The organism is Mycobacterium scrofulaceum, from assembly GCF_001667885.1.
GTDB lineage: Bacteria > Actinomycetota > Actinomycetes > Mycobacteriales > Mycobacteriaceae > Mycobacterium > Mycobacterium scrofulaceum_C.
Genome location: NZ_LZJW01000091.1, coordinates 1 through 57671 on the forward strand (window position 1 = coordinate 1; position 57671 = coordinate 57671).

The 57671-nt window shown below is 66.5% G+C and carries 54 protein-coding genes and 1 pseudogene (1 of these 55 running past the window's edge); 19 read left to right on the forward strand and 36 right to left on the reverse strand.

Annotated features, from left to right (window positions below; genetic code table 11):
• Both A5681_RS14070 and A5681_RS14075 read right to left on the reverse strand, forming a co-directional pair.
• Nucleotides 1–491 (reverse strand): annotated as a pseudogene (locus tag A5681_RS14070) (two-component sensor histidine kinase); the annotation flags it as partial.
• A complete protein-coding gene (locus tag A5681_RS14075; RefSeq protein ID WP_067275473.1) occupies nucleotides 488–1201 on the reverse strand; it encodes a response regulator transcription factor in 714 nt (237 codons plus the stop codon). The pseudogene A5681_RS14070 and the gene A5681_RS14075, both read right to left, overlap by 4 nt.
• Before the next feature lie 262 nt (nucleotides 1202–1463).
• On the opposite strand from A5681_RS14075, the gene A5681_RS14080 reads away from it, so the two are divergent.
• The 3 genes from A5681_RS14080 to A5681_RS14090 all read left to right on the forward strand — a co-directional run bounded on the left by A5681_RS14080 (nucleotide 1464) and on the right by A5681_RS14090 (nucleotide 2689).
• Nucleotides 1464–1847, forward strand: coding sequence for a hypothetical protein (locus A5681_RS14080; protein ID WP_067275475.1), 384 nt, complete (start codon nucleotides 1464–1466; stop codon nucleotides 1845–1847).
• 99 nt (nucleotides 1848–1946) lie between these two features.
• On the forward strand, nucleotides 1947–2219 hold the full coding sequence (locus tag A5681_RS14085; protein ID WP_067275478.1) for a hypothetical protein: 273 nt from the start codon (nucleotides 1947–1949) through the stop codon (nucleotides 2217–2219).
• A 2-nt stretch (nucleotides 2220–2221) separates the two neighbouring features.
• Nucleotides 2222–2689: a nitroreductase family deazaflavin-dependent oxidoreductase gene (locus tag A5681_RS14090; RefSeq protein ID WP_067275482.1), complete on the forward strand. Its 468-nt coding sequence runs from the start codon at nucleotides 2222–2224 to the stop codon at nucleotides 2687–2689.
• On the opposite strand, the gene A5681_RS14095 is transcribed toward A5681_RS14090, so the two are convergent.
• From A5681_RS14095 to A5681_RS14105, 3 genes are read right to left on the reverse strand one after another with little or no spacing between them, the layout of a single operon-like run.
• The gene (locus A5681_RS14095; protein ID WP_067275485.1) at nucleotides 2686–3042 is read right to left on the reverse strand and encodes a DoxX family protein; all 357 of its coding nucleotides are present in this window, start codon (nucleotides 3040–3042) and stop codon (nucleotides 2686–2688) included. The genes A5681_RS14090 and A5681_RS14095 overlap by 4 nt on opposite strands.
• Before the next feature lie 9 nt (nucleotides 3043–3051).
• A complete protein-coding gene (locus A5681_RS14100) occupies nucleotides 3052–4197 on the reverse strand; it encodes an SPFH domain-containing protein (RefSeq protein ID WP_067275487.1) in 1146 nt (381 codons plus the stop codon).
• A gap of 48 nt (nucleotides 4198–4245) precedes the next feature.
• Nucleotides 4246–4683 (reverse strand): NfeD family protein, encoded by a 438-nt coding sequence (locus tag A5681_RS14105; protein WP_067275489.1) that lies wholly within the window; start codon nucleotides 4681–4683, stop codon nucleotides 4246–4248.
• 57 nt (nucleotides 4684–4740) lie between these two features.
• On the opposite strand from A5681_RS14105, the gene A5681_RS14110 reads away from it, so the two are divergent.
• A complete protein-coding gene (locus A5681_RS14110; protein ID WP_067275493.1) occupies nucleotides 4741–5667 on the forward strand; it encodes a hypothetical protein in 927 nt (308 codons plus the stop codon).
• Here A5681_RS14110 and A5681_RS14115 read toward each other — a convergent pair.
• From A5681_RS14115 to fabG1, 3 genes are read right to left on the reverse strand one after another with little or no spacing between them, the layout of a single operon-like run.
• A complete protein-coding gene (locus A5681_RS14115) occupies nucleotides 5664–6683 on the reverse strand; it encodes a ferrochelatase (protein WP_067275494.1) in 1020 nt (339 codons plus the stop codon). The two genes, A5681_RS14110 and A5681_RS14115, sit on opposite strands and share 4 nt — an antisense overlap.
• A gap of 6 nt (nucleotides 6684–6689) precedes the next feature.
• Nucleotides 6690–7499, reverse strand: coding sequence for an NADH-dependent enoyl-ACP reductase InhA (gene inhA / locus A5681_RS14120; protein WP_067275496.1), 810 nt, complete (start codon nucleotides 7497–7499; stop codon nucleotides 6690–6692).
• A 34-nt stretch (nucleotides 7500–7533) separates the two neighbouring features.
• Nucleotides 7534–8301, reverse strand: coding sequence for a 3-oxoacyl-ACP reductase FabG1 (gene fabG1 / locus A5681_RS14125; protein ID WP_067275497.1), 768 nt, complete (start codon nucleotides 8299–8301; stop codon nucleotides 7534–7536).
• 149 nt (nucleotides 8302–8450) lie between these two features.
• Between fabG1 and A5681_RS14130 the strand changes: the two genes are divergently transcribed.
• On the forward strand, nucleotides 8451–9290 hold the full coding sequence (locus A5681_RS14130; protein WP_067275498.1) for a hypothetical protein: 840 nt from the start codon (nucleotides 8451–8453) through the stop codon (nucleotides 9288–9290).
• A 63-nt stretch (nucleotides 9291–9353) separates the two neighbouring features.
• On the opposite strand, the gene A5681_RS14135 is transcribed toward A5681_RS14130, so the two are convergent.
• The 6 genes from A5681_RS14135 to A5681_RS14160 all read right to left on the reverse strand — a co-directional run bounded on the left by A5681_RS14135 (nucleotide 9354) and on the right by A5681_RS14160 (nucleotide 15633).
• Nucleotides 9354–10361, reverse strand: a complete 1008-nt coding sequence (locus A5681_RS14135; protein WP_067275499.1) for a VWA domain-containing protein — start codon at nucleotides 10359–10361, stop codon at nucleotides 9354–9356.
• Nucleotides 10362–10404: 43 nt separating this feature from the next.
• A complete protein-coding gene (locus A5681_RS14140) occupies nucleotides 10405–11358 on the reverse strand; it encodes a DUF58 domain-containing protein (RefSeq protein WP_067275504.1) in 954 nt (317 codons plus the stop codon).
• The gene (locus A5681_RS14145; RefSeq protein WP_067275511.1) at nucleotides 11355–12488 is read right to left on the reverse strand and encodes an AAA family ATPase; all 1134 of its coding nucleotides are present in this window, start codon (nucleotides 12486–12488) and stop codon (nucleotides 11355–11357) included. The genes A5681_RS14140 and A5681_RS14145 overlap by 4 nt, the downstream gene beginning before the upstream one ends.
• Before the next feature lie 163 nt (nucleotides 12489–12651).
• The gene (ripB, locus tag A5681_RS14150) at nucleotides 12652–13386 is read right to left on the reverse strand and encodes an NlpC/P60 family peptidoglycan endopeptidase RipB (RefSeq protein WP_067275513.1); all 735 of its coding nucleotides are present in this window, start codon (nucleotides 13384–13386) and stop codon (nucleotides 12652–12654) included.
• A 25-nt stretch (nucleotides 13387–13411) separates the two neighbouring features.
• On the reverse strand, nucleotides 13412–14845 hold the full coding sequence (gene ripA, locus A5681_RS14155) for an NlpC/P60 family peptidoglycan endopeptidase RipA (protein ID WP_067275515.1): 1434 nt from the start codon (nucleotides 14843–14845) through the stop codon (nucleotides 13412–13414).
• Nucleotides 14846–15084: 239 nt separating this feature from the next.
• Nucleotides 15085–15633: a DUF6676 family protein gene (locus A5681_RS14160; protein ID WP_067275687.1), complete on the reverse strand. Its 549-nt coding sequence runs from the start codon at nucleotides 15631–15633 to the stop codon at nucleotides 15085–15087.
• A gap of 231 nt (nucleotides 15634–15864) precedes the next feature.
• Here A5681_RS14160 and A5681_RS14165 point away from each other — a divergent pair, with 231 nt between their 5' ends.
• Both A5681_RS14165 and A5681_RS14170 read left to right on the forward strand, forming a co-directional pair.
• Entirely contained in the window at nucleotides 15865–18681 is a 2817-nt protein-coding gene (locus A5681_RS14165) for an aconitate hydratase (protein WP_197498600.1), read from the forward strand.
• Nucleotides 18682–18690: 9 nt separating this feature from the next.
• The gene (locus A5681_RS14170) at nucleotides 18691–19272 is read left to right on the forward strand and encodes a TetR/AcrR family transcriptional regulator (RefSeq protein WP_067275519.1); all 582 of its coding nucleotides are present in this window, start codon (nucleotides 18691–18693) and stop codon (nucleotides 19270–19272) included.
• 11 nt (nucleotides 19273–19283) lie between these two features.
• On the opposite strand, the gene A5681_RS14175 is transcribed toward A5681_RS14170, so the two are convergent.
• The 4 genes from A5681_RS14175 to trxA all read right to left on the reverse strand — a co-directional run bounded on the left by A5681_RS14175 (nucleotide 19284) and on the right by trxA (nucleotide 22455).
• Nucleotides 19284–19481: a helix-turn-helix domain-containing protein gene (locus A5681_RS14175; protein ID WP_082968361.1), complete on the reverse strand. Its 198-nt coding sequence runs from the start codon at nucleotides 19479–19481 to the stop codon at nucleotides 19284–19286.
• Between the two features lie 105 nt (nucleotides 19482–19586).
• Entirely contained in the window at nucleotides 19587–21215 is a 1629-nt protein-coding gene (locus A5681_RS14180) for an ABC-F family ATP-binding cassette domain-containing protein (protein ID WP_067275524.1), read from the reverse strand.
• A gap of 21 nt (nucleotides 21216–21236) precedes the next feature.
• The gene (locus A5681_RS14185; protein WP_067275527.1) at nucleotides 21237–22046 is read right to left on the reverse strand and encodes an enoyl-CoA hydratase; all 810 of its coding nucleotides are present in this window, start codon (nucleotides 22044–22046) and stop codon (nucleotides 21237–21239) included.
• Between the two features lie 55 nt (nucleotides 22047–22101).
• Complete coding sequence (gene trxA / locus A5681_RS14190) at nucleotides 22102–22455, reverse strand: thioredoxin (protein ID WP_067275529.1); 354 nt, start codon at nucleotides 22453–22455, stop codon at nucleotides 22102–22104.
• Between the two features lie 197 nt (nucleotides 22456–22652).
• Here trxA and A5681_RS14195 point away from each other — a divergent pair, with 197 nt between their 5' ends.
• Nucleotides 22653–24479, forward strand: a complete 1827-nt coding sequence (locus A5681_RS14195) for an acyl-CoA dehydrogenase (protein ID WP_067275533.1) — start codon at nucleotides 22653–22655, stop codon at nucleotides 24477–24479.
• 123 nt (nucleotides 24480–24602) lie between these two features.
• Nucleotides 24603–25328 (forward strand): DUF5666 domain-containing protein, encoded by a 726-nt coding sequence (locus tag A5681_RS14205; protein ID WP_231996310.1) that lies wholly within the window; start codon nucleotides 24603–24605, stop codon nucleotides 25326–25328.
• An 81-nt stretch (nucleotides 25329–25409) separates the two neighbouring features.
• Here A5681_RS14205 and A5681_RS14210 read toward each other — a convergent pair whose 3' ends face one another.
• The 18 genes from A5681_RS14210 to A5681_RS14300 form a co-directional block, all read right to left on the reverse strand.
• The gene (locus A5681_RS14210; protein ID WP_067275543.1) at nucleotides 25410–25820 is read right to left on the reverse strand and encodes a cupin; all 411 of its coding nucleotides are present in this window, start codon (nucleotides 25818–25820) and stop codon (nucleotides 25410–25412) included.
• Between the two features lie 3 nt (nucleotides 25821–25823).
• Nucleotides 25824–26582 (reverse strand): SDR family oxidoreductase, encoded by a 759-nt coding sequence (locus A5681_RS14215; RefSeq protein ID WP_067275546.1) that lies wholly within the window; start codon nucleotides 26580–26582, stop codon nucleotides 25824–25826.
• A 242-nt stretch (nucleotides 26583–26824) separates the two neighbouring features.
• Nucleotides 26825–27133 (reverse strand): hypothetical protein, encoded by a 309-nt coding sequence (locus A5681_RS14220; protein ID WP_067275548.1) that lies wholly within the window; start codon nucleotides 27131–27133, stop codon nucleotides 26825–26827.
• Nucleotides 27134–27171: 38 nt separating this feature from the next.
• The gene (locus tag A5681_RS14225; RefSeq protein ID WP_231996311.1) at nucleotides 27172–27735 is read right to left on the reverse strand and encodes a cupin domain-containing protein; all 564 of its coding nucleotides are present in this window, start codon (nucleotides 27733–27735) and stop codon (nucleotides 27172–27174) included.
• Between the two features lie 27 nt (nucleotides 27736–27762).
• Entirely contained in the window at nucleotides 27763–28530 is a 768-nt protein-coding gene (locus A5681_RS14230; protein WP_067275551.1) for an SDR family NAD(P)-dependent oxidoreductase, read from the reverse strand.
• Nucleotides 28531–28822: 292 nt separating this feature from the next.
• Nucleotides 28823–29740 (reverse strand): LLM class F420-dependent oxidoreductase, encoded by a 918-nt coding sequence (locus tag A5681_RS14235; protein WP_067275556.1) that lies wholly within the window; start codon nucleotides 29738–29740, stop codon nucleotides 28823–28825.
• 62 nt (nucleotides 29741–29802) lie between these two features.
• Nucleotides 29803–30183, reverse strand: coding sequence for a nuclear transport factor 2 family protein (locus tag A5681_RS14240; protein ID WP_067275559.1), 381 nt, complete (start codon nucleotides 30181–30183; stop codon nucleotides 29803–29805).
• Between the two features lie 186 nt (nucleotides 30184–30369).
• Nucleotides 30370–31839 (reverse strand): MFS transporter, encoded by a 1470-nt coding sequence (locus A5681_RS14245; RefSeq protein WP_156737978.1) that lies wholly within the window; start codon nucleotides 31837–31839, stop codon nucleotides 30370–30372.
• Between the two features lie 70 nt (nucleotides 31840–31909).
• Nucleotides 31910–32113, reverse strand: a complete 204-nt coding sequence (locus A5681_RS14250) for a hypothetical protein (protein ID WP_067275560.1) — start codon at nucleotides 32111–32113, stop codon at nucleotides 31910–31912.
• Between the two features lie 66 nt (nucleotides 32114–32179).
• Nucleotides 32180–32845: a nitroreductase family protein gene (locus A5681_RS14255; protein WP_067275563.1), complete on the reverse strand. Its 666-nt coding sequence runs from the start codon at nucleotides 32843–32845 to the stop codon at nucleotides 32180–32182.
• Entirely contained in the window at nucleotides 32842–33228 is a 387-nt protein-coding gene (locus A5681_RS14260) for a Rid family hydrolase (protein ID WP_067275565.1), read from the reverse strand. The genes A5681_RS14255 and A5681_RS14260 overlap by 4 nt, the downstream gene beginning before the upstream one ends.
• 32 nt (nucleotides 33229–33260) lie before the next feature.
• Nucleotides 33261–34202 carry an NADP-dependent oxidoreductase gene (locus A5681_RS14265; RefSeq protein ID WP_231996313.1) on the reverse strand — a complete coding sequence of 314 codons (942 nt, stop codon included), beginning with the start codon at nucleotides 34200–34202 and terminating at the stop codon, nucleotides 33261–33263.
• Nucleotides 34203–34278: 76 nt separating this feature from the next.
• Nucleotides 34279–35757 (reverse strand): dihydrolipoyl dehydrogenase family protein, encoded by a 1479-nt coding sequence (locus A5681_RS14270; RefSeq protein ID WP_067275567.1) that lies wholly within the window; start codon nucleotides 35755–35757, stop codon nucleotides 34279–34281.
• Nucleotides 35747–36262, reverse strand: coding sequence for a hypothetical protein (locus A5681_RS27735; protein ID WP_082945768.1), 516 nt, complete (start codon nucleotides 36260–36262; stop codon nucleotides 35747–35749). Before A5681_RS27735 ends, A5681_RS14270 begins: the two co-directional genes overlap by 11 nt.
• A 56-nt stretch (nucleotides 36263–36318) precedes the next feature.
• Nucleotides 36319–36750, reverse strand: a complete 432-nt coding sequence (locus A5681_RS14280; RefSeq protein WP_067275569.1) for a cupin domain-containing protein — start codon at nucleotides 36748–36750, stop codon at nucleotides 36319–36321.
• A 762-nt stretch (nucleotides 36751–37512) separates the two neighbouring features.
• Nucleotides 37513–37728: a hypothetical protein gene (locus A5681_RS27740; protein ID WP_231965198.1), complete on the reverse strand. Its 216-nt coding sequence runs from the start codon at nucleotides 37726–37728 to the stop codon at nucleotides 37513–37515.
• 630 nt (nucleotides 37729–38358) lie between these two features.
• The gene (usfY, locus tag A5681_RS14295) at nucleotides 38359–38670 is read right to left on the reverse strand and encodes a protein UsfY (protein WP_067275576.1); all 312 of its coding nucleotides are present in this window, start codon (nucleotides 38668–38670) and stop codon (nucleotides 38359–38361) included.
• Nucleotides 38671–38785: 115 nt separating this feature from the next.
• The gene (locus tag A5681_RS14300; RefSeq protein ID WP_067275579.1) at nucleotides 38786–39166 is read right to left on the reverse strand and encodes a phage holin family protein; all 381 of its coding nucleotides are present in this window, start codon (nucleotides 39164–39166) and stop codon (nucleotides 38786–38788) included.
• A 457-nt stretch (nucleotides 39167–39623) separates the two neighbouring features.
• Here A5681_RS14300 and A5681_RS14305 point away from each other — a divergent pair, with 457 nt between their 5' ends.
• From A5681_RS14305 to lpdA, 10 genes are all read left to right on the forward strand, one after another.
• Complete coding sequence (locus A5681_RS14305) at nucleotides 39624–42422, forward strand: helix-turn-helix transcriptional regulator (RefSeq protein ID WP_067275583.1); 2799 nt, start codon at nucleotides 39624–39626, stop codon at nucleotides 42420–42422.
• Between the two features lie 91 nt (nucleotides 42423–42513).
• Nucleotides 42514–45321, forward strand: a complete 2808-nt coding sequence (locus tag A5681_RS14310; RefSeq protein ID WP_067275586.1) for a helix-turn-helix transcriptional regulator — start codon at nucleotides 42514–42516, stop codon at nucleotides 45319–45321.
• A 63-nt stretch (nucleotides 45322–45384) separates the two neighbouring features.
• Nucleotides 45385–48189 carry an ATP-binding protein gene (locus tag A5681_RS14315; protein WP_156675618.1) on the forward strand — a complete coding sequence of 935 codons (2805 nt, stop codon included), beginning with the start codon at nucleotides 45385–45387 and terminating at the stop codon, nucleotides 48187–48189.
• Between the two features lie 188 nt (nucleotides 48190–48377).
• Nucleotides 48378–49484: an alpha/beta fold hydrolase gene (locus A5681_RS14320; protein ID WP_082945763.1), complete on the forward strand. Its 1107-nt coding sequence runs from the start codon at nucleotides 48378–48380 to the stop codon at nucleotides 49482–49484.
• A 1015-nt stretch (nucleotides 49485–50499) separates the two neighbouring features.
• Entirely contained in the window at nucleotides 50500–52779 is a 2280-nt protein-coding gene (locus A5681_RS14325; protein WP_067275596.1) for a LuxR C-terminal-related transcriptional regulator, read from the forward strand.
• Nucleotides 52780–53090: 311 nt separating this feature from the next.
• Nucleotides 53091–53621 (forward strand): YkgB family protein, encoded by a 531-nt coding sequence (locus tag A5681_RS14330; protein ID WP_067275600.1) that lies wholly within the window; start codon nucleotides 53091–53093, stop codon nucleotides 53619–53621.
• 70 nt (nucleotides 53622–53691) lie between these two features.
• Nucleotides 53692–54123, forward strand: a complete 432-nt coding sequence (locus A5681_RS14335; RefSeq protein ID WP_156737979.1) for a hypothetical protein — start codon at nucleotides 53692–53694, stop codon at nucleotides 54121–54123.
• A gap of 265 nt (nucleotides 54124–54388) precedes the next feature.
• Nucleotides 54389–54766 (forward strand): tryptophanase, encoded by a 378-nt coding sequence (locus A5681_RS14340; protein WP_231981001.1) that lies wholly within the window; start codon nucleotides 54389–54391, stop codon nucleotides 54764–54766.
• A gap of 119 nt (nucleotides 54767–54885) precedes the next feature.
• Nucleotides 54886–56127, forward strand: coding sequence for a thiolase family protein (locus tag A5681_RS14345; RefSeq protein ID WP_067275607.1), 1242 nt, complete (start codon nucleotides 54886–54888; stop codon nucleotides 56125–56127).
• A 450-nt stretch (nucleotides 56128–56577) separates the two neighbouring features.
• On the forward strand, nucleotides 56578–57671 hold the 5' portion of the coding sequence (lpdA, locus tag A5681_RS14350; RefSeq protein WP_067275610.1) for a dihydrolipoyl dehydrogenase. Its footprint extends 316 nt past the window's final position; the window shows 1094 of its 1410 coding nt (coding positions 1–1094); its start codon is at nucleotides 56578–56580; the stop codon falls past the right edge of the window.

The following is a 57671-nucleotide window of genomic DNA, read 5'->3' on the forward strand; positions in this document are numbered from 1 at the left end:
CAGCTGTGTGGCGCAGGGGAGGGCGGCGGCGGTGGCGGCAAGGCTTCACCCGGCGGCGGCGGGACGAAGCCTCGCGGTGGCCAGGGCGGAAGGCCGGGCGGCGGGAAGTTCGGGCCGGGCGCGAACGGCGGTGGTGGAGGCAAGGGTGGCGGCGGTGGAAAGGGCGGCGGGACGACGGGACCGGCGACGGTATCGGGGCTGATGCCGCGGTCGCCGTACGCCGCGCCGTCGGCGGTGATCAGCAGTGCCCGCACACCGCCGCCGTTGAGTTCGGCGGCCATCAGATCGGGCGAGGTGTGCGCGGCGTCCAGCGCCTCGGCCCGCGACGCGGCGGCGAGCAGCCGGTCGTGCAGGTTCCTGCGGGCGAGGACGCCCAGGCTGAGATCGACCGTCACGCCGAGCACCACTAGCAGCAGGGCGAGCAACGCCACCACCACCAGCGTCACGCGGCGCTGCAGCGACGGGGTCCGAGTCGCGGGGGCGGCCGTCATGATCGCTGAGGCTGCAACCGGTAGCCGATGCCGCGAACGGTGTGCAGGATCCGCGGCCCGTGGGCTTCGAGTTTGCGCCGCAATCCACTGACATGCACCTGGACCAGGTTGGGGTCGTAGGCGTCGTACCCCCACACCGCGTTCAGGATCTGGCCGGCGCTGACGATGCGGCCGCGCTGCTCCACCAGGAAAGCCAGCAGCCGCAGCTCGGTCGCGGTCACATCGAGGAGACTGCCGCCACGCGCGGCCACCCCGGCGTCGGGGTCCAGCATCAGGTCGCCGACCTGAACGACCTGCGGCAGCCGTCCGCGCCGCCGCAGAACCGCGCCGACCCGTGACACCAGTTCGGCCAGCTCGAACGGTTTGATCACGTAGTCGTCGGCCCCACCGTCCAAGCCGCGCAGCCGATCGTGCAGGCCGTCGCGCGCCGTGATCAAGACGATCCCCACGTCGCCCCAGTCGCGGAGGACGTCGATGAGGTCGAAGCCGTCGCGTCCCGGCAGCATGACGTCGAGCACCACCAGGTCCGGCCGGAGCCCGTCGAGCACCTCCTCCAACCCGTCACCGTCACACCGGCCCACGGTGTGATAGCCGACGTCGGCGAGCGCCTCGCTCACCATCTCGCGGATCGTCTCGGAGTCCTCGACCACCAGAACCCGCGGCGCACCGACGCTGAAGTGGCCGGCGGCCGCGCGCGGGCAGTTCGTCATGACTCCATTGTCGACGCCGGTCCTGAAACCAACCTGAAGCCGTCGCGGCGCCCCGTCGGTCACGGCAGTTCCACTTCTCGCGGGAATGGCGGCGGGTGTCTGAGTGCCCGCCTCAGAGCGACAAACCCTCCTTGGTGGCATCTCCGGGATTGTCGCTGCGAGGCGGGCACAACGCCGCTCGCCGTCGCTGGTGACAGGAGTGACGGACGGGGCCACCGCTTCTTCAGGTCCACTTCAGATCCGCCTCCTACCGTCCGATGCCATGACCACAAACGACGAGATCGACACCAATCCACCGCCGCCGGCGGCACCGCAACCACGTGAGCCCCGCCGCTACGCCACGGGCGTCGTGGTCGGGGCCGGGGTGGCGGGCGCGCTGATCGGCGCCGTCGGCACCATCGCGGCGATCGCCTTCGCCTGGATCATCAGCGCGGGCCCGCCCGGTCCCCCGCCGCTGCCGGGTCCGCCGCCGATGATGGCGCTGCATCAGGGCCCACCGCCCCCGCCGATGGGTGGGCCCGCGCCCGGCGGATTCGGGTTCGCGCCGCCGCCCGGGCCGCCCGGTCCCCCGCGAGGCTTCGTCCCGCCGCCGCCGGGTGAAGCCTTGCCGCCACCGCCGCCGCCCTCCCCTGCGCCACACAGCTGACCGGCCAGCCGCCGTCACGATCCGCAGAATCGTGGCGGCGGCGGGCGTCTCGCCAGTAGCGTCTGAAGTCACCGACCTCCGACGACCGTGGAGAGCCGCATGACCTCGGACAACATCGGAACCCGCCGCTTCCCGACCGGCGTCGCCATCATCGCCGGGCTGGCCGGCCTTCTAATCGGCGTCCTCGCCACCCTCGCGATCACCGGGTTGGTGTGGACGGTCCGGGTTCAGCTTCCCCCGCCGCCCTACCCGCCGCCGCTGTCGTCACAGTCGGCGGGCGGAGGCGGGTGCATTTACACCTCACCGCCGTTGCCCACGTCCGCGCCCGCGCTCGTGCCCGCGCCGCCGTTGCCGCCGGCGCCGCACGCGTAACCGTGTCGTCCCTCCCGCAACTCGCCGAGCGACTGCTCCGATCGCGCCGCCTGGTGCGCGCGCCGATCTGGCTCTTCAAGGCCCGCGCGGGCGCGCTGTTCGGATCCCGCATGCTGATGCTCGAGCACACCGGTCGCAACTCGGGCGCACGGCGCTATGCCGTCCTCGAAGTCGTCGACCACCCCGCCCCGGCCACCTACGTCGTGGCCTCCGGATTCGGTCGAAAAGCGCAGTGGTTCCGCAACATTGAGGCCCAGCCGCGGGTGCGCGTCTACGCGGGCAGCCGTGCGCCCAGACGAGCCACGGCACGGGTGATGACCCAAGATGAGGTGGACCGTACCCTGGCCGCGTACCGCGGTCGTCACCCGAAGGCGTGGGAACGGATGCGGCCGGTGCTGGAGGGCACGCTGGGCGCTGCGATCACCGACACCGGCGCGCCGTTGCCGTTGGTCGAGCTGCGCGTCGACTAGGCGCGGTCGGGACCCTTCGCCGTCATGACGGCGAAGGTGGCCAGGAACATGGCCGCCGGCAGGGCGTTGGCGACCTTGTCCCGTACCCGGATGTGCGCGCCGAGCGCCAGCACGAAATAGAGCGTCAGCATCGCGGTGGTCAGCCGCGCCAGGCCCGGGAAGCGGGTGACCGACAGCAGGCCCACCGCGGCGGCCGCCTTCACCACCGGCAGCACGGGCCGGACGTTCTCCGGCAGCCCGACGTCATCGAGAACCTTCTTGATCGGAGCCACCTGGACGCCGCACGCCACCGCGTCCACGGCGTGGAACGCGCCGAGCGCGACGTAGGTCTTCGGTGAAGTGAAAACGCTCATGGAGCAATCCTATTGGGCCAACTGCGGCGGCGCCCCGGGCAGCGTGCCATCCACCGGCTGGCGGGCACTCGCCTCGGCCTTGGCCACCGCCTGCGCGATCGCCGGGTCGGTCTCGGTGGAGAACCAGTCGGCGGTCTCCGCGTCGTCGTCGGCGCTGTGCTTGGGTGCGTCCTCGACCGGTGATGGCTGGAATCGGAACACGCCGTCCTCGCCGGGGGTACCGAGCAGCTTGGTGAATCCCTGCAACGCCGCGCCGAAATCGCTGGGCACGACCCAGACCTTGTTGGCGTCGCCGCGCGCCATCTCCGGCAGCGTCTGCAGGTACTGGTAGGCCAGCATCTCCGGGGTCGGCCTGCCGGCCTTGATCGCGGCGAAGGTCTTCTCGATGGCCTTGGCCTGACCCTGCGCCCGCAGGTAAGCCGCCGCGCGCTCACCCTGGGCGCGCAGCATCCGGGACTGCCGGTCCGCCTCGGCGGCCAGGATCGCGGCCTGTTTGGCGCCCTCGGCCGCCAGGATCTGCGCCTGCTTGGCCCCCTCGGCCTGGGTGATCGCGGCCTGCCGGTTCCCTTCGGCGGTCAGGATCATCGCCCGCTTCTCGCGGTCGGCCTTCATCTGCTTTTCCATCGAGGCCTGGATCGAGGGCGGCGGGTCGATGCTGCGCAGCTCGACCCGCGCGACGCGCAGCCCCCAGCGGCCGGTGGCCTCGTCGAGGACGCCGCGCAGCTGGCCGTTGATCTGGTCGCGGGAGGTCAGCGTCTGCTCGAGCGTCATTCCGCCGACCACGTTGCGCAGGGTGGTGGTGGTCAGCTGCTCGACGCCGACGATGTAGTTGCTGATCTCGTAGACGGCGGCCTGCGGGACGGTGACCTGGAAGTAGACCACGGTGTCGATGTTCAGCGTCAGGTTGTCCTCGGTGATCACCGGCTGCGGTGGGAACGACACCACCCGCTCGCGCAGGTCCACCCGGGCGCGCACCCGGTCGATGAACGGCACCAACAGCGTCAGCTGGCCACTGACCGTCCGGCTATATCGCCCCAGCCGCTCGATCACCGCGGCCTCGGCCTGCGGTATCAGGGCGACCGACTTGGCCACCACGATTATGGCGAATATCACCAGGACGGCTAACAACACCAAACCTGCAACCGCACCTTGCACGGGAGTTCCTTTCTCTACCAGGGTCTCTCAGCGTCGTCGCGCACTCCTTTAAGGACTGCTCTTGAAGACCACCGCCGTCGCACCGTCGATCTGCAAGACGGTCACCGACTCCCCCGGTTCGTAGACATCGCCCTCGTTGAGGGGACGCGCCGTCCACACCTCGCCGTCGAGCTTCACCTGCCCCTCGTCGCGGCCGATCCGCTCGAGCACCAGCGCCTTCTTGCCCTCCAACGCCTCGATACCCAGCCGCGGCACGTGCGCCGGTGTCAGTCGCTGCCGCAGCGCCGGGCGAACCAGCACCAACAGCAGCACCGAGACGATGAGGAACACCGTGCCGTTGGCCCAGCCGGGCCAGTCCGTCAGCCAGCTGGTGGTTGCCGCCGCCAGCGCCCCGCCGCCGAGCATCACCAAAAACATATGGCCGGTGAGCGCCTCCGCACCGGCAAGCACCAGCGCGAATATTAGCCAAAGCACCGCAGCGTGCATGCCGTCAGAATACGCGTGATCCGCCTTTGCCGGGCAAAACAACTACACTGCGGAATCGTGTGGTGTCCCAGTGTCTCGCTGTCCCTGTGGGCCAATGCCTGGCTCGCGGGCAAGGCCGCGCCCGACGACGTCTTGGACGCGTTATCGGTATGGGCTCCAAAGCAATCGGTCACCGCGTATGATGCGGTGGCCGCGGGCCACACCGGGCTGCCGTGGCCGGATGTGAACGACGCCGGAACGGTGACGCTGCTGCAGACGCTGCGCGCCGCGGTCGGTCGATCGGCGCCCACCGCCACCGGTCCGGGGCGGCTGGTCGGAACCATCAACGTGCTTTTGCCGGTGCCCGGCGATGTGCGGGGGCTGGCCCCCGGAACCCAGTTCGAGCGTGACGCCCTGGCGGCGGGCGAGGCGATCATCATCGCCAATCCCACCGATCCCGCCACCGCCGTGGGGCTGGTCCCCGAGTTCTCCTATGACGAAGAGGCGACGGACTTCCCGGAATTGTGCGCGCTGTCCTGGACGGTGTATTCGCTGCCGGGCGCGCCGGTGCTCGACCACTACGAGCTCGGAGACGCCGAATACACGCTGCGGTCGGCGGTCCGGTCGGCCGCCGACGCTCTCGGTGCCATCGGCCTGGGGTCGGCCGCGGCCGACGTCGACGATCCGCGTGGGCTCGTCGAGCAGTTGCTGGAATCCGCACGGCAGCACCGGATTCCCGACCATGCGCCGTCCCGGGCGTTGCGCGTGCTGGAGAACGCCGCGCACGTCGACGCCATCATCGCGGTCAGCGCCGGACTCAGCCGCTCCCCCGATTCGCCGGATCGCTTCACGGCGCCCGTCGTCGCCGTCCCGGAGCCCTTCGGCACGCAATCCTCATCGGAGGCGCGCATCGCCAGTGACGCCCTGCGGCCGTTGACCGCCGTCGTGCGTTCGGCGCGGATGGCCGCCGTCACCGCAATCCTGCACTCCGCGTGGGCTGACTAGCCCGCTACGGCGTTTTCGGCCGCGGCGCAGTGCGGCGGGCGGCACGGCGCGCCGTCGAGGCTGGCGAGGCAGCCGGGCACCGGGTCGGGGCCAGCCACCCTGGCGGGGGCACGGCCGGTGCGCAGTTCATCGATCAAATCGGCTGCGAGCCGGGCGAATCGGCGATCGGCGTTAGGTGTAGCGGCCCGGGCGAACGCCAAACCCGCCGCCTCGGCCTGGGAGCGCAATTCCTCGTCGAGATCCCACACCACCTCGATGTGGTCGGCGACGAACCCGATCGGGCAGACGACGACGGCCTTCGTGCCCGAGGCCGCCAGCGCCGCAAGATGGTCCTCGACGCTGGGCTCCAACCACGGCACCTGCGGCGGGCCGGACCGCGATTGCCAGGCGAGGTCGAAATCCGCGTAGCCGGCCGCGGCCGCGACCAGCCTTGCGGCGTAGGCGACTTGGCGACTGTAGAGCTTGGGGCCGAGGCGCTGGTCGGCGGCCACCGGGACCGAATGCGCGGTGAACACCAGGCGGGCGCCGTCGGGAACGGTCTGCGCGGCGGCGGCGACGCTGCCGGCGAACATCTCGACGAAGAGCGGGTGGTCGAAGTACGGTCGCAGCTTGACCAGTTCGGGCGCGTCCGCGCCGGCCGCCCGCCGCGCGCGGGCGATGTCCTCGGTGTACTGCGTGCAGCTGGAGTAGCCGCTCCACGCCGACGTGGTGAATACGGCTGCGCGGCGAACTCCGTTGTCCCGCATGGCCGAAACGGTGTCTTCGACGTAGGGCTCCCAGTTGCGGTTACCGAAATAGACCGGCAGGTTCAGTTCCGCCCGCAGCTCCTCGATCAGGGCGCGGTTGATGCCGTTGATCGGTGACACCCCGCCGAAATGCAGGTAGTGCTCGGCGACGTCGTCCAGGCGCTCGGGGGGCACGTTGCGCCCACGGGTGACGTTCTCCAGGAACGGCCGCACCTGCTCGGGCCCCTCCGGCCCGCCGAAGGACAGCAGCAGGACGGCGTCGAATTCCATTGGTGCCTAGAGTAACTGGGTGCTGGCGCCGCCGTCGGCGAAGATGATGGCGCCGGTGGTGGCCGGCAGCCAGTCCGAAAGCAGGGCGCACACCGTCTTGGCCACGGGTGTGGGGTCCTTCATGTTCCAGCCGATCGGCGCGCGCTGGTCCCAGCCCTCTTCGAGCAGTTGCATCTGGGCGCCGGCCTCCTCGCCGAGCGCACCTCCGACGATCGCGGACATCGCCAAGGTCCGGATGGGGCCCGCCGCAACGAGGTTCGATCGCACACCGAACTTGCCGGCCTCGCGGGCCACGAACCGGTTGACCGATTCGAGCGCGCTCTTGGCCACCGTCATCCAGTTGTAGGCCGGCATGGCCCGGCTGGGGTCGAAGTCCATGCCGACGATGGACCCGCCGGGGTTCATGATCGGCAGCAGCGCCTTGGCCAGCGAGGCATACGAGTACGCGGAGATGTGGATGCCCTTGGAGACGTCCTCGTAAGGCGCGTCGAAGAACGGGTTGATGCCCATGCCGGTCTGCGGCATGAAGCCGATCGAGTGCACCACGCCGTCGAGCTTGTTGCCCTCACCGATCTCGGCGGTGACCCGCTCGGCGAGCGTGTCCAAGTGCTTCTCGTTCTGCACGTCGAGTTCGATCAGCGGGGCCTTCTCCGGCAACCGGTCCGCGATGCGCTGGATCAGCCGCAGCCGGTCGAATCCGGTGAGCACCAACTGCGCGCCGGCCTCCTGGGCGACCTTGGCGATGTGAAACGCGATCGACGAGTCGGTGATGATCCCGCTGACCAGAACCCGTTTGCCCTCGAGCAGTCCTGCCATGTCCGTCCTTAATGTGCTTGTGTCGTGGGTGATTTCAGTGGCCCATGCCCATGCCGCCGTCGACGGGGATGACCGCGCCGGCGATGTAGCCCGCGTCCTCGGACGCCAGGAAGCTGACCGCCCCCGCGACGTCCTCGGCGGTGCCGACCCGCTTGGCCGGGATGAATTCCAGCGCGCCCGCCTGGATCCGCTCGTCCAAGGCGCGGGTCATCTCGGTGTCGATGTAGCCGGGGGCGACCACGTTGGCGGTCACCCCGGCCTTGGACAGCTCGCGGGAGATCGAGCGTGCCATGCCGATCAGGCCGGCCTTGGCCGCCGCGTAGTTGGACTGGTTGCCGATGCCCCACATGCCCGAGACCGACCCGATGAAGATGATGCGGCCGAACCGCTTGCGCTGCATGCTGCGCGACGCCCGCTGGGCCACCCGGAACGCCCCGGTGAGGTTCGCGTTGATGACCTCGGTGAAGCGCTCCTCGGTCATCCGGATCAGGAAGGCGTCTTTGGAGATGCCGGCATTGGATACCAGCACCTCGACCGGCCCCTGGTGCTCTTCGACCTCTTTGAACGCGCGGTCGACGGCCTCGTTGTCGGTGACGTCACACACGACGCCGAACAGTCCCTCGGGCGCCCCGGATCCGCGGTGCGTGACGGCCACCTTGTGGCCGTCGGCGGCGAGACGCTGCGCGATCGCCAGCCCGATGCCCCGGTTTCCGCCCGTCACCAGGACTGAGCGGGATACGAATGCGGGTTTGCCGCCGGTGGCGGCACTTTCGGAGGTGTTCTCGGTGGCCGTGTCAGTCACCCCGTCAACCTAGCGCCTCGGCGTCGTGGCTCGGTAACCTCCCCCAATTCACGCCGCGAGCGTAACCAGGCAGCGATTTTCGGGTCGATGTTTCGCAGCGCCGTTACGCTCGCGGGCCGTTGTCGGTGTGACTCAGCACACTTTCGACCATGACGGACCCGTTTCTCGGCAGTGAAGCTCTGGCCGCCGGCGCGCTGACGCCCTATCAGCTGCGCAGTCGGTATATGCGCCTGCACAAAGATGTCTATGTCCGCAAAGACGCCGAGCTGACGGCGGCATTGCGAGCGAAGGCCTGTTGGTTGCGGTCTCGACGCCGCGGCGTACTCGCGGGGTTCTCCGCCTCAGCGCTGCACGGGTCGAGGTGGATAGACCCGACTTCACCCCCGGCGATCATCGACACCAACCGCTGTCCCGGAACGGGCGTGCAGGTCTGGGAAGAGCGCATCGAAGCCGACGAGATCACGGTCGTCGACGGCATGCGGGTCACGACGCCGCCCCGAACGGCCCTTGACCTGGCCAGGCGAAGCCGATTGGGCATCTCTGTAGCTGCGATCGATGCCCTCGTGCAGGCGACCGATCTGAAAATGGCCGACATCGAGCCTCTGCTCGAGCGGTATCGGGGGCGCCGGGGAATGAAGGCTGCTCGCGTCGCGCTCGGACTCGTCGACGGTGGGGCGCAATCGCCCAAGGAGACCTGGTTGCGGCTGCTGTTAATTGCGGCCGGATTTCCGGCTCCCCAGACGCAGATCCCCGTGCTCAACGAATGGGGCTGCGTCGTGGCGTATTTGGACATGGGTTGGGACGACATCAAGGTCGCTGTCGAGTATGACGGCGACCAGCATCGAGCGAGTCGCTATCAATACGTCAAGGACGTCCGCCGGCTCGAGATGATCGAGCGTCACGGGTGGATTGTCGTCAGAGTCATCGCCGAACATCACCGCGACGAAATAATCCGCCGGGTCAGCGAGGCGCGCGCTTCGCGAATGTAACCACACTGCGAAAATCCGGGCCTGCAATCGCAGCCAGCTTACGCTCGCGGGCTGGAACCGGAATTAGGTCGGCAGGCGTCGGTTGATGAGCAGCGCCGCGAGCGCCGCAAGGGCCAACACCAGGGCGCCCAGCCGAACCCAGCCCACGCTGGCGTCGCCCTTGATGGTCTCGTAGCCGATCTGCTGCTGCAGCGTCGCGTAGACCGCCTTGAGCTCGGCGAGGCTGGCGGCGTTGTACCAGCTCCCACCGGAGAGCTCGGCGACCTTCTTCATCGTCGTGTCGTCGACGGGCACCGGCTGGCGCTGGTCGTTGATCTCGACGAAGCCGTACGGGGTGCCGAACGAGATCGTCGAGATTGGCACGCCCTGGTCCTTGGCGGTGCGCGCGGCGGTGAAGGCGCCCTTGGGGTTGTCGGGATTGGTCGGCATCGTCTCCTTGCCGTCGGAGAAGAGCACGATGCGCGCCGGCGGTGGTTTGTCACCGCCGCCGATCACGGCGCCGACCGTCGCGATCGCCTGCAACGCGGTGAAGATGCCTTCCCCGGTGGCGGTGCGGTCGGCGAACTGCAGCTTGTCCAGCGCGTTCTTGGTCGCGTCGCGGTTGGTCGTCGGCGACACCAGCACGGTGGCCGTGCCCGCATACTCGATCAGCCCCAGGTTGATGCCGGGGGTCAGCTCGTCGGCGAACTGCTTGGCCGCCTCCTGCGCGGCCGCCATCCGGTTGGGCTGCACGTCGGTGGCACGCATCGACTGCGACACGTCGATCACCAGCATCACCACCGCGCGGTTGCGGGGAATGCGGACGTCGTTGGTCGGCCCCGCCATCGCGATCGTGAACAGCACCAGCGACGCGACCAGCAGGATCGCCGGCACGTGCCGCCATCGCGACGGCCGTTGCGGCGCAACGCTTTCCAGCAGCTCCATGTTGGCGAAGCGCAGCATCCGGCGCTGCCGGGCCAGCTGCATGAGGATGTACATCGCGGCCAGCGCGAACACGACCAGCAGGAAAAGGAAGAACCAGGAGTGTTCGAAGCCGGACAGCGATATCGGACCGAGCAATGGCAGTGTCATAAAACCGTCTTGGTGTGTCTGTGCGCCCCGGTCAAAATGGCCGTCACTGCCGTCCCGCCATCGCCCCGCGGCGGCGGGACTCGACGAAACGGACGATGTCGGCGATCCAGTCGCGGTCGGTGCGCAGCGTCAGGATCGGCGCCCCGCAGCTGCGCACGGTGCGCGCCACCTCCGCGCGGTGCGCTGCGGCGGCCTTGGCGAAATCGTCGCGCAGCTGGGGATCGATGGTGAACTCGCGGGTGACCCCGGATTCGGCGTCCTGCAACACGACGTCGCCGATGTCGGGCAGCTCGACATCGCGGGGGTCGAGCACCTCGACGGCCAGCACCTCATGGCGCGCCGCGATCGCCCGCAGCGGACGCATCCAGTTGATCGGCCCCAGGAAGTCGCTGATGATCACCGCCATGCCGCGGCGGCGCTCCGGCCGGCGCAGCGCGTCGATGGTCGTCGCCAGATCCCCCCGCACCCCGACCGGCGCCCTGGGGGTGGTGGCGATGGTGCGCAGCAGCGTCTGTTCGTGCTGCCGCCCGGAGCGCGCCGGAACCCGGATCGTCGTCTGGCCGTTGGAGATCAGCGCGCCGAGCCGGTTACCGCCGCCGCTGTTGAGAAACGTGATCGCGGCCGCGGCCGCCACCGCCAGGTCCCGCTTCTCGCAACCCACGGTGCCGAAATCCAGGCTCGCCGACATGTCGACCACCAGCCACGTTTCCAGCTCGCGGTCGGCGATCATCTGCCGGACGTGGGGGTGCGTCGTGCGCGCGGTGACCGCCCAGTCCATCCGCCGGACGTCGTCGCCGGGCTGGTACTCGCGCGATTCGCCCGGCTCGGAGCCCGGCCCCGGGATCAGGCCGAGGTGGTCACCGTGCAGGACGCCGTCGAGCTTGCGCTTGACCGTCAGCTCGAGTTGCCGCAGCGCCGCTGCCAGCTTCGGGTCGACGATCTGCCCGCGCTGCATCGAGGGCGGATGCGTCACCGCCGGCTGCTTGGGATCCGTCACCGACCGCTAGCCGCGCCGGCGGGCTGCATCACCGGGGGCACCGACTGCCCCTGCTGCGGAACGGCATTGACCTGAGGCAGGGCGACCGTCTGCAGCACCCGGTTGATGACGATCTCCGGCGAGATCTCGTCGGCGAGCGCGTCGTACGTCAGCACCAACCGGTGGCGCAGCACGTCGGGAATGACGTCCACGACGTCTTGCGGGATCACGTAATCGCGGCCGCGCACCAGCGCCAGCGAGCGCGACGCGGCGATGATGCCCAGCGAGGCGCGTGGGGACGCACCGAACGAAATCCAGGTCTTGACGTCGTTCATGCCCAGCTGCTCGGGGTGGCGGGTGGCGGTCACGACGCGCACCACGTAGTCGACCAGCGCGTGGTGGACGAAGTTGTTGGCCGCGATGTCCTGCAGCCGGATCAGGTCGCCGGTGTTCAGGATCTGCTTGGGCTCGGGCGGACGCACGCCCATCCGGTAGATGATCTCGCGTTCCTCTTCGGGCGACGGGTAGCCGACGTTGATCTTGAACAGGAAGCGGTCGCGCTGGGCCTCGGGCAGCGGGTAGACGCCCTCGTGCTCGATCGGGTTCTGGGTGGCCATCACCAGGAACGGGTTGGGCAGGTCGAACGTCTTGCCGCCGATCGACACGTGGCGTTCCTGCATGACCTCCAGCAGCGCCGACTGCACCTTGGCCGGCGCGCGGTTGATCTCGTCGGCAAGCAGGAAGTTCACCACCACCGGGCCGAGCTCGGTGTCGAATTCTTCCTTGCCCTGACGGTAGATGCGGGTACCGATGATGTCGGTGGGCACCAGGTCGGGCGTGAACTGGATGCGGGCGAACGTTCCGCCCACCACCTTGGCGAAGGTCTCGACGGCCAGCGTCTTGGCCACGCCGGGAACGCCCTCGAGCAACACGTGGCCCTTGGAGAGCAGGCCGACCAGCATCCGCTCGACCAGCTGGTCCTGGCCGACGATGATCCGCTTGACCTCGAAGATGGCCCGCTCCAGGGTGTGCACCTCGGCGGCCAGGCCGTTGCCGCCGCCGGACGGCGCCTCATGGGCCGGCGAGCCGGAAGGACCACCCGGGCCCGGGTAACCGCTGGCGCCCTGAGGCGGCCCACCTGCTGCTGTCATCAATAACCCTCCACAGCTCATTCGGACACGACTGCTTGCACCACCACTGTCGTGGGGCCGCGACGTGCCCGCGTCCAACTATTCCAGGCCCGCCGGATTCCGTCGACGCTGGTGGTTCGCCCCCGGCGTCCAGCCGGGCGGGCCGCCCAGCAACGAACCTGGATCAGTACTCGATGATCCTAGTCAGGAACGGCGTCATGCCGGGCTTGCGAACCGGGCTGACGGTGACGTGACCCGCGAGGCTGGACGCCTCCAGCATCTGGCCGTTGCCCAGATACATCGTCACGTGCTGGCCGCCGTTCGGGCCGTAGAAGATCAGGTCGCCGCGCCGGGCCTGGTCGGGCGGGATGTGCCGGCCGGCGTTGTACTGGTCGCCGGAGAACCGCGGAATCAGGACGCCGACCCCGGCGAAGCCGTACCGCATCAGGCCCGAGCAGTCGAAGCCGGTGATGTTCGCGCCGTCGCCGACGCCCTTGCTCGGGCCGTCCAGCGAACCACCGCCCCACGAGTAGGGCACGCCCATCTGCGACCCCATCCGCTTGATCACGTACTCGATGGCCTGGCGGCCGTAGACTCGCGGGATCTTGCCGCCCGGGTTGGTGGGGCTGGCCGCGGTCGGAGCGGGATCGCCCAGGATGTTGATTCCGAGTCCGCCGAGGAATTGCCGGCCGAGGTCCATCGTCGTTTGGGTGGCCTGGGCGGTGGCCTGCAGCGACGCGTTGGCGACGGCAAGAGGATCACCCGGAGCGCCGGCGCTGATCGTCGCCGGCAGGGTGGGATCCCACCCACCGGGGTCGGCCACGGCGACGGGCGTCGGGGCGGCGACAGCCAACATCAGCCCGGCCACCACGGTGGTGATCCAGGTGAGGTTGATCAGGCGAATCCGCTTGCGGCGCATGGCTCCCCGTTCGATTCTCATTCGTTCACCACTCGATGTAGCGGACTACGTAGGGCGTCATGCCGCTGGTGCGCACCGGCGCGACCCGGACCTTCAGCCCGATGTCGGGGGCCTCGAGCATCTGCCCGTCACCGAGGTAGATCGTCACGTGCTGGCTACCGCCGGGGCCGTAGAAGATCACGTCGCCGCGGCGCATCTGCGAGGAGGGGATCTTGCGGCCCAGGTTGTACTGCGAGCCCGAGTAGTGCGGCAGCTTGATGCCCACCCCGGCGAACGAGTACAGGACGAGACCCGAGCAGTCGAAGCCGGTGATGCCGGCGCCCGAGTCGATGCCCTTGCTGGGCCCGGCGGCGTTGCCACCGCCCCAGGAGTACGGCACGCCGATCTGCGACATGCCGCGCCGGATCACGTATTCGGTGGCCTGGCGGCCGTACACCCGCGGGATCCGCCCGGACGTCCCGCCGGGGGCCGCGTTGGTGATGCCGGTGTCATCGGGCTTGAGGATGCCGAGTTGCTGCAGGAAGTTGCGGCCCAGTCCGGCGGTGACCTGCGTCGAGGTGGCCGAGATGCCCAGCACCTGGTTGATGACCGCGATCGGGTCACCGGGGACGTTGGCGCTCGGGATCATCGGCAGGGTGGGGTCCCAGGCGCCGTCCCACCGGCGGGCTCCGGCCCGCGGCGCCGGCGCACCCGGCGAGCCGGTCTCCCACCGGTCGCCCGATGCCGGGGCGGACGCGCCCGGGCCGGTCGACCACTGCCGTTTGGCGGCGTCGAGTTTCGCCTGGGCCTCGTCGCGTTCGGCGGCGAGTCGGGTGACCTGTTCGCGCTGTTCGTCGAACTTGCGCTTGGAATCGGTCAGGGCCGCCACCGCGGCGTCCTGGCTGCCCTTGGCGTCGGCGGCGGCCTTGTCGGCCTTCTGCTTGGCGAGCCGCGCCGCCGATTCCTTGTTCACCTGTTCGGTGCGCGCCCGCTGCAGCTTGGCCATCACGGTTTGGGAACTCGCGGACAGGGTCTTGGCGGCGGCCTCGGTCGCGATGATCTCGTCGGGACTGCTGGCGGTCAGGTAACTGCTCGACGGGCCGTTCATATAGGTGGCCGCGGCGAACGTGTCGAACCGCTGTTGCGCCGCGGCGATCGCGGCGTTGGCGTCTTTGACGGCCTGCTGGCTGGCCTCCAGGTCGTGTTGGGCGGCGACGGCGTTGTCGCGGGAGGTTTCGACGTCGACCAGGGCCTTGTTGACGCTTTCCTGTTCCGTCTGGATTTCGGCGCTCAGGTTCTCCAGGCGCTGGTTGGCCTTGGCGACGTTGGCGATCAGACCGGCCAGGTTGTCGGTTCCGGGATCAGCCTGGGCGAGCCCCGGCGTACAGAGCAGCAGGGCCACGCTCACGACTGATGGCACGACCGGCCGGACCAGCCTCGCGACCGGCCGCGCAGCGGAGCCCGGGCGTGTGCGTCTCATTCGACTCAGGTCTCCTACGGCTCAACGCGACGGGCGGCGCCGGCCACAGGGCTCTCAGGAGGCGCCAAAGACAACACCAGCATCATTTGCACCGTACGTCACACTCTTGGGCGTGCAAACGCTCCACGGAAATCGCACTCTCTACGTGCGTTTAATGTGACCGAACGGTGACCTGGCGTGTTTGCCGCGGCGGCCGGCGCGCGAACGACCGACCGGGCGCGCCGCGCCGGAAAGCGTGGCTAGGCCGTATTGGTCGGCGTCACTTCCTGCGCTCCCGCCGAATCCGCCGGGGTTGCTGACCGCCGGGCGCGAACCTGCAGGAGGCGGGTGCCGACGGCGGCCGCGAAGACCGCGAGCAGCAGGAAGATGGTGAGCCCCGTCCACGGGAACTCGTGGCCCTCCAACTCGCCCACGAAATGCTGCGCCGAAACCACCGGGTTGCCGGTCTTGGCGATGTCCTCGCCGGCCTCCAGGGTGACCCGTGGGAACTGGGTGCTGTAGCTGCCGACGTAGCTGGGGCTGAGCGTCAGGACGGTCGAATCGTGGTAGTCGGCGCCGACCACCGTGGAGATGTCGCGCAGCGGGGTGTCGTTGGGCGGGTTGTGATCGAGCAGCACGATCTTGAGGTTGATGCCGTGCGCGCGCGCCTGGTTGACGACGTCGAGCAGCGCGGGCAGGGCCGCGGGCGGCGCGCTGACGCCATCGGTGGCGACCTGCGCCTTGATCGCGGCCATGTCGACGTCTTGGGGAATGTAGAGCGGCAGGACGAAGGATTCGTGCCCGGTCATGTGTCCCTCCTGCTGCACCGTCACACTGGCGTGGCGCTCGGCCACCGCGGTCACTCTAGCGCGACGGCGCACGCGCATTCGGGGGACGCGGGGGGTTTAAACCGTCGACTTACGCGATAAGACTGGACCTACGGGCGCCCCCGCCGTATTGCAGGACAAGCGTACTGTTAAAGTAGCAACGCACCGCCGACACGGCCCGTCGACGGAAGAACTTAATCCTTGGGAGTTGAAGTGAGTAAAGAAGATTCTGTGAACTCGTTCGGAGCACGCGACACCCTCAAGGTCGGCGACAAGAGTTACCAGATCTATCGTCTCGACGCCGTCCCCAACACCGAGAAACTCCCCTACAGCCTCAAAGTCCTCGCCGAGAACCTGCTGCGCAACGAGGACGGCAGCAACATCACCAAAGACCACATCGAGGCGATCGCGAACTGGGATCCCAAGGCCGAGCCCAGCATTGAGATCCAGTACACGCCCGCCCGCGTGGTGATGCAGGACTTCACCGGGGTGCCCTGCATCGTCGACCTGGCCACCATGCGCGAGGCGATCGGCGACCTCGGCGGCAAGGCGGAGAAGGTCAACCCGCTGGCGCCGGCCGACCTGGTGATCGACCACTCCGTGATCGCCGACCTGTTCGGCACCGCCGACGCCTTCGAGCGCAACGTCGAGATCGAGTACCAGCGCAACGGGGAGCGCTATCAGTTCTTGCGTTGGGGCCAGGGCGCTTTCCGCGACTTCAAGGTGGTGCCGCCGGGCACCGGCATCGTGCACCAGGTCAACATCGAGTACCTGGCCAGCGTGGTGATGGAACGCGACGGCGTCGCGTACCCCGACACCTGCGTGGGCACCGACTCGCACACCACGATGGTCAACGGCCTGGGCGTGCTGGGCTGGGGCGTCGGCGGCATCGAGGCCGAGGCCGCGATGCTCGGTCAGCCGGTGTCGATGCTGATCCCGCGCGTCGTCGGGTTCAAACTGACCGGCGAGATCCAGGCCGGCGTCACCGCCACCGACGTGGTGCTGACGGTCACCGAGATGCTCCGCAAGCACGGCGTGGTCGGCAAGTTCGTCGAGTTCTACGGCGAAGGCGTGGCCGAGGTGCCGCTGGCCAACCGCGCCACCCTGGGCAACATGAGCCCCGAATTCGGTTCCACCGCAGCGATTTTCCCGATCGACGAGGAGACCATCTCCTACCTGCGGTTCACCGGGCGCTCCGACGAGCAACTCGCGCTGGTCGAGGCGTACGCCAAAGAGCAGGGCATGTGGCACGACCCCTCACACGAACCGGCCTTCTCCGAATACCTTGAGCTCAACCTGTCCGACGTGGTGCCGTCGATCGCCGGGCCGAAGCGCCCGCAGGACCGAATCGCGTTGTCCGACGCGAAATCCACGTTCCGCGGCCAGATCGGCGACTACGTCGGCGACGACCCCGACAAGAAGCAGTACTCCAAGCTCGACGAGGCGGTCGACGAGTCATTCCCGGCCAGCGACCCCGGGGCGCTGGAGAACGGCCACGCCGACGACGCCCCGAAGTTCGAATCGGCTGCCGCACATGCCAAGGGCCGGGTGAGCAACCCGGTGCGGGTGCGCTCCGAGGACCGCGGCGAGTTCGAGCTCGACCACGGCGCGGTGGTGATCGCGGCTATCACGTCGTGCACCAACACCTCCAACCCGGAGGTGATGTTGGGTGCGGCGCTCTTGGCGCGCAACGCCGTCGAGAAGGGGCTGACCTCCAAGCCGTGGGTGAAGACCTCGATGGCGCCGGGCTCGCAGGTAGTCAGCGACTACTACGACAAGGCCGGCCTGTGGCCGTATTTGGAGAAGCTGGGCTTCTACCTGGTCGGCTACGGCTGCACGACCTGCATCGGTAACTCCGGCCCGCTGCCCGACGAGATCTCCAAGGCCATCAACGACAACGACCTGTCGGTGTCCGCGGTGCTGTCCGGCAACCGGAACTTCGAGGGCCGGATCAACCCCGACGTGAAGATGAACTACCTGGCTTCCCCGCCGCTGGTCGTCGCCTACGCGCTGGCGGGGACCATGGACTTCGACTTCGAGTCGCAGCCGCTCGGGCAGGACAAGGACGGCAACGACGTTTTCCTCAAAGACATCTGGCCGTCGCAGAAGGACGTCTCGGACACCATCGCCTCGGCGATCAGCCAGGAGATGTTCACCAAGAACTACGCCGACGTGTTCAAGGGCGACGAACGGTGGCGCAACCTGCCCACCCCGAGCGGCAATACCTTTGAGTGGGACCAGGATTCGACTTACGTGCGCAAACCCCCGTACTTCGAGGGAATGGCGGCGGAGCCCGAGCCGGTCGGTGACATCACCGGCGCGCGGGTGCTGGCGCTGCTGGGCGACTCGGTGACCACCGACCACATCTCCCCCGCGGGCGCCATCAAGCCGGGCACGCCCGCCGCGCAGTACCTCGACGAGCACGGCGTGGAGCGCAAGGACTACAACTCCTTCGGGTCCCGGCGCGGCAACCACGAGGTGATGATCCGCGGCACGTTCGCCAACATCCGGCTGCGCAACCAGTTGCTCGACGACGTCTCGGGTGGCTACACCCGCGACTTCACCCAGGACGGCGCGCCGCAGGCGTTCATCTACGACGCGGCGCAAAACTATGCGGCGCAGAACATTCCGCTGGTGGTGCTGGGCGGTAAAGAGTACGGGTCCGGCTCCTCCCGCGACTGGGCGGCCAAGGGCACGAAGCTGCTGGGCGTGCGGGCGGTGATCGCCGAGTCGTTCGAGCGCATCCACCGCTCGAACCTGATCGGCATGGGCGTGATCCCGCTGCAGTTCCCGGAAGGCAAGTCCGCCAAGGAATTGGGGCTGGACGGCACCGAGGTGTTCGACATCACCGGCATCGAGGCGCTCAACGACGGCAAGACGCCAAAGACGGTGCACGTCAAGGCCACCAAGGACGGTAAGGACGCCGTCGAGTTCGACGCGGTGGTGCGCATTGACACCCCTGGGGAGGCCGACTACTACCGCAACGGCGGCATCCTGCAGTACGTGCTGCGCAACATGCTCAAGTCGTAGCCGTCGCCTGTGCCCAAAGTCAGCGAGGACCATCTGGCGGCTCGCCGCCGCCAGATCCTCGACGGCGCGCGCCGCTGCTTCGCCGAATACGGCTACGACAAGGCCACGGTGCGGCGGCTGGAGACGGCCATCGGCATGTCGCGTGGCGCGATCTTCCACCACTTCCGTGACAAGGACGCGCTGTTCTTCGCGCTGGCGCACGAGGACGCCGAGCGGATGGCCGACGTGGCGTCGCGCGAGGGCCTCATCCAGGTGATGCGCGACATGCTCGCCGCGCCCGAGGAGTTCGACTGGCTGGCCACCCGGTTGGAGATCGCCCGCAAGCTACGCAACGACCCCGAGTTCAGCCGCGGCTGGGCGGAGCGGTCCGCGGAACTGGCGGCGGCCACGACCGATCGGCTGCGCCGGCAGAAGGAGGCGCACCGGGTCCGCGACGACGTTCCCGGCGACGTGTTGCAGTGCTACCTGGAGTTGGTACTCGACGGCCTGGTGGCGCGGCTGGCGTCAGGCGAGGACCCGCGGCGGTTGTCCGCGGTGCTCGACCTGGTGGAGAAGTCGGTGCGCCGCAACGACTCTGGGCCGCGGGCGTAGCCGCGCCTTCGTTAGACCCGTGCGGATCGCGCGGTGCGGTTGGGCCCGCCCCGGCTGCGCATCGTGGCGCCCGCTTGCAGCAGCAGGCTGTGTATCGATCCGTACGACCGTCCGGTGGACGCGGCCAGCGTGCGGATGCTGGCCCCGCCCTCGTAGGCGTTACGCAGCTCGGACAACAACTCCTCGCGGGTCTTCTTCGACCTTTGCAGTGTCCTTTTCATGGATGTCCTTCGCAGCCGAGCACGAGCGCAAGCACCTAAGAGTAGGAACCCGAAGTCGGCCGCGGGCCGATTTGGACGAAAAGTATCCAGAAGTCAGGCGAGTTCGATGAGGTCCCGGTATTCGTCGGACCAGAAGTCCTCGGTGCCGTCGGGCAGCAGCACAACCCGCTGCGGGTCGAGCGCCTCGGCCGCTCCCGGATCGTGCGTCACCAGCACCACCGCGCCCTGGTAACTGCGCAGCGCGTCCAGCACCTGTTCGCGCGAGGCGGGATCGAGGTTGTTCGTCGGTTCGTCGAGCAGCAGGACGTTCGCCGTCGAAGCCACCAGCCCGGCCAGCGCGAGCCGCGTCTTCTCACCGCCCGACAGCGTGCCCGCCGGTTGGTCGAGTTGAGGTCCGCTGAACATGAACGCGCCCAGCAGTCCGCGCAGGTCCTGCTCGCCCGTGTCGGGCGCGGCGTGCCGGATGTTCTCCCACACGCTGGCGTCGTTGTCGAGCGTGTCGTGCTCCTGGGCGAAATAGCCCATGCGCAAGCCGTGTCCGGGCTCCAGCCCGCCGGTGTCGGGCTCCTCGGTGCCGGCCAGCAGTCGCAGCAGCGTGGTTTTGCCGGCACCGTTCAGCCCCAGGACCACCACCCGCGAACCGCGGTCGATGGCCAGGTCCACGCCCGTGAAGACCTCCAGCGACCCGTATGACTTGCTCAGTCCCTTGGCCACCAGCGGGGTGCGCCCGCACGGGGCGGGGGTAGGGAACTTGATGCGGGCGACCTTGTCGGCGACCCGCTCTTCGTCGAGCGCCGCCATCATCCGGTCGGCGCGGCGCAACATGTTCTGCGCGGCAACGGCTTTCGTGGCCTTGGCGCCCAGCTTCGCGGCCTGCGTGCGCAGCGCGGTGGCCTTGCGTTCGGCGTTGGCGCGCTCACGGCGGCGCCGCTGCTCGTCGGTGGCCCGGGCGTCCAGGTACTTCTGCCAGCCCATGTTGTAGACGTCGACCTCGCCGCGCACGGCGTCCAGAAACCACACCCGGTTGACGACATCGGCGAGCAACTCGACGTTGTGGCTGATGATCACCAGCCCGCCGGTGTGGGCGCGCAGGAAATCGCGCAGCCAGCCAACCGAATCCGCGTCCAGGTGGTTGGTGGGCTCGTCGAGCAGCAGCGTGGTCGACGAACCGGCACCGGTGTCGGACGCGGCGAACAGGATCCGCGCCAACTCGACTCGGCGGCGTTGCCCTCCGGACAGCGTGCGCAGCTGCTGCGTCAGCACCCGGTCGGGCAAGCCGAGGCTGGCGCAGATGCGGCTGGCCTCGCTCTCGGCGCCGTAGCCGCCCAACGCGACGAACCGCTCCTCCAGCTGCCCGTAGCGGCGAATGGCGCGGTCCCGGGCATCGTCGTCGGCGACCTCGGCCATCAATGCCTGCTGCTTCTCCAGGTCGGTGAGCAGAACGTCCAGGCCGCGCGCGGACAACACCCGGTCGCGGGCCAGCACGTCGAGGTCGCCCTCCTTGGGATCCTGTGGCAGGTAACCGATTTCGCCGGCGCGCACCACCGACCCGGCGTACGGTTCGGTCTCCCCGGCCAGGATGCGCAGGGTGGTCGTCTTGCCGGCGCCGTTGCGACCGACCAGCCCGATGCGGTCGCCGGGCTGCACGCGCAGGTCCGGCCCGTCGGGTGAGAGCAGGATGCGCGCACCAGCGCGGACCTCGAGGTCCGTGGCCGTGATCACATCTACTCCCTTATGTCGTGGCTACTTGTCGTCGGTGAAAACCGCGGGGCGTCGCTCCGCGCGCGCGGCAACCGCTTCTTCGAAGTTGGCGGTGAGCAGACGGACGAACAGCTGACCCAAGCCTTCGGCTTGCATGTGCCCCTCCAGGCTACCGGCGTCCAGTCCACTCCACAGTGTGCGCTTGGTCAATTCGATTCCCGGCCGCGAGAACGCCGCTATCCGGGCGGCGATCGCGTAGCAGGTGTCCAGCAGCTGCTCGTCGGGCACCTGACACGACACCAGCCCGATTCGCTCGGCCTCCTCGGCGGTGACGTCGCGGCCGGTCAACATGATCTCGAACGCCCGCGACGATCCGATCGCCCTGGGCAGCAGGTAGGAGAGCCCCAGCTCGCTGGCGGTCAGGCCGTTGTTGATGCCGGCCGCGCGAAAATACGCGCCGGTCGCGGCGACCCGGATGTCGGCCGCCAGCGCCAAACACAATCCCCCGCCGATGGCCGGGCCGTTGACCGCGGCGATGACAGGCTGATGCAGGCGGCGCAGCCCCAGGATGACCTCATCGAGGACCTCCATGGAGCGCAGCGCGTAGGTGGGGCGGGTCAAGCCCTCGACGTGGGGCACCGAGCCCGCGGACTTGTGGTCCGCCCCCGAGGAGAATCCCCGCCCCGCCCCGGTCAGCACGACCACGCGCACGGAATTGTCGTACCTGACCTTCTCCAGGGCCTCTTTCAAAGGCACCATGACGTCGAACGCCATGGAGTTCATTCGCTCGGGCCGATTGAGGGTAATCAGCGCGACGCCGGGCCGCGGGTGTTCTACCAGTACCAGACTCACCCAAGCAACCTAGCGCGTAGCTGGGTCCAGCCCCGCGTGCGCCGCGATGTAGGGGCTATTCGCCCTGGCCGGCCTGGGCCGCGTCGACGTCGAACGCCTTGATTTGCTGAACGAGGTCCTCCAGCGCCGCCGGCGGCAGCGCCCCGGCCTGGTTGAACAGCAGTTTGCCCTTCTTGAAGGCCATCAGCGTCGGGATGGACCGGATCTGGGCGGCGGCGGCCAGCTGCTGCTCGGCCTCGGTGTCGACCTTGGCGTGGACGATGTCGGGGTGCTTCTCCGCGGAGGCCTGGAAAGTGGGCCCGAACTGGCGGCACGGCCCGCACCAGGACGCCCAGAAATCGACGAGCACGATGTCGTTGCCCTCGATGGTTTCGTTGAACTTCTCAGCGGTGAGATCGAGTGTTGTCACATTTGCCGTAACGCCGGGGCCCGACCTGGTGTTCCCGGGCGAGGAAGCCGGCCTCGGGCCGCCCTCGCTTTTTCCCCACCGCAACGCCCGCGTAACCCGCCGGCGGCCGCCCGTAGGTTACGGTTGCGTACGTTTTCCCACGTCGGAGACACTAAGCGGACGATCCGCCGCGTCAAGGGACCAGTGAGGGAATCGCGTTGGGCCACTACATCGCTAACGTCCGTGATCTCGAGTTCAACCTGTTCGAAGTGCTCGACGTGGGCGCCGTGCTGGGCACCGGACGCTACAGCGACCTCGATGCGGAAACCGTGCGGACGATCCTCGACGAAGCCGCCCGCCTGGCCGAGGGCCCGGTGGCCGAGTCCTTCGCCTTCGCCGATCGCAACCCGCCCGTCTTCGACCCGGCCACCCACACGATCAGCGTGGCGCCCGAACTGGCCAAAACGGTGCAGGCGATCAAAGAGGCCGGCTGGTGGCGGCTGATGCTGGACGAAGAGATCGGCGGCATGGCCGCGCCGCCCCCGCTGGCGTGGGGCGTCAACGAGATGATCATCTGCGCCAACCCATCCGCGAACTTCTTCAGCCTCGGCCCGTTGATGGCCCAGGCCCTGTACGTCGAGGGCAACGACGAGCAGCGGCGCTGGGCGGCCGAGGGCGTGGAGCGGGGCTGGGCGGCCACCATGGTCCTCACCGAACCCGACGCGGGCTCCGACGTCGGGGCCGGCCGCGCCAAGGCGATCGCGCAACCGGACGGCACGTGGCACATCGAGGGCGTCAAGCGGTTCATCTCGGGCGGCGACGTGGGCAACACGGCCGACAACATCTTCCACCTCGTGCTCGCCCGCCCGGAGGGCGCCGGACCGGGCACCAAGGGACTGAGCCTGTTCTACGTGCCCGAGTACCTTTTCGATCCCGAAACGTTCGAACTCGGGCCCCGCAACGGGGTTTTCGTCACCGGGCTGGAGCACAAGATGGGGATCAAGTCCTCCCCCACGTGCGAATTGACTTTCGGCGCAACGGATCTGCCCGCCGTCGGCTACCTCGTCGGTGACGTGCACAACGGGATCGCGCAGATGTTCACCGTGATCGAGCACGCGCGCATGACGATCGGCGTCAAGGCCGCCGGCACGTTGTCCACCGGCTACCTGAACGCGCTGGCGTTCGCCAAAGAGCGGGTACAGGGCGCCGACCTCACGCAGATGTCCGACAAGACGGCACCGCGGGTCACGATCATCCACCACCCGGACGTGCGCCGCAGCCTGATGACGCAGAAGGCCTACGCCGAGGGTCTGCGGGCCTTGTATATGTATGCCGCCGCGCACCAGGATGACGCTGTGGCGCAGCACGTTTCGGGCGCCGACCACGAGATGGCACATCGAGTGGACGACCTGCTGCTGCCGATCGTGAAAGGCGTCAGCTCGGAGCGGGCGTACGAGATCCTGACCGAGTCCCTGCAGACGTTGGGCGGTTCGGGCTTCCTGCAGGACTATCCGCTGGAGCAGTACATCCGGGATTCCAAGATCGATTCGCTCTACGAGGGCACCACGGCCATCCAGGCGCTCGACTTCTTCTTCCGCAAGATCGTTCGGGACCGCGGCCAGGCCCTGCAGTTCGTGACCGCTCAGATCACCGCGACCATCGACTCGTGCGACGACGCGCTCAAACCGCAGGCCGAGCTGCTGCAGACCGCGCTCGACGAGGTGACGGCGATGACGGGCGCCCTGACCGGGTACCTGATGTCCGCCGCGCAACATCCCACCGAGATCTACAAAGTCGGGCTCGGATCGGTGCGGTACCTGCTCGCGGTCGGCGACCTGCTCATCGGCTGGCGACTGTTGGTGCAGGCCGGGATCGCGCACGCCGCGCTGGCGGGCGCGGACGGGAACGACGCCGCGTTTTATCGGGGCAAGGTGGCGACGTCGGCCTTTTTCGCCAAGAACATGCTGCCTAAGCTCACGTCGCTGCGCAAAGTCATCGAGTCCATCGACGGCGAAATCATGCGCATCCCCGAGCAAGCGTTCTGACCGCGGCGCGGATTACGCACAGGTTAGCCACAGCTCCAACTGGTAATACCCATTCCGTTGGGTCCCATCACGATTGGAGATACGTTGATGTCTGCCAGCTGTCCAGCGCCTCGGCTCACCCGTTTGGCGGTTGCCGCTGCCGCCGCGCTGTCGGTCGCCGCGTGCAGTTCGTCCAACCAATCGAGCCCGCCGACCTCGACGTCGACGTCCACCTCGGTGGTGACGTCCACGACCACATCGCCGGCCCCGGCGAGCGGTGAGGCGCGGGTCAGCGGTCTGATCGCGTCGGTGGCGGGCAACTCCATTCAGGTCACGAAGGAGGACAACTCGACCGCTGCGGTGAACTTCACCTCCACCACCAAGGTCACCGAAACCGTCCCGGCCGCGCTGACCGACGTCACCGCGGGCAGCTGTGTCACCGTGCGGCCCACCCAGGAAGCTCAGCCCGGGCAGCCGGTCACCGCGGCGGCGGTGAAGATCAGCCCCTCCGTCAACGGCGCGTGCCCGGCCAAGCCGGCGGGGCAGGGTTCGGCCCCGAGCTCGACCACCCCGCCGCCCCCGGGCTCGCCGGCGCCGGCCCCGAAGCCCGCCCCGGTCCGTGGCTCGGTGGCCTCCGTGTCGGGCAACACCATCAACGTCGGCGGCACCGACCCCAGCGGCAACACCACGCAGACCGCGGTGACGGTCGACGACAAGACCAAGTACAGCAAGCAGACGACCGCCACCACCGACGCGATCACACAGGGCAAGTGCCTATGGGCGCGCGGGACGATGGACAACGGCACCCTGCAGGCGACCAGCATCAACGTGCGGCAGGCCACCGACGGCAGGTGCGGCAAGCCCAAGTAGGTCCGGCCAGGGCGGCTGAGCTAACCGCTCCTACCAGGCGGGCGCGGTGCCGCCACCGCGCCCGCCTGGGCCTGCGAGCAATCAGCCCGTCACACGCAGGTGTTTTCGCGCCGTGAGCTCGCCGTCGGTCACCCATTCGCGCATCGGTTTCCCGGGCGCGCACAGCAGGGTGAGGACATAGCTACAAGGGATATCGGTGCGGTTGTTGGCGTCCCGATAGTGGATCACGTCGCCGCCGCGCCCCCAAAAAGCCTCTCCAGCACGGAGCACGCGTGGCGCTTCACCCTCGAGCTCGAACAACATCTCACCGCCGATCATGTAACCGAATCCGGGGCCCCCGGGAAGGCGGTGCGGCGGGTACCCAGAGGCGCCCGGCGGATGGGTGATGAGAACGGTCACGACATGGGCATCGTCGGGAATGGACGGTAATCGCACTTCCTGAAGCACCTGGACGGTTGACTCGGGTGCGGACTCGGACGTTTCCAACGACATTCGTCATCCCGTCCTGGCGGGGCGTGCTTCGATCCAGTCGGAGTATCGAGTCGTGAAGATCGTCGCGTTCTCGTCGGGCGCGAGGCTGTGATCGTCGATCACCGCACCGAAATACGGAGCCTGGGGATCGGTCACGACCCGGCGTCGATCGCCGTTGGCGGCGAGGCCCGCGCGAACGAAGTCGTCCATGCCCATTGCTTCGGGTCCCGCGATCTCCACGACGCCGTTGATGGGAGGTCCGATCGCCGCGCGAGCCACGGCGGTGGCGACATCGTCGGCGGCGATGGGGCGGAACGATGCGGGTGGCAATCTCACAATCTCCCCGTCTGTCGCGGAATCGGCCAAGCCAATCGCGAACTCGTAGAACGGCGTCGCGCGCACAATCGAGTACGGCCGGCCCGAATCCTTGATCAGCTCCTCCTGAGCCGCTTTGGCGGTGTTGTAGCCGCTGTCTGGCATGCTCTGCGATCCGACGACGGACAACGCGACATGGTGTTTGACTCCCGCTTCCCGCTCGGCAGAAAGAAGGTTCTTGGTCGCGGTCGTGAAGAAGTGCATCACAGGCTCGTCGTCGAAAATTGGTGAATCAGCAACGTCGACAAGGACATCCGCGCCGGTGACGGCGACTGCTAGGCCTTCGCCGGTGAGCGAGTCGACACCGGATCGGCGTGAAGCGGCGATCACGTCGTGTCCCTGCGCGCCAAGCTTGGCCACCACTTTCGAGCCAATGAGGCCACGCCCGCCGATGACTACGATCTTCATGATGAACCTTTCAGCGTTGTAGTCTGGCCGGTGATCGAGCCCCGCCGGGACGATCGGAGACGCTTGCCGGCATCGGGGACGTGGGTCCTGCGATCGACGTTCCACCGGATGACGTTCGCTCGCCGAGGCGCCCTGCAAGCAGACCGGCCATCCGTCTCGGTCCATTCAGCCTGTGGCCGAACGGGGTGATCTGTCATCACCCCGGCCACCTCTTCACCCGGGTGAGGACCCCGTGTGCCCCGTCACTCAGCGTCCGCATCGAACTCTTCGCGCGCCACCCTGTAGAACGACATGCCGTCGTTTGGGCTGCCACTGATCTGACCGTGGTGCCGCCCGGCGCGCAGCGGAAGGCCGTCCGGGTAGCCAAGTTCCGGCTCCTCAGCGGCCAGACGCTCGTCCAGCGTCAGGTGCTCGTCGGCCGAGATCCAGCGCAACGGCGCATCGACCACGATGTCGCCATCGTCATTGCGTACTTCGTCGGAGTCCAACGACTCGCTGGGCCCTAATGTGCCATCGGGCCGGGTGTCGTCGTAGTCGCCGTCGCTGATCATATTCCTCGCCTCCACGCGGGTCTCAGCCCGAGCGCGCCCTACGCACGCGATTTGCGAACCCGCCGCGTCCTCAAAAGAGGTTCACCTGGGAATTCCAAGTCGAAGCGTTTGCAGAGTTCGGCGACGCTGTCGACATCCATCTCGAGTTCGTAGCGCGCACAGAGCTCATCCAGGACGTCGGGCGATATCGTCGCGATACCGCCGAGATCAGCAAGCTCGTCGAAAAACTGCTCGAATCCCGCGGGGGAAATGATCTCGAGGATGCGGGCCGGCTCGTCGCCCGCGTTCCAGAAGGTGTGCCATTGACCTCGCGGCTTGAAGATGAAGTCGCCGGGCCCGCCATCGAGCACCTCATCGCCGAGCAAGGCGCCCACGCGCCCCTCGATGATCCAGCTGTATTCATCTTCGTTGTGATGGCGATGAAGGGGTGCGGCCAGCGCCCGGGGTGACATGGGATGCTCGAGGACGGAGAAGCGACCGTCAGCCCCAAATCTATCCAGGATGTGGCGCACACCGACGGTCCCATTGAAGACGGACTTGCCTTCGGTGCGCCCGACAGACTTGGCCGGCGGCCCGCCGCGCCTGAAGATGTTTATTGTCACTGCAATCTCTCCTTTGAGGCTTTCTGTCTAATTGCGGCCGGCCATGACGCCGCCATCGACATTGAGAATCGCGCCGGTGACCCAGCTGGCCTGATCCGACAGCAGATATGTCACGGCATTGGCCACGTCGGCTGGTGTGCCGACTCGCCCCAAGGGGTGAAAGGGCGCGAAAGAGTCGAGCGTCGAATCGATCTCGTCCTTGGGCACCCAGCGCTCGAGTGCCGGGGTTTTGACGGCGGCCGGTGCCACGGCGTTCACCCGAATCTTGTGCCCGGCAAGCTCGATGGCCAGGTTATGGGTCAGCGCATGGAGGCCGGCTTTTTGCATGGAGTGCCCGCACGACGGGGTCACACCGATCGCCTGATGCGCCCACATGCTGCCGATGTTGACAATGGCCCCGCCCTCACCGCGGGCGATCATGCCCGCGACAACGGTCTGGGTCAGGAAGAACAGGGCGTAATTGAGGTCCATGTACGAGTCGTAGTCCTGCGCTTCGTACTCGAGAAACGGCTTGGGGATGAAGAATCCGGCCGCGTTGACCAACAGTGTCGCCTGGCCGTGCTCCTCAGAAAGCGTCCGCTGCACATCGGCGACCGCGTTGCGATCCGTCAGCTCGGCGGAGATACCCCAAGCATGGCCACGCCGGCTCAGCTCGGCGACGGTTTCGTCGACGCGGTTCTTCGACAGACCCACGATCACCGCGCTCCCGCCATGATCGACGATGTCGATCGCAACCTGCCGACCCATGCCGGCACTGCCGCCGATGACAACAACCTTCTTGCCCTCAAAATGCATGTGCGCCTTCCTGGTTCTCGTTGCGGCTGTGCTGGACCGCTTCGTGGTGACGTCGGCTGTAACGCGTTCCACCGGACTGGTCGTACCGAGACTGCTGTCGAGCGAGGTGAGCTGTCATCACCCCCACCACCTGTTCACCCGGGTGAGACTGCGCGACGCTAAGGGCGAATCATGCTTTGGAAAGCTCCGGCTGGCTGAAACTTTCTGTGCACGAGTTTGTTTCGTTTCCCGGCCTGGGTTGATCATTGCGGCTCCGGAGACACTCGCCAGAGATTTCGCCGCCGCTGGTCGGTCACAACGAGGCCGCGACAGCCCATAGCTCTTCGGCCACCGGAGCGTCCGCCCAGCCCAGTCCGCTCAGCACCACATCGGTCGCACCCGCATCCAGATAACTCCGAAGCTGACGCCTGAGTGTTTTCGCTGAACCCACCACTGCGAGGTCTGCCGCATCGCGAACACCTTCGCGGGCGATCACCTTCCGATAAGACGGAATGGTCTCGTAGAAGCTTAATTGCTGGGCCGCGAAATTCCTTGCTGAATTGACGCTGTCGGACACCAGTGTTGGCACCTGCGCGATGATCCTGGGTTTCGGCCGTCCAGCGGCGGCGGCTGACTTCGCGATGGCCGGTTCGATGAACTCTGCGATTGTCCGCGGACCGGCGAGATATGTCAGAGTGCCGTCGGCCAGCTCGCCGGCGACCCGCAACGCCTTCGGGCCCATCGCTGCCACATACACCGGAATGGGCGTGCCCCCGGCGACCCGCACCGGCCATCCAGGATGCGCGCTGATCTCGTTGCCGCTGAAGTCCACCGCGCCGGTGTCGAAGATGGACTTCAGCACCGTCAGGTGCTCACGAAGGCGTGTGATCGTGTTGGGCCACGACGTCCGGAAGGCCTGTCGCTCCGGCTCGTGCGCACCCAACCCGAGACCAAGACTAAAGGCGCCGTGCGATGCGGCCTGCGCCGTCTGCGCCAGCGACGCGACGATCAGTGGATGACGCGGGTTGATCGGCACCACCGCCGTACCGACCCCGAGCCCCGGTACGGCCGCACCCACCAACGCGGCGAGGGCGATCGCATCAAGATCGAATTGCTGGCCCAGCCAGACCTGCCGGACGCCGAGCGAACGCGCACGGCCGGCCTGCGCCACCACGTCATCGACGACGTTGATTGCTTGAGGATTGGGGAACAACACGATTCCGGTCGGCATGGTGGATCCAATCGCAGGCTGAACTGACCTCTTCGATCTGTTCGGATCGATCCCGGGTGGTGTTAAGCGCCCGGGGCGATCGCGCAGGCCGCGACACAGACCCAGGTGCCATCACGCTTTTGATATGTGTCCGTGTACAGAGCTTCCTGCTCCGCGCCATCGGCGAGCATGGTGTAGGTGGCGCGCGCGTGGATCAGAGCGACGTCACTGAGGATGCGGATGTTGACGTCGTGGACAGCGAGATCCTTGAAGGGACGCGGCTCAGCGATGTATTCGAGGAACTCTTCGCGGTTTCGGGTTACGCCCGGCGTCTGCACGATGAAGTCTTCAGCAAGGAACTCGCGGAAGCGCCGGACGTCGTTGAACTGGTCGGAGTGGACGTAGTCGTTGTTGAGCTGCGCGAGGATCGCCAAATCTTCGGCCGGTTGCTCGGCATGGTGCATCTTCTGTTCCCTCTCCGTGCGGTGTCAGCTCGACGGCGGCGTCGTCGAGACGGGCTTGGTCCCAAATTGCATCCTTGGAGCGCCTTGAGGAGCTGTCATCACCCGAAACGTGCATTCACCCGGGTGAACAGACCTGCCATCAAGACGAATTCGCGCCCAGACGTCTGGCGACCGAGCGGTGCACGGTTAGCGCGGAGACGATGGATCGGTTGCGGCCGAAGCGCTGCTGGCCAGGGCCGGTTGCACACCGGGCCGGTCGCGGCACAGTGCGGCAATCGCGCCCGGCACGGGCTGGCATCCGTCGGGCGGATTGGTGATCAACACGGCGGCGCACAACGCGCCGATGGTGAATAGCGCTGCGCTCACCTGAAACACGTGGGCGAATCCGGTGGCGCTCGCCGCGCCAACGCTGATCAGCCCCATGGACCCAATCGACATCAGCGCGCCCAGCCGCGAGACGGCGTTGTTGATCGCCGACGCCAGACCGCTGTGCTCTGACGGCACCGATGCCAGCGTCAGCGATGTCAGTGGCGTGACAGTCGCAACCAGCCCGATGGCCAGCACGGTTATTCCCGGAATTACGTCGGTGATCGCATGGAAATCCTGGGCTTTCGGACGGATCAGCAGCAGCCCGATGCCCGCCAAGGCGGGCCCGCCGATCAGGAATGTGCGCGGGCCCACCCGTGCGGCAATCCGGCCGACATGGCGGGCGAACACCAACGACAGCGCCGGAATCGGCAGGGTGGTCAATCCGGCCGCGGTTGCTGAGTAGCCGCCGATTTCTTGGGTGTAGAGGGCGATGGCCAGCGAAGCCAGCGTCAACCCGGCATAGATGAATGCGGTGACGAGATTGGCGGCGCCGAAATTACGAAAGGTGAACAGCGGCAACGGAACCATCGGATTCCTGCTGCGGCGCTGCCAGCTTACGAAGGCTGCCAGCGCGGCCACCCCAATCACCAGCGGCGCGATGACCCGCGGTTCGGTCCAGCCGTCGTGTTGCGATCCGATCAACGCATACACGGTCCCGGCCAGCCCGACCGCCGATAGGCCCACCCCCGCGACATCGACGCGTGCGCCTGCGACCCGTCGAGACATCGGGCACAGCCAGAATGTCAGCGTAAACCCGGCCGCGATGGGGATCGCCGACAACACGAAAATCCAGCGCCAGCCAAGCAAATCGACGCACAATCCACCCAGCAGGGGGCCCAACGCGAAGGCGGTTCCGGTCCACCCGGTCCAGACGCCGATCGCAGCGGACTGGTGCGCCTTATCGAACACCGTATTGATCAGCGCCAGTGAGCCCGGCACGAGGAACGCCGCACCCAGGCCCTGGATTACGCGCCCGGCGATAAGCATCCCCGGTGAATTGGCAACCGCCGCCAGAACCGAGCCCGCCCCGAAAGTCATCAGCCCAAACCGCATTACCGGAACGCGTCCGAACAGATCCGAGATGGACCCGGCGGGAAGAATCACGGTCGCCATCGCCAGCAGGTAGCCCTCGATGACCCATTGCTGCAGCGCTAGGCCGCCGCCGAGGTCACGCTCGGTGGCAGGCAACGCCAGGTTGATGACGGTGGAGTCGAGGAACGCGACCATTGACACCATCACCGCGACCGCCATCGCGCGGCTGGTCGGCGCCGCGTCGCGCAAGCTCACCGCCGGGGCCGTCCCGCGGGTGACGATGGCGGTGCGCCAGATCCCTTGCTTGCGAGGGTCATCGGCGGTTTCAGAGCGCCTTTCTCAGACTCTTCAGCTGCGCCAACGCATCGATGTCGCTCCTGGTGATCCCCTTGTGCCGGTTGGTTTGCGCGCTGTGGTCGTCGACGGGGATGGTCGCCTCGACCTCGTTGGCGCCGACGTCACCGGAACCGACGGATCGCTTGGAGCTTTGGGGGTTGCCGGGGCTTCGACCGCCGCAGTCGCCTTCCATATTGTCCTCCTTGGAATTTCGCTTCCGAACGGGCGATAGTCCCGCGGCTTGGTTCGGGTGCTGTGCTCACCACCGGTCGAAATGCAGCACATCGTCTAGCGGTATCCGTTTGGCGCGCCGGAATGTGGTGCCGGTGTAGTACGCGGTGGGAACAGTCGTCGCGTGGTAGACGTTGGCGGGTAGTCCGAGAATCGCCCGCATGTCACCGTCGGCCATGATGGTCACCCCGGTCCACGTCGTTCCCAAGCCCCGGGACCGCGCGGCGAGCATGTAGCTCCACGTGGCGGGCATGATCGAACTCCAATACTGGTTGGCGTTTTCGGCCGTCAGCACGCCGTCACCGTCGATGACCTCGACGCACGGGATCATCAAAACAGGGACCTCGCCGATGTGCTCGGCGAGATACGCCGCGCTGTCGGACACCTTGCGCTGCTCGCGGTTGCGCACGGGGTCGTCCTTGAATCGATCGGCGACCGCGAAAGGCGAAGCGACGATCAGCTCCCATGTGCGCCGATACACGTCGGCGATCGCGCGTCGCTGTCTTTCGTCGGTGACGACGATGAAACTCCAGTTCTGCACGTTGGCCGACGTCGGTGCCTGCACCGCGATCTCCAGGCATTCCCGGATCAGCCCGATGGGCACGGGTTTGGTCAGATCGAGGCGTCTGCGCACCGAGCGGGTCGTGGTCAGCAACTCGTCGATCGACAACTCGACGACGGGGTAATCGGTCATGCCGGCAGGATGGCGGTGACTTCGACTTCCACGCGGATGTTGGGCCACACCAGCCCGTCGATGATGCTGAACATGGCGGCGGGTTGGTGGCGGATGATCTCCTTGCTCACCGCCAGGTAGGCGGACGCATACGCACGGCTGGTGACCCATTGGCGCATGTAGACGATGTCGGTGAGCTTGGCGCCGGCCTTGCCGAGCGCGTTTTCCACATTGATCCAGCACTGCCGGGCCTCGTCGGTGAAGTCCTCGGGCAGTGTGCCGTCTTCACGCACCCCTGGTGTTCCGGAAACGAAGATCTGTGTCCCGCCGGATACCGCGATGGCGTCGGCGTAGTGTCCGATGTGTGCCGCCACTCCGGTTAGGATCGGGGTAATACTTGTCATCTCGAGACTCCTTGTTGTTGTGCGATTTTCGGTTAGCTTCCGGGGTTGTCTGTCGTGAGGACGACTCCGCTGGGCTCGTGGCCCGCCACAACATGCGCCAAGGCGGCGGCGGCCTGATCCAGGCCGCAAGACCGCGGGGTGGGCATGGTCAACCTGCCCGACGCGAGAAGCGCGGTGAGGCGGTCGAGTTGGGGCCCATCCGAGCGGACGTAAACCGCCGTCACGCCGATCCCGCGGGTCGATGCGGGTAGGTCGGGGGTGATGGTCGCCAGCCGGCCGCCGCCGGCAAGCGCGGTCATCGCCGCAGCAGCACCGCCGGGGGCGGCGTTGGCGACGGCGTCGATCGAGTCCTTCGCCAACGCCTTCGCGTGCTGTGGCCACAGCGGATCGCGATAATCGAGCACTTCGCGGGCGCCATGCCGGCGGACGCGGTTGGCGCTGCTCGGGCCGGCGGTGGCGAGCACGTCGACCCCGCGCATGGCCGCCAGCTGGACGATGAGGCCGCCGGTGATTCCGCCCGCGCCATGAACGAGCAACGTTTCTCCGCGGTGCAGGCCCAATGCCTCGCCGACCACCTGGTCAGCGGTCAACGCCGGCACCGGAAAGATCGCTGCGGTCCCCCACGGAATCTCGCGCGGTTTGCGGGCGAGCGAGCCCACCGGCGCGATCAGAAGCGGTGCCCAAGTGCCTTGATCGCGCAGCGGCACGGGGTGACACAGCACTGCATCGCCCACGCTGAATCCGTTCTGGCGATTGTCACCGACGGCCTCGATGACGCCGGCGGCCTCGACGCCGAGCGCCAGCGGGGGAGGCCTGCCGACGTCCCAACCGCCGTAGCGAACGATGTTGTCCCAGTTCCCAACCCCGGCGCCACGGGTTGCGATCAGAACCTCGTCGGACGCCAAAGGTCGCGGGTCGGCCACTTCGAACGTCTCCACATTGCCGCCGGGGGTGCGGACCCCCGCTACCAGCATGGTCACGGTCAGACGACCGGCCAGTTGTAGGTCATCGTGGTTCCTCTCGAACACCGAGATTGACGGGTTGATGCGCCTAAGCGGTTTTCTGCGCTTTCTGCGCCGCGGTGCTCAGCAACGCCGAAAGTTCCGACTCTTCCGCGAGTAGCGGATCCCAAACCTGATTGACCGTCGGATGCGGCGCGACCGCATGGCGCAGGAGAGTGACCGGGATTTTCGCGACGACGGCCAGCGTGGCCGCTTGAACCAGTTCGGAGAATTGTGGGCCGACAAATGTCGCTCCGAGCAGTGTGTTGGTCTCGTCGTTGATGACCAGTTTCGCCCAGCCTTGAAAGCCATCACGGTATAAGGCGAGGAATGACACGGCGCCGGGGTAGCGGGCCGTTCGCGTCCGTACCGCGAACCCTTCTGCCCGGGCTTGACCTTCGGTGCGGCCCACCCAGGCGACCTGAGGGTCAGTGTGGATAACCTGCGCCAGGCTGCCGGCATCACGGGCGGCCAATTCGTTGTCGGCCAGCTCCCGTCCCGCGGCCCGCGCGACGATGATTTCGGCCACGAGACGTCCGTGGTAGGTGGAGATGTGAGACAACCGCGCACGCCCAGTGGTATCTCCGAGAGCGTATAGCCAGTCGCCCGTGACACCGACCGCCTGGAGATGGTCGTTGACGCAAACGCCTTCGCCGCCCGTCAGGCCGATGGTTTCCAGTCCGATGCCGTCGGTGTTGTTGCGTCGTCCGGCGGCCAGGACGACCTCGTCTATCTCGATGGTGCGGCCGTTGAAAGTCGCGGTGACGGGTCCGCCCGCCACGGGTCGGGCCACCGCCGACAACTGTGTCTCCAAATGAATGTTGACGCCACTGCTGCGCAGTGACTGCGCGACCAGATCGCGAGCTTCGGGTTCGCAGTTGCACAGCAGCGTGTCCTCGCGCACCACAAGCGTTACCGATGACCCCAACCCGCTCAGGATGGTCGCGAACTCGACGGCGACGGGGCCGCCACCCACCACCAGAGCGCGTGGTGGCACCCGTGTCATGGTCGTCAACTCCCGATTGGTCCACGCACGCACTTGCGCCAGACCAGGTATCCCCGGCACGTAGGGACGCGTGCCAGTGGCCAGCACGACCGCGTGGCGTGCAGTCAAGACGACTTCGGTGGTATCTCCGAGGGCGTAGGCCACGCGCACCGTTCGTTCGCCGCTCAACCGGCCGAACCCGTGAAACACTGCTACACCAGCTTGCTGCAATGATGCCGTCCGCTCTTGGTCCGAGAGGTGCTCGATGAGTTCGTCTCGTTTCGCGAAGACGGCCGTAAGATCTAATTTCGTTCCCGAGAAAGCTTCTCGCACACCAGGAACCGACTTCGCGAGGTTGAACACCTCGATTGGGCGAAGTAGGGTTTTGCTCGGGTTGCAGCCCCAGTAATGACACTCGCCGCCGACGAGGCGATCCTCGACGAGGGCTACCGAAAGTCCAACCGAAGCCAGCTTCCGCACGGCGGCCACACCGCCCACCCCGCCGCCTATGACGATCACGTCAAATTGCTTACTAGCCTTCATCTCGCCTCATTTCCGAAGATGGGTACGTCCGGTCGCGTTTCGCTGATTCGCCCGTCTGACGGAGGTGGCTCGCGTCGGGGCACGCACTCCCAAACCGGCTCAACGTGCCGAGGACCGCGTAAGCCGCTGCGGCGCTGGCCGCGGAGAAGACACTGTAGCTAAGCGGCGCTTCCACGCCGAGCGATGCAGCCATCGCGATGCCAAATATTGTGAGTACCAGGGAAGTCGCTGCACCGACAAGCTTCGGTCGCCACCCGGTCAGGAGCAAGAGTCCCAGCGTCGCCTCGGTTACGGTGGCAGCCCACACAATGACGGTCAGTAAACGACCAGAAGCAAACGGAACAAGTTGGTGGGTGTAGTCGGCGAAGGGGCCCATGCTCCCCCAGCTACCCTGCCCGAACGGCTTCCACCAACCGAATCGATCGGCTACGGCCGACAGGAAGGCCGTTGCCAGCGAAAAGCGTAGCGCGATTCGGACAATGCGAATCGGATCATGTATGGGCATGATTGGCCAAGAGCGGATCATTCCAAACGGTTTCATGGCGGTTCGCCCCGGCAAGCTCATTCTGCGTTGTCGTCGGTCGTGAGCGGTCCGTCTCCGGTGTCTAACAGGAAAACTGCTAGCAATTCGGCGGGTTCGGTGGCACTGGCGTTTTCACTGATGGTGTGGTGCGCGCCGGGAGCTTCACGCCACGTCTCACCGGCGTGATAGACGCGAGCAGGCTCGCCCTCGACTTGGCTGCGGATCGCCCCGGAGATGACGTAGGCCATGATGAACGCCGATTTCGCGTGGTGGTGCGCTCCGCTTTTGGCTCCGGGCGGGTAGCTGACGGTCACTGCTTGCAGTGATTTGCCCGGGACATTGGTAGGTTGGTTGAAAACTGTTCGGACAACCGGTTTTTGATCCAAGTTCTCCGGATCCGGCTCGGCCTGGGCCCCGGGTGCGAGCGTCATAGCGATTGTCAGCGCGGCAAGTGCTGCTTTCAGAAACATCTTGGCTGCCTCCCTTTTTCGTCTTTCGCTACACGCAAGATCGTGTTGCCAGTGACGCGCTTGCCGGTACGGGTTTGGTTGTCGGGGAAGCCCCGGGCTCGGGCTGTACGCTGACGAGCTCAAGGCCGAGATCACGGACCCGGTCGAGAAGCCCGTAAAGCTGTGATTGGTCGCGGATTTCACCTGTGAACATGCTTTCGTGCACACCGGACTGGAGGCGCATCCCTTCTAAAGCGGACCCGAGGCGCTCCGTCAGGCGGCCTCGAATGCAGATTCGATACATCGTCGACTGCACTTAGCCTCCGCTCGTCAGCTCCTGACTAAGGCTTCACTGACGGGGGGTGAGTCGTCATCACCCGGCGGGCCGATTCACCCGGGTGAGCGCGGAGACGCCATGGCCGGCGTCTGTGAACGGCTGCCAACGGCCGGACCTGAAGCACGGGCCGGAGCCGATTCCTGGCGCGCCCGGCACTCAGCGAATCTGGTCGTGCACGTTGTTGTGTGTGCCCCGGCATGACGGGCCATGCCTGTCGGCGCCACTCCTGAGCCGCTAGCCACGGTGCAGCCAGCCGGCCGTGCGTCCTCGCGCCACCGCTCGGCGGCGCCGGCTGTCGGCGAGGGCTATCAACCTCGCCGTGGCCACGGCTCCCGCGCAGCCCGCGGCGGTGACACCGAAATCGATTGGCTGACCGTCGATCAACGTGAGAACGGCGTAGTCACCGGAGACCACAGCAACGAACAGGAAAGCGTTGCGTAGGCGATTCACAACGCCAGCCACTCCGCCCCGATCGGACGCACAGCGAGGATGCTGCGCAGGTATCCAGTGGGACGTCCGCAGGTCGCACACACCGGGCTGGCGCCTCGTCGGGAAGCCATCTCTCGTTTGTCGTCCACGTAGGTCGCCATCGCCCATCGGACCATCTCCAAGCAGACCTCACACAGCACCTCAACGAGGTCGCCGTCCGTGTTTAGCCCCACCTGGTCACATCCGTCGACAGCATGTATCTCGGCGACCGCTACTGCGGGCGCGCCGCATGTTTCGCCGCTCGACAGCCCCTGGGCAGTACAAATGGGCCGCAACGTGTTCAGCTGCTGCTCGATTCCGAGGGCGGCGTCCACCGCGTCATCTCCGCTCCGGTGCGCCCACCGTCGGGCAAGGGCGGCGGCGTCCCAGATTCGTTGCAGCAGCCGCGATGACCGGCCGGTACCCGGGCCGTATTCGGCAGGTGATCGTTGGGATGGGCGGCGCTTCATCTGGTCTTCTCCAATTCGTGGCTATGGAGTTCCGCGCGATCACGCAGCAGCGCGTCCCGTCATCGCGACCCGCTGCTCGCTGATGCGGCCCTTGGGGTCGGCATTTGGCCGATTCCACGTACGTCCGCTCGCGATCTGTCATGCGAGCATTTATCGACCCGGGACGAGTGGTCATCACCCGGTCGGCTCATTCACCCGGGCGATTTGATGAGTGCTGCTCGTGTCACGAGCGCACGCGAACTTCTTGACCCAAGACAGGGACGAGCTATTTGTGTTGTTGCGCAACATGACACAATGACGGCGGGATAGGACGCCCCTGCCCGTCAATGTCGCCGGGATGCTCGCAAGTGGTGATCAGCGTATGGGCGGAGGTCTACGACTCCCTGTGTGCGCAGCGTCCCACCGCGCATCGATGCGCGTGACGCGACGAAGCTCTATGGTGAGCCACAGCGTCGCGGCGACGGTGGCGAGAACGGCGACGAGCACCGAGGTGCAGAGCCATTCGTAGCGCCCATAGGCGGCTTCTGCTGCCGAGCTGATCAGCCCGCACGTGGCCACGGCCAGCAGAACCAAACCCGGCCAGAAGAAGTTGTCCTTCACGGCGATACCCGCGTGGGGTTGCGTGGTGCGGCAGTGATCCGTCGGATCATCATGCGTGTCTCCCATTAGCACTCCCCTTCGTCGTCTCGCCGGTGACCAACAATCCATCCATGGCGGACCCGCACGAAATGCCCGACCTCTATGCGGACCACCGGGGCGTGCGACCGCTTGGATGCGCGATTCAGGTCGAGCCTGCCCCGGCCCGGTTGCGCAGCTCGGGCAGCGTAATCGCCCCAATGGTGGTCACGAGCCACACCACCGCCGTCGTCGCCAGCCAGGATGGCGCGCCATCGATGGTGAGCCCGTGCGTCAATTGCGAAGCGAGGGTCAACGCGACGATCGTCAATGCCAAGCCCGCGCCTCCAAGCAGCAATGACGCGTACTCGCGTGACATCTGCATGATCGAAAAGGACAGGCTTGCTTGCATTATGGTGAACGCCAGCACTCCGACGACATATCCCGGTATCGAGACCACGACTCCGGGAACAATCCACGCCGCAACCAGTAGTCCGATCCCCCACGATGTCAGGAGCACGCTGGCGAACCGCAGGATTTGCCTCATGCCGAGGTGTAGGTCGCCGAGCCGGGTCCGCCGCCCAATCCGATGTTGTTGCCGGCTGACTCAGCGCACATCGCTTAGTCCTTTCCCGAATCACCTACTGCTGGGGCGTGCTGCGTGTCTGGCATTCGCCCGGCCATTGGGGCGTAGGTCCTGCCGGAGTCAAGCTTGGGCGCCCTGCGGGTGAGCTGTCTTCACCCCGCGGCGTCAATCACCCGGGTGAGGAAATGACTAGGCTCCCCGAACGCGCACGCTGGGCAAATCGCCATTCGCGGTGCGGATTCGCGTGGGTGTCGGCGTCGCTGAGCGCACAGCATCGAGGGTGGGCACGTACGGCCCGATCGGTGTCCCGGCTACTCGCATACACTAACTACCAGCGCTAGCGGTTGCGAGAATCTGTGGACGACACGACTGAGAGGCCTACAGCCCGCCTACTGCACGTCGGGGGGCGCCGGTTCGCGTGAACATCGCAAGGCCATCGGGGAAGCTCCGCATACCGCCGATTCGGGGGCGGGCGGACGAGCTGAAGGAGATCGCCGAGCTGATCGCCGCGGTCACTCAGGGGCGCGGCGGCGTGCTAGTGATCGAGGGGCCGCCTGGCATCGGGAAGAGCCGATTGTTGACCGAGGTTTTGGCGTTGGCCGAAAAGGCCGGTGTTCGGACGCTGTTCGGCGAGGCTTTCGAGTACCAGCAGGCGGTGCCATTTTTCTCACTGTTCATGGCGACCCTGCGTGCGGATCCTCCTGTCGGTGATGCGGAGGCGTTGCGCCGCCTGGGAACGTCGGCCGATCTCAGCTACTGGGTGGTGCGCGACCTGCAGGCCGCCATATACGCCGCCGCGTCCCGAACACCGTTGGCGATAGTTCTCGAGGACGTCCACTGGGCCGATAACGCGACCTTGCTGGCGTTGCGGTCGCTGGCCGCTACGCGGCCCGATGCCCCGGTGCTGTGGGTGCTTACCGCCCGGACCGGCGCCGGCGGGCCGGCGGTGCAAGAAACGCTGTCGGTGCTGCAACGCGCGAATGCCACATTTTTGCGATTGGGGGCCATGACGCCGGACTCGGTCGCCGAAATGGTCTGCGACGCGGTACGGGCGCCGGCGGATGAGTCTTTATTGAATCTAGCTGCCAAGGCGCACGGAAATCCGTTCCTGGTCAGCGAGCTTGTGCATGGCCTGGCCGAGGAAGATCGACTGGACGCAACCGGGGGGCGAGTCATGGCCACCGGAAATGAGCTGCCGCGACGGTTGGGCGTGGGTATGCAGCAGCGACTCGACCTGCTCTCCGACAGTGCTTCGGAGGTGGTGCGGGTCGCCGGAGTGCTGCCGGACCGCTTTTCGGCAGGCCTGCTGGCCGCGATGCTGGACCGTCAGCCGGTCTCATTGCTCTCGGCGCTGGAGGAGGCGGTCCGCGCGGATCTATTCGTCGAAGACGGTGAGCAGCTGAGGTTTAGGCACGACTTGTTGCGCGAGGCCACTCGCCAGTCATTGCCGCAATCGCTGCGGCGGGCGATGGAACGCCAGTCGGCGTCGGTCATGCTGAGTATCGGCGCGGCCCCAATCGAGGTGGCCACCCAGCTGGCACGCAGCGCCGAACCCGGAGATCGAGAGGCGATCGAGGCATTACGGCAAGCCGCGCAATCGGTTGGCCGCAGCGACGCGAGCGCGGCCGCGGACTTGACCAAGCGCGCGCTGGAGCTGTTGCCGGCCGAAGATGCTGAGCGTGGATCCCTGGTCGCCGAAACGGTGGAGTGGCTCAACCGGGCCGGCCGCCATGGCGAGGCCGAAGAAATGGCCGTCGTGGCGCTCTCGGAGGCGGTCTCGCCCGAAGTTGAGGCCGAGATCCGCCTCCGGCTCCCGGCGCACACCAAACACAGCACCCAACGGCGGGCGGAGGAAAATCGCAGAGCGCTCGAGTTGGGCGACATCAGCGAGCTCACCCGTACACGGCATCTGGCGTGGCTGGCCTACAACCTTGTGCTGCAGGACAAGAGAGGGCAACAGCGCGCCGCAGCCGACGAGGCTGCCGCCGCCGCGACGGCCACCGGTGATCTCGAGGCCACAATCATGGCCGAGGTCACCCTCGCTTTGCTCGACATTGGCGAAGGGCACAGGGTCCGCGCTCTAGGCCGCCTCGAACAGCTTCATTCTCTCGGCTACACGAATGATGCGGCCTTGGCGCATCACTATGCGGCGATGTACTACGCCATCCTGCTGGCAGTGTTCGGGCGGTTGGACGACGCGGCGGGCCGGATTGCCGACGGCATTGGGCAGGCCCGCCGAGAAGGCAACGCGATGGTCCTCAATATGTGGACTGTCATTGGTGCGATCGTTCACCTCGCTGCGGGCCGGCTGTCGGCCGCACGCGATGCGGCTGAGTCCCTGCCGCCCCCACAGCCGACGGGCGTGAGCGAGCCGGACCTGCTCCGCATCGTGGTGATGGCCTCGGTGGGTGTGCACACGGATGACCGAAACGTGTTGCAGCAGATGGCCAATGACGCACAAATAGCTTACTTCACCGGCTCACCTGCGATCCGTCGAGGAGCGGCGTATGTGCTCGCACTGGCGGCCTGGCAGCGCGACGACGTCCATGAAGCGGTGCGCTGGCTCGGCGGCGACATCGCCCTGCTCGGAACACCACTACAGGTCTATGCCTTCGATCGGCTGATCTTGAGTGCGCGGGTGGCCTCGGCCGCCGGCGACGCCGGCTTGCGCGCACGGGTCCTGCAGGCCACCGAGGTGCTGGAGTGCGAGCAGCCCACGGTCCAGCTGTTTTCAGGGGTTGCCGGATATGCCCGCGGCATACTAGGGCGTGACGCCACAGCATTGGTGGCTGCCGCGGAGTTGCTTCACTCGTCGGCGCGGCCGCTTCTTTACGCCGGCGCTGCCGAGGATGCCGGCGCCGAGCTGAGTCGCGCAGAGCGCGACCTTGAGGCCATCGACCACCTGAACGCGGCTTTCGACACTTACGTCGCGTGCGAAGCGGTTGCCGATGCCCGCCGGGTCGGCCGGATGTTGCGCCGACTAGGGGTGGAGCGCCGCATCGTCACGCACCCGAGGGCGGCAACGGGCTGGGACAGCCTCACCGATTCCGAACTCAGGGTCATCAACCTCATCGCACAGGGCGCGACCAACCGCTCAGTCGCGCAGCAATTGCATCTCTCCCCGCACACCGTGAAGACACACGTGCACAATGCCTTTGCCAAGCTCGGGATCACTTCCCGAGCCCAACTGAGCCAGCGCATGCGCAGCGCCGATTGATCGACAGCAAATCTCGTTGATGCCGTGCACGGCCTACAATGACGTGCACTGCAATGGCAGTCCGGTAATCAAACGCTAGACAGGACACCCGATGGGGCCTCCAGCCGGCCTATCCGACACCGGCGGCCAACGCCTGGTCACACCTCCGATTCGAGGACGGGCGGACGAGCTGAAAAAGATCGGCGCACTGGTTACCGCGGTGGCGCAGGGCCGCGGCGGCGTGCTGGTCATCGAAGGGCCACCCGGCATCGGAAAGAGTCGGTTGCTGACCGAGGTGTTAGTGCTGGCCGAGAAGTGGGGCGTGCGCGCGCTGTTCGGGGAGGCGTTCGAATACCAGCAGACGGTGCCGTTTTTCTCGCTGTTCATGGCCACCCTCAACGCCGATCCCCCGGTCGGAGACGCAGAGGCGTTGCGCCAGCTAGGTGGCTCGGCCGATCTGCGGTATTGGGTGGTGCACGATTTGGCCGACGCGATTAATGCCGCGGCCGCTCGGACCCCGCTGGCGATTCTGTTGGAGGACATCCACTGGGCCGACAACGGGACGCTGTTGGCGCTCCGGTCGCTCGCCACCGCGCGGCCGGATGCGGCGGTGTTGTGGGTATTGACTGCCCGCACCGGGGCGGGCGGCTTTGCGGTGCAAGAGACGTTGTCGGTGCTGCAACGCGCGGATGCCACATTTCTGCGAGTGGGGGCCATGACACCTGATGCGGTCGCCGACATGGTCCGAGACGCAGTGCGTGCGGAAGCCGATGTGTCACTGCTGAATCTGGCCGCCAAGGCGCATGGGAACCCGTTCTTGGTCAGCGAGCTTGTCGGCGGCCTGGATGAGGAGAACCGACTGAACGTCAGGGGCGGCCGAGCGGTGGCCACCGGACACGGGCTGCCTCGCCGTCTGGGAGTCGGCATGCAGCAGCGACTGGATCTGCTCTCCGGTAGTGCGTCGGAGGTGGTGCGGGTGGCGGCGGTCCTGCCGGACCGGTTCTCGGCCGAGCTCTTGGCAGCGATGCTAGACCGGCCACCGACGTCGTTGCTCTCGGCGCTGGAGGAGGCGGTGCGCTCGGATTTATTGGTCGAAGACGGTGAGCGCCTCAGGTTTCGGCACGACCTGCTGCGCGAGGCCACCCGGCAGTCGTTGCCGCAGTCCTTGCGGCGGGCGATGGAGCGTCAGTCGGCATCGGCCATGCTTGGCCTGGGGGCCGCCCCGGCCGAGGTGGCTACCCAGCTGGCGCGCAGCGCCGAGCCGGGAGATCGAGAGGCGATTGACGCACTGCGCCAGGCCGCGCAAGCGGTTGGCCGCGGCGATGCCAGCGCGGCCGCGGACTTGAGCAAGCGCGCACTGCAACTACTGCCCGCCGGCGACACCGAATATGGATCGCTGGTCGCGGAAACGGTGGGGTGGCTCAACCGGGCCAGCCGCTACGGCGAGGCCGAAGAATTGGCCGACTCGGCGCTCGCGGAGGCGGCATCGCCGGAAGTAGAGGCCGAGATCCGTCTGCGGCTCCCGGTGCACACCAAGCACACCGACCAGCGGCGGGTGGAAGAGAATCGACGGGCGCTTGAGTTGAGCGGCATCAGCGAGGTCACCCGGGTCCGGCATCTGGCCTGGCTGGCGTACAACCTGATATTCGACGAAGGCGGCCAACGGCGCGCGGCCGCCGACGAGGCGGCCGCAGCCGCGAAAGTCACCGGTGATATCGAGGCCACGATCATGGCCGGCCTCACCCACGCTTTGCTCGATGCTGGTGAGGGGTACGCGTCCCGCGCGCTACGCCGTTTCGAAGAGCTCCGCCCGCTTGCTTACACGAATGAAACAGCGTTGGCGCATGCGTATGCCGGAATGTACAACGCAAACCTCCTGGCAGTCGTCGGCCGGTTGGACGACGCGACGGCCCGCATCGCCGACGGAACAGAGCAAGCCCGCCGGGAAGGCAATGCGATGGCTCTCGCCATGTGGGCCGTCTTTAGCGGGCTTGTCCACCTCGCCGCGGGCCGGCTGTCAGCCGCTCGCGATGCGACGGAGCGCCTTCCGCCGCCCCAGCCGACGGGGGCAACCGAGCACGACGTACTTCGCATGGTGATCCTCGCCGAGGTGGCGGCACACACCGATGACCGAAACATGCTGCAGCAGATGGTAAATGACGCCCGTGCCGCCCACTCCACGGGCTCCGCCGGCATACGTCGAGGGTCGGCGTATGTGCTCGCGCGCGCGGCGTGGCAGCGGGACGATGTTCATGACGCAATGCGCTGGCTCGGCGACGTCATCCTGCTGGCGACGCCGTTTTTTCCCCATGCGTTGGTCCGGTTGATCCTGGGTGCGAAGGTGGCCTCGGCCGCCGGTGACGCCGGCTTGCGCGCGCGGGTTCTGCAGGCCACCGAAGTGCTGGAACGTGAACGGCCCGCGCTGCCGCTGTTCGCGGCGGTGGCCGCCTATGCCCGTGGCATCCTCGAACACGATGCCCAAACCTTGGTGGCCGTTGCGGAGTCGCTTCGCGGGTTTCCGCGGCCGCTGCTGTACGCCAGTGCTGCCGAGGACGCCGGCGGCGAGCTGGCTCGCGCACGGCGCGACGCCGAGGCGATCGACCAACTGAACGCGGCGTTCGACACCTACATCGAGTGTGAGGCGATTGCCGATGCCCGCCGGGTCGGCCGCACATTGCGCCGATTAGGCGTGGAACGGCGCATCGTGGCTCACCCGCGGTCAAAAACCGGCTGGGACAGCCTCACCGATTCCGAACTCAAGATCATCAACCTCATCGCACAGGGCGCGACCAACCGCGACGTCGCCACGCAGCTGCATCTCTCCCCCCACACCGTGAAAACCCACGTACACAACGCTTTCGCCAAGTTGGGCATCACTTCCCGTTCCCAACTGGCGCGGCTCATGCGCGACCCTGGGTGACGTGCACACCTAGAATGGTGTGCACTGCAGTGGCAGTCCGGTAGATGGAAGACAGGGATTCCCGTGGGGTCTTCAACCGGCCTATTTGATGTCGGCGGCCAACGCTTGATCACCTCGCCGATTCGAGGGCGGGCAGACGAGCTGAAAACGGTTGGCGCGCGGGTCAATGCGGTGGCCCGGGGGCGCGGGGGTGTGCTCGTCATCGAGGGCCCACCGGGCATCGGCAAGAGCCGGTTGCTCACCGAGGTCTTGTTGCTTGCCGAGAAGGCCGGTGTTCGGGCACTGTTCGGTGAGGCGTTCGAATATCAGCAGACGGTGCCGTTTTTCTCGCTGTTCATGGCAACCCTGCGCGCGGAGCCCCCGGTCGGTGATGCGGAGGCGTTGCGTCGCTTGGGCACCTCGGCGGATCTCCGCTACTGGGTGGTCCACGATTTGGCCGAAGCCATTCATGCGGCGGCCGCGAAAACGCCGCTGGTCATCGTCCTGGAGGACATTCACTGGGCCGACAGCGCCACTCTGTTGGCGCTGCGGTCGCTGGCCGCGATGCGGCCCGATGTCGCTGTGTTGTGGGTATTGACGGCCCGCACCGGGGCCAGTCGGCCGGCGGTGCAGCAGACGTTGTCGGTGCTGCAACGCGCGAATGCCACATTCTTGCGATTAGGGGCCATGACGCCGGATGCGGTCGCCGACATGGTTCAAGACGCGGTGCGGGCGCGGGCGGATGCGTCGCTGCTGAATCTGGCCGCCAAAGCGCACGGGAACCCGTTTTTGGTCAGCGAGCTTGTCGGGGGGCTCGGCGAGGAGGGCAGGCTCAATCTCTCCGGCGGGCGCGCGATGGTCACCGGACAGGGGTTGCCGCGGCGGCTGGGCGCCGGTATGCAGCAGCGACTTGACCTGCTCTCCAATGGCGCCTCGGAAGTGGTGCGGGTGGCCGCGGTGCTGCCCGACCGGTTCTCGGCTGGCTTGCTGGCCGCGATGCTGGAACGCTCACCCGCCTCGTTGCTGTCGGCGCTCGAGGAGGCGGTGCGCGCGGATCTTTTCATCGAAGACGGCGAGCGGTTGAGGTTTCGGCACGACTTGCTGCGCGAGGCCACCCGCCAGTCGTTGCCGCAGTCCCTGCGGCGGGCCATGGAGCGCCAAGCCGCCTCGGTCATGCTCGGGATGGGCGCGGCCCCAGCCGAGGTCGCCACCCAGCTGGCACGCAGCGCCGAACCCGGAGACCGCGAGGCGATCGACGCCCTGCGCCTAGCCGCCCAATCGGTCGGCCGCGGCGATGCCAGCGGGGCCGCGGACTTGAGCAAGCGCGCACTAGAGCTACTGCCCGCCAACGACGCTGAGCGCGGCCCACTGGTCGCCGAAACGGTGGAGTTACTGAATCGAGCGACCCGTTATGACGAGGCTCAGGCGCTTGCCGACAGCGCGCTCGCCACGCAGCTGTCCCAAGACGACGAAGCCGAGATTCGGCTGGGCATCGCCGCGGGCACCGAGGATCCGGCGCAACGCATTGCCGAGCTACGTCGCGCGCTGCAGTTGGTCGGCATCAACGACATCATCAGGGCGCGCCATCAGGCATGGGTGGCCTACTTCGAGGTGGTCAACGGCCTGCATGCGGACGCTTCGGCCGCGGAAGCGGCCGCGGCCGAAGCCGCCGCGACCGGTGATGTGGAAGCCCGGATCGTCAGCGCTACCGCGCTTGCCCTGAACGACTACCAGGACGGTTATGCGGTGCGCGCACTTCGGCGCATGGACGAGGTCGATGTACTGACGCGCGGGGGCAAGGCAACCCTCGGCGGCATATATGCCGCCAAGCGGCGCGCAGGCCTGATTGTTTGCGTGGGCAGCTTGGAGGAGGCCAGCGTGCAGGTCGCCGAGGGCACCGAGAAGGCCCGTCGCGAACGCAACGCGATGGCGCTTCCCGGCTGGACCCATCTCGGCGGGATGGTTCACGCGGCGGCGGGTCGCTTGGCCGCGGCGCGTGACACCATCGAGGCGCTGCCTCGGCGTGAATGGGCCAACGGTACCGAGGTCAACATTGAGCGCATTCTTGTTCTGGCTGAGGTAGCGACGCGAACAGGCGACCGAAAGTTATTGCAAGACTTGGTGTCTGAGTCGACAGCCCTGTATTCCAGCACCTCGCCCTTGCTGTCCGGCGGCGCGGCTTATGTGGTCGCCCTTGCCGCGTGGGACCGCGGCGACGTTGGCGACGCGGCGCGTTGGCTCGGGGGCAAGAACGCGCGTGTCATCACACCGCTGTGGCCCAACGTGTTCGATCAGCTGACGCTGACAGCGCGGGTGGCTTCGGCAGCCGGGGACGCCGGGCTGCGCGCGCGAGTGCTGCAGAGCATCGAGGTGCTGGAACGCGAGCGGCCCGGTGTGGCGTTGTTCGCGGCGGTCGCCCAGCAGGCCCGCGGAATCCTGGAACGTGACGCCGATGCGCTTTTGGAGGCTGCCGGCGCGCTTAGTACGCGGCGTCCGCTTCTCCACGCCGGTGCCCTCGAAGACGCCGCTGGTGAACTCGTGCGCGCCGGACGCGATGCGGAGGCGATCGAGGGCCTCAACAAGGCGTTCGACACCTTTGTGCAATGCGAAGCGGTTGCAGATGCCCGTCGGGTCGGCCGCGAGTTGCGCCGATTAGGCGTGGAACGGCGCATCGTCGCCCAGCCGCGGGCGAAAAGGGGCTGGGACAGCCTCACCGACTCCGAGCTTACGGTAGTCAACCTCATCGCCCAGGGCGCGACCAACCGCTCCGTCGCGCAGCAACTGCATCTTTCCCCGCATACGGTGAAGACACACGTGCACAACGCGTTTGCCAAATTGGGAATTGCCTCCCGTGGCGAGTTGGCGCAGCTGATGCGCGGCTCCGATTGACCGGCGCCAAAATACGGGACCGCCTAGTACTGCATCCATCCGGGCCTAAACATCAACCTTCGGGCGATGGTTTTGCGCTGGCCGCACGACGACCGTAGTAGTCGACCCTGATCACGTACTCCGCCGGCCCGGCGGTCCAGCTAGGCCAGACACCGTGCCGGTGAGCACACAAGCGAAAGACCGAGACAATGTTGAACACGACGCTTGGAGTGCAGCAACGGTCCCACACGCAGGCAACGCGGCGCGGCCGGAGGCGAACGCTGGGCACACGCCGATCACTGGCCTGCAACCGCACGGTTACCACGAGCGATGGCGTCTCGCTGTCCGTTCGGGACTGGGGATCTCACGCCGCCGGCCATACGGTCGTGCTCCTTCATGGTTTTTGCCTGAACAAAGAGTCCTGGAATATCCAGATGACGCAGCTAATTCGCCTCTGGGGCAACAACATCCGGATCATCAGTTACGATCATCGCGGCCACGGCGACTCCGGCGATGCGCCAATGCACACGTACCGGATCGACCGACTCGCTGACGACCTAGCCGAGCTGCTGGTGGCGCTTCGCGTTACAGGCCCTCTCACCCTGGCGGGACACTCGATGGGCGGCATGACAGCCTTGGCCTATCTACGCCGGCCAGCCAGCTCGCGTCCCGTTGAACCGGAAAGCCTCGTTCTCGTCGCGACCGCCGCGGGGAGCCTCGGTTCACACGGCCTCGGTCGGCTGCTGAACACCCCGGCGACAAGCATGATCTACAACCTCGTACACCGCATGCCGCGCGCGGGGACCGATCAGGTTGTTCAATTGCTCGCCCGTCCGGTGTGCGCGGCACTGACCAGGCACGGCGGATACGGTGAATCCGCACCGAAATCGTTGGTGGCTATGTCCGCGGCCGCCGTCAACGCGACCCCGTCGGCGACCAAAGTCGGCTTCCTGCTCGGTCTGAGGGAGTACGACTGCTCTCAGACCCTGAGCTCCATCACGGCCAAGACAACCATCATCAGCGGAGGAGCGGACAAGCTCACGCCGATGTGGCATGCCCGCAAGTTGGCCGACGGTATCCCGGCGGCGACTCTCATTCACCGGCACGCCGCCGGGCACACGCTCTTGCATGAAGTCCCGCAGGTGGTCACCGAAGCGATCAGCTCCAGCGTCGCCGCCGACTATCACCATTCCAGGGCCGATGAAGCAGGCGCATGCGCGGCGTCAGACCCGCCGCCAGACGATGACTTTCCTATGAGCCATGCCACTTCGGCGCGTAATACATCACCCGTGGCAGGTGAGGAGCGAGTGTCGTGACCCGGTTGGTCCGGTTCCCCTTTGCGCACACGATTCACCGGGGATTACGCGATCCTCATGCTGACCGTTCGGCGGGCTGGGGCTGCGGCAAGCGCGTCTCAGCCCGCCGACCACCATGCAAAGTACCCAACATCACGACCCGCCGCGGCCGGCCGACCGCATCGCCGCAGTTGTTCGCCGCACGGATCGCCCTGAAGAACGAGAACCATTTCCCAGCAATGACTTTGATCGCGTCAGGCCTTCGTCTCACAGAGTTGCTCGGATGTCCCAACATCGCTGTCTCGAATGGGGTTCTTCGTCCGTCTGCACGCACACTTAGGCCGACGGGGTCGGGCGTGATTCACCTTCATGCGGCGGTCGGATTGACAGGGCTGTCAAATATCGAAGCCACTACGTATACACCGACCCGGTTCTAAACATCACCCGCTGGGCGATGGTGACCGCGCTCCCCCGCTGCCAACGTAGTCAGTGGACTCTTGGAACGCCGTGACCGCGGCCGCTCAACCAGGAAGTGGCGCCGAGAGCAAACGACACAGCGGAATCGAGAAAACGATGATGAGCACAGTGTTGGGGATGCTGATGATGTTGCCAGTCGTATTCGGCGTCGGTGGATACGTGTTGGTTACCCGACGACCATGAGCACCCTGGCGCTCTCACGGCGTTTCATGTTGACACCTCGGTCACCGCATGTCGCGACACGGAGTCATCGCATCGATGCGAGAAGAGGGAAATTGCGGTGAGCGGACACAGCATTAGCGTGGCTCGCGAGAAAACCGTTGAGCCGGTGGTGGGACGAGGGCCCGCCGGCCCAAACGGCCACCGGCGACGCACGCCAGAGGTCATCACGGGGAACGCATCTGACTCAACGGGTTCACGGCTACTGCCCGTCACGACGAGCCTGGCCGCCCCCGCCGGGACAAACTGGGATACCGAGACGCGAGCGCCCACTCCGGAGGCATCAACACCGAGTTTTCCACCCGGGCTGGTGGATTCAACGCATTCGCGGAGTTCGGACATGACTGGGTCAGCTAACGACAGCGACAACGGGGTCGGAGAAGCCGCCGCCGCCCGCACGATTCTGCTCGGCACCAAACTGCACGTCCCGGCCATTGCGGCCAAGCTCGTTCACCGCACCGCCTTGCTCGACGCACTGTCGGCGGGGCGCCGCTGCAAGCTGACCCTACTGAGCGCGCCGGCGGGATGGGGCAAGACGACATTGCTGGCGCAGTGGGCCCTGGCTGCGGGTGAGGACAGGCGATTTGGCTGGCTGTCACTCGATCCCGCTGACAGCGACCCAGTATGGTTTTGGATGTACGTGGTCGCCGCGCTGCAGAAGACCAATCCCGGGGTGGGGATTCGCGCGGTCGAACTCCTCGCGTTGGGCGCCGACCCAGTGCAGGTGGTTCTGCCTACGCTGCTGAATGATCTGGACACGATCGAAAGCCCGACGGCGCTCATCCTCGATGACTACCACTTGGTGGCAAATCGAGCAGTCCATGAACAGCTTGCGTTCTTTATCAGCCGGATGCCGGCGAATCTGCACTTGGTATTGGCCACCCGATCGGATCCGGCGTTGCCGTTGGCTCGACTCAGGGCGAGCGGTGAGCTTGCTGAGATCCGCACCGACGATTTGCGGTTCGGCGCTATCGAGGCGACCCATCTGATGAATGACGTGCTCGGACTGGACTTAGACCACGCAGATATTCAACTGTTGCACCAACGCACCGAGGGTTGGGCTGCCGGCCTCTACCTCGCCGCTCTCTCGCTTGCCGGTCGCGCTGATGCCGCCGCGTTCATCCGGACGTTCGCCGGCGACAATCGCCATATCGTCGACTACTTGATGGCCGAGGTGCTCGACGGTCAGCCACTCCAGCTGCGCAGCTTTCTGTTACGCACGTCGATCTTGGGACGGCTCAGCGCTGCGCTGTGCGATGCGTTGCTGCAAACGTCTGGCTCAGCATTGGTGTTGGAGCAGATCGAACGTGAAAACCTGTTTCTGGTGCCACTGGACAGCTCGCGTCACTGGTATCGCTACCACCAGCTGTTCGGAGAGTTGCTGCGCACCGAACTGCGTCGCAGCGAGCCCGACCTCGTCGCCGATCTGCACCGACGAGCCGCAACCTGGTTCGAGAGCGAGGGCCTCATCGACGAGGCGGTCCGCCACCTGGTCGCCGGCGGTGATATCGCGCGAAGCGCAGACCTGATCGCCGCGGACTGGGTCGACGAATTCAACGGGGGCGGCGTCTCGACCGTCTCGGGCATGCTTGATCTGCTGCCCGAAGAAACCGTTCGACAGGATCCGAGGCTGAGCGTGGCCCGCGCGTGGATCGCCCTCAGCGTTGGTGAACTCGACGGCGCGGCCCAGTGGATCCGGACCATTGAAGGCCGACAGCCGGCCGACGGCGCGGATGACAGCGCTGTCTGCGCTCAGGTCGTCGTGTTGCGCGCGATTCACTCGCTGAAGACGGCGGACGTCGGCGCGGCGCTGGACACCGCTCGGCGGGCTATCACCCTCGATCTCGCCGAAGGACCGCTGGGCCAATCCAGCGCCTACTGCATATATGGAGCCGCGCTGTACTTCTCTGGCAGCACCCGTGAGGCGCAAGCCGCCTTCCGGCGGGCCGCACACCTGGCCGAGAAGGTGTGCGATCGTCGCGTCCGCACATACGCGTTGGGCCATTTGGCACTGATTTCAGCCGAAGATGGCCAGCTGGCGGACGCCGAACGTCAGATCCGCCGGGCCTCTGGCAGCGCCCGGGACCTGGCGGATCCGGAACACCTCGTCGACGTGATGGTGTCTCTCGCCACGGCCAAACTCCTCCGGGTGCGCGGTGACGCGGCTGCAGCACTCGCCGCCGCCGACATGGCCGTCATGTCCGCGCGCCAAGGAGGAGCAATCCCCGAGGTGATCAAGGCGCTGTCGGTCAAAGCGGAGATCATCGAGCATCTCGGCGACCGCGAGACCACCAGGGCAATCCTCGAGGAGGTCGGCACACTGGTGCGCGATTGCACGGACACCGGCATCGCCTCGACACTGCTGGCTCCGGCAGAGCGGAGGGCGGGCGTCGCGGTGACGTCGCGCCATGAGCGGTGCCCGGTCACTGAGGAGCTGACCCCCAAAGAGTTCGAGGTTCTTCGCCTGCTCGCAACCCGGTTATCGCGACGTGAAATCGGCGAGCGGCTATACGTCTCGCTCAATACCGTGAAGACCCACCAGCGCGCCATCTACCGCAAGCTCGGCGTCGAGCAACGCAGCACGGCGGTCGGCCGGGCGCGAGAACTCGGCCTGCTGTAATCCGCCTTCCCGCCCCAAACCGCACCGGCCGGGAATCATCTCATCCGAGAACGCCTCCAGTGATCACCTCGGCGAGCCGACGGATGATGCACCCGTGCGATCGAAGAGAATCCGTGCCGCAGGAGCTTTCCTCGTCGGCGTCTCACCCGGGTGAATTGTGCGCGCGGATGAAGACAGCTCGCCCACTGCGCAGAGATAGTGGTCACTGATAACCGCCTGGATCAACGTCTCGACCAACTGCGCCGCCAACCAAGGCGGTCAGTTCGGCACCGGCCATGCGGTGAAACGACACAGTCAGGACGGGAGACCGCATGTCACACAATGAGGCCACCACCACGTTGACCGGCGGCCGGGCAAGGCTTCGAGCGATTCACATGGCGCCCGTGGCCGCACGATACGGTCTGGTGATAGTCCTGGCCTGGTTCGGCGCAATGAAGTTCACTTACTATGAATCCCACGGCATTTCACATTGGGTGGCCAATAGCCCGCTCCTGAGTTGGGTGTACGAAATCATGTCGATCGACGCCTTTGGTCGCTTGAACGGATCAATAGAATTGATCACCGCAGCATTGCTTGCCGTCAAGCCGTGGTTCCCGAAGGCGTCCGTGGCGGGCGGCCTATTCGCCTCACTGTTCTTCGTGATCACGCTGAGTTTCATGATCACCACCCCCGGAGTCGGCGAGGCGTCTGCTGGCGGTTTTCCCGTTTTGTCCGCCGACGGGGAATTCTTGATGAAGGACATTGCGCTCATCGGCTTGGCGCTCTGGCTGCTTGCGGACTCGATCGACGCCACCCGCGGACAGGCGGAGCCGGTCAAACGGACTGACACATTCTGCGGATGAGGTTGCCGCTCACTCGGTGTTACCGCTGGCGACTGTACCGGTAAAAGCCGAATCCAGGGCGTGATTAACGATGGGTGAGGGTGTCGTATTGACGGGCGCGTGCGCACTAGTGAGCGCCGCGGCGCGCGGGACGCATCCGACGGGCAGCGCGTCGATCATGGTCACCGCGAAGGTGTTAGCCGAGATCGATCTTCTGATCGCCAAGTGTTGCGTCGATATCATCGGGGCCACCCCCTCCGGCTCCCGGTTCGCTCAACGCAGGTATGAGATGGTCACGGCCCCGATCCGATTGGATACGATCAGCGGTGATCCGACGGTGGTTATCCGCTACACCGGTATCGCCGAACGCACTGAGCTCGCGGTGTCCCTGCGGTTCGAGGCCGAAGACCGATTCACACAGCGCACCTTGACATTTCAACATGATTTCGGAGGGGTCTGCCTCACCGCACAATCACCAGTGGTCACCAGACGAATGCCGCTACGCCGGTTCCGTTCCGTCTGAACGCATCGCACGAATCACCCGGGCGAGCAGATAGCTGGGTGATGACGATTCACCCCGCGTGCGGACATGCTTATCGAAGAGCAGATGTCGCCGGGTTCATGGCCACACAGCGGGGCGCAGCCTAGGCCCACGTAGGTGGCGACTGGACCGGAAGCATAGCCAAAAACGAGTCGTCCAGCCGCCGCCGGCGGAGCCCGGGAAGGAAACCACCACGTGGGCACAGGTTTTGAGGCCAAAGAGACTATCGACCCAGGTGGTTTCTGACATGAAACGTGCCCTGGCCCGATTGGCGTCGTCGACGACTCTTCACCCGGCGAGTTGCATTTCGCGTGCGCAATCGCGTCCCACGAATTCCGGGCCGACCATCTCCGATGAAGACATGGCGTGGCTACTGGCCGATGCGGTGACGTCGGGCCTGACCGGCTACGAACGCACGCTCGTCTTCGTCGAGTTGGGATGCGGGGAAGGCTATCTCGCGATCAAGCGCATCCTCACCACGCTCTTGTCAAACCCGATCCCGTTGCCGGTATCGATATTCTCGAAGCTGGCGGTCTGGCTGAATAGCTACACCGCCAACCCAGAGGAATCACAACTGCGCATGATGCTTGACGTCATTCGACTGCAGCAGTTCAAGGCGGTTTAGGTGGTGTGCGTCAGAATCGCCTCGAATAATCTCGGGAAGCGTGGCCGGGTGAGCCGGCGGGATGGCTCACCTCACCCACACGAGGCCTTGCGGACCCGATGCATTCGAAAAGTACGACGATGACTGAGGCCTATGTGTTGGGGGGTGTACGGACCCCGTTCACCCGCTATGGCGGCACGCTGTCGGGTATTCGGGCCGACGACCTGCTGGCCATGACGATGAAGGGCGCGTGTGACCGGCTGGGTGTGCCGCTCGATGCCGTCGAGGACATCGTGGCGGGGTGCGTGAACCCGGCTCACGAGGGCATGGGCGACATCGCCCGCTGGGCGGCGTTGGCCGCGGGGTTTCCTGACACCGCGGCCGGGGCCACCGTGAACAGATTTTGCGGATCATCGCTCAGCGCGGCGGTGACGATCAGCCATGCGATCAAGGCCGGCGACCTCGGGCTAGGTATCGCCTGTGGCGTCGAGTCGATGTCGCGGTCGGGGTGGGCGTTGATGAAGGGCGAAGCCGCGTTCAGCCCCCGAGGTCCGGTTGTCATGCTCGACACCATGTGGAGCGGTGCTGGAGGACCGCCCAATGCGGTACTACTGGCCCGCAACGCTTACATCAGCATGATCGAGACCGCGCAAAATGTCGCCGACCGCTACTCGCTGAACCGCGAGGAGATCGACGCCTTTGCGCTGCGATCCCAGCGACGCGCCAAGGCCGCTCGTGATCGAGGTCGACTGGCCAAAGAGATTATGACCGTGACGATCCCAGCGACAAAGAAGGCGCCCGCCCGCCTAGCAGAACATGACGAGTTCATCCGCGATGACACCACCGCTGAGGTGCTGGCGGCTTTACCGGCCCAGCCCGGAACGACTCAAATGACCGCGGCCAACTCCTCGCCTTTGAGTGATGGCGCCAGTGCCGTCGTCATCGCTTCCGGAGAGCGAGCCAGCGAACTCGGCATCGAGCCGTTAGCCCGAGTGATATCGAGCGCGGTCTATGGCATCGATCCCCTCATTATGGGGGTGGCCCCCGCATGGGCGATTCCGGCCGCGATCCGCCGGGCCGGGCTTGTCCCCGAGCAGATCGACGTGTGGGAGGTGCATGAGGCGTTCAGCGCCCAGGCACTCGGCGTGTTGCGGGAATTACCAAACCAGCTGGACGGTTTCGTGGTTCCCGATGACAAGCTGACACCCAATGGTGGCGCGGTGGCGATCGGACACCCCTTCGGGGCTACCGGAGCTCGCTATCTGCTGACGTTGGCGATCGAATTGGCTGAAAGAGGCGCCCGTTACGGGGTGATTGGGGTCTGCATTGGCTCGGGCCAGGGAGTAGCGGTGGTCTTGGAAAGCGTTGCCGCCGCGGAGTAACAACGCGCGAACGACCGAACGGCCGCGCCCGGCGGTCACCCTCACCCGGGTGAATCGGTGACGAGGGCGATGACATCTCGCCCGCCTCGGCGACACTCTGGTCGATAAAGAGTTGCGGATGCTTCTACGCAGGTCGCGGCTCTCGGGCAAGCCGCCGTGTCTCACCGATGGTTCGCATTGACACCGCGGGCCAAACCGCAAGCAAGTCGGACGAACTAGAAGGGGCACTAACCGGTGAACCCCAGAACGGCACTGCGACTTTGCGATAGAGCGTTGCCGCGCCATCGTCTCACCAGTCGGGTCGCGCGCAATGTCATCGCCATCGAACATTTCGTGGCGGTCCCAGCCGATTGAGTGGGACGAACAGCCGAGTCGGATGCCGATGTGCCTGCGAAGGTTTCGGCGCCGGCGACCGACGATCTACTTATCACCCAAGGAAGGCACCTCGCGATGAGTGCACCAGTACCCCCGGAATATGACCTGGTGGTCGTCGGCGCCGGCTCGGGCGGATACGTCGCTGGCATCCGCGCAGCCCAACTCGGCTTGGCCGTCGCCATCATCGAAGAACGCCACTGGGGCGGGGTCTGCCTCAACACCGGCTGCGTGCCGTCAAAAGCCTTGCTGCGCAACGCCGAGATCGCCTCCATCCTGAAGCACCAGGCAGACGAGTTCGGCATCCGCGGCAACATCCACCTCGACTACGCCCGTGCCGTGTCACGCAGCCGCGAAGTCGCCGACGCCCGGGTGCGTGGCGTGCACTTCCTCATGCGCAAAAACAAGATCACCGAAATCGACGGGCGGGGCCGCTTCACCGGAGCCCACACACTCGACGTCGAGCTGCGTGACGGCGGCACCAGCACCCTCCGCTTTGACAACGCCATCATCGCCACTGGCTCACGAGTGCGGACGCTGCCCGGGACCACCCTGAGCGAGAACATCGTGACCTACGAACAGCAGATCCTCGATGCGACGACACCCGAGTCCATCATCATCATCGGCGCCGGCGGAATCGGCATGGAATTCGCCTACATCCTCGACAGCTACGGCGTCGACGTCCAAATTCTCGAGTACGCTGACCGCGCACTCCCCAACGAAGACACCGACGTCTCCAAGGAACTGACCCGCCAGTACCGACGCCGCGGCATCCCCATCCACACCAATACCCGAGTGGACGCGGTGATCGACCAAGGCGACCGCGTCACCGTCACCCACACCGACGGCAGCGGCCACACCACCTCAGTCGACGCCGCCCGCGCGTTCATCTGCATCGGATTCTGCCCCAACGTCGAGAACCTCGGCCTCGACAGGCTCGGCGTGCACCTCACGACGAGCGGGGCAATCGACATCGACGACTACATGCGCACCTCGGCTCCCCACATCTTCGCGATCGGCGACGTCACCGCCAAAGTGCAACTGGCCCATGTCGCTTCGGCCCAGGGAATCGTCGCCGCCGAGACCATCGCCGGCGCGCCGACCATGCCCTTGGACTACCGCATGATGCCACGAGTGACGTTCTGCCAACCCCAAGTTGCCAGCTTCGGTTA

Coding starts and splice junctions, on each gene's coding strand:
- A5681_RS14255 (WP_067275563.1), bottom strand. CDS start 32,845: ATGACCGATTACCCCGTCGTCGAGTTGTCGATCGACGAGTTGCTGACC.
- ripB (WP_067275513.1), bottom strand. CDS start 13,386: ATGCGCCGCAAGCGGATTCGCCTGATCAACCTCACCTGGATCACCACC.
- A5681_RS14340 (WP_231981001.1), top strand. CDS start 54,389: ATGAAACGTGCCCTGGCCCGATTGGCGTCGTCGACGACTCTTCACCCG.
- inhA (WP_067275496.1), bottom strand. CDS start 7,499: ATGGCAGGACTGCTCGAGGGCAAACGGGTTCTGGTCAGCGGGATCATC.
- A5681_RS14325 (WP_067275596.1), top strand. CDS start 50,500: ATGACTGGGTCAGCTAACGACAGCGACAACGGGGTCGGAGAAGCCGCC.
- A5681_RS14215 (WP_067275546.1), bottom strand. CDS start 26,582: ATGAAGATCGTAGTCATCGGCGGGCGTGGCCTCATTGGCTCGAAAGTG.
- A5681_RS14075 (WP_067275473.1), bottom strand. CDS start 1,201: ATGACGAACTGCCCGCGCGCGGCCGCCGGCCACTTCAGCGTCGGTGCG.
- A5681_RS14240 (WP_067275559.1), bottom strand. CDS start 30,183: ATGCACCATGCCGAGCAACCGGCCGAAGATTTGGCGATCCTCGCGCAG.
- A5681_RS27735 (WP_082945768.1), bottom strand. CDS start 36,262: ATGCCCATACATGATCCGATTCGCATTGTCCGAATCGCGCTACGCTTT.
- A5681_RS14310 (WP_067275586.1), top strand. CDS start 42,514: ATGGGGCCTCCAGCCGGCCTATCCGACACCGGCGGCCAACGCCTGGTC.
- A5681_RS14135 (WP_067275499.1), bottom strand. CDS start 10,361: ATGACACTGCCATTGCTCGGTCCGATATCGCTGTCCGGCTTCGAACAC.
- A5681_RS14145 (WP_067275511.1), bottom strand. CDS start 12,488: ATGACAGCAGCAGGTGGGCCGCCTCAGGGCGCCAGCGGTTACCCGGGC.
- A5681_RS14300 (WP_067275579.1), bottom strand. CDS start 39,166: ATGAGGCAAATCCTGCGGTTCGCCAGCGTGCTCCTGACATCGTGGGGG.
- A5681_RS14080 (WP_067275475.1), top strand. CDS start 1,464: ATGACCACAAACGACGAGATCGACACCAATCCACCGCCGCCGGCGGCA.
- A5681_RS14105 (WP_067275489.1), bottom strand. CDS start 4,683: ATGCACGCTGCGGTGCTTTGGCTAATATTCGCGCTGGTGCTTGCCGGT.
- usfY (WP_067275576.1), bottom strand. CDS start 38,670: ATGGGAGACACGCATGATGATCCGACGGATCACTGCCGCACCACGCAA.
- A5681_RS14220 (WP_067275548.1), bottom strand. CDS start 27,133: ATGATCAGCGACGGCGACTACGACGACACCCGGCCCGATGGCACATTA.
- A5681_RS14085 (WP_067275478.1), top strand. CDS start 1,947: ATGACCTCGGACAACATCGGAACCCGCCGCTTCCCGACCGGCGTCGCC.
- A5681_RS14095 (WP_067275485.1), bottom strand. CDS start 3,042: ATGAGCGTTTTCACTTCACCGAAGACCTACGTCGCGCTCGGCGCGTTC.
- A5681_RS14250 (WP_067275560.1), bottom strand. CDS start 32,113: ATGGAAGGCGACTGCGGCGGTCGAAGCCCCGGCAACCCCCAAAGCTCC.
- A5681_RS14270 (WP_067275567.1), bottom strand. CDS start 35,757: ATGAAGGCTAGTAAGCAATTTGACGTGATCGTCATAGGCGGCGGGGTG.
- A5681_RS14115 (WP_067275494.1), bottom strand. CDS start 6,683: ATGGAATTCGACGCCGTCCTGCTGCTGTCCTTCGGCGGGCCGGAGGGG.
- A5681_RS14210 (WP_067275543.1), bottom strand. CDS start 25,820: ATGTCGTTGGAAACGTCCGAGTCCGCACCCGAGTCAACCGTCCAGGTG.
- A5681_RS14330 (WP_067275600.1), top strand. CDS start 53,091: ATGTCACACAATGAGGCCACCACCACGTTGACCGGCGGCCGGGCAAGG.
- A5681_RS14280 (WP_067275569.1), bottom strand. CDS start 36,750: ATGTTTCTGAAAGCAGCACTTGCCGCGCTGACAATCGCTATGACGCTC.
- A5681_RS14265 (WP_231996313.1), bottom strand. CDS start 34,202: ATGCTGGTAGCGGGGGTCCGCACCCCCGGCGGCAATGTGGAGACGTTC.
- A5681_RS14235 (WP_067275556.1), bottom strand. CDS start 29,740: ATGCCGACCGGAATCGTGTTGTTCCCCAATCCTCAAGCAATCAACGTC.
- A5681_RS14130 (WP_067275498.1), top strand. CDS start 8,451: ATGACGGACCCGTTTCTCGGCAGTGAAGCTCTGGCCGCCGGCGCGCTG.
- A5681_RS14320 (WP_082945763.1), top strand. CDS start 48,378: ATGTTGAACACGACGCTTGGAGTGCAGCAACGGTCCCACACGCAGGCA.
- A5681_RS14345 (WP_067275607.1), top strand. CDS start 54,886: ATGACTGAGGCCTATGTGTTGGGGGGTGTACGGACCCCGTTCACCCGC.
- A5681_RS14335 (WP_156737979.1), top strand. CDS start 53,692: ATGGGTGAGGGTGTCGTATTGACGGGCGCGTGCGCACTAGTGAGCGCC.
- A5681_RS14160 (WP_067275687.1), bottom strand. CDS start 15,633: ATGACCGGGCACGAATCCTTCGTCCTGCCGCTCTACATTCCCCAAGAC.
- A5681_RS14230 (WP_067275551.1), bottom strand. CDS start 28,530: ATGCATTTTGAGGGCAAGAAGGTTGTTGTCATCGGCGGCAGTGCCGGC.
- ripA (WP_067275515.1), bottom strand. CDS start 14,845: ATGAGACGCACACGCCCGGGCTCCGCTGCGCGGCCGGTCGCGAGGCTG.
- A5681_RS14260 (WP_067275565.1), bottom strand. CDS start 33,228: ATGACAAGTATTACCCCGATCCTAACCGGAGTGGCGGCACACATCGGA.